This window comes from Agrobacterium leguminum (assembly GCF_015704895.1).
GTDB lineage: Bacteria > Pseudomonadota > Alphaproteobacteria > Rhizobiales > Rhizobiaceae > Agrobacterium > Agrobacterium leguminum.
The window spans coordinates 396,904-452,228 of the sequence record NZ_JADQWB010000002.1 but is presented as its reverse complement, the minus strand read 5'-3'; the positions used below and the strand labels follow the sequence as shown (position 1 = coordinate 452,228).

Here is a 55,325-nt window from a genome sequence, read left to right as displayed (position 1 = left end):
CGCTTCTCTCCGTCCGCGATCTCTCCGTCGCCTTCCATCAGGGCGGCGCGATCAGCATCGCCGTCGATCATGTGTCCTTCGATCTGATGCCGGGCGAGGTCGTCGCCCTCGTCGGCGAGTCCGGTTCCGGCAAGTCGGTCACGGCGAACTCCATTCTCAAATTGCTGCCCTATCCGGCGGCAAGCCATCCATCGGGAAAAATCCTGTTCGACGGCAAGGATATGCTGACTTTGCCGGAACGCTCCCTGCGCGCGGTCCGCGGCAACGACGTCACGATGATTTTCCAGGAGCCGATGACCTCGCTCAATCCGCTCCACACCATCGAGCGGCAGATCGGCGAGATTCTGGAGCTGCATCAGGCAATCACCGGAGCGCAGGCACGGGCGCGCACGCTGGAACTGCTGCTGCAGGTGGGTATCCGTGAACCGGAAAAGCGCCTGAAGGCCTATCCGCATGAATTGTCCGGTGGCCAGCGGCAGCGCGTGATGATTGCCATGGCGCTTGCCAACCGGCCGAAACTGCTGATCGCCGACGAGCCGACGACGGCGCTCGACGTGACGGTTCAGGCCCAGATCCTCGAACTTCTGAGCGATCTCAAGACGAAGCACGGCATGTCCATGCTGTTCATCACCCACGATCTCGGCATCGTTCGCAAATTTGCCGATCGCGTCTGCGTCATGACCAAGGGCAAGATCGTTGAGACCGGTACGGTGGAGCAGGTGTTTACCGATCCGCAGCACGCCTATACGCGCCATCTTCTGGCGGCAGAGCCGAAGGGCGAGCCGCCGCATTCCGACGCGACCAAACGGGTGGTCATGCAGGGCGACGATATCAAGGTCTGGTTTCCCATCAAGGCGGGATTGATGCGTCGGGTGGTCGACCATGTGAAGGCGGTGGACGGTATCGATATCACCCTTCGCGCCGGCCAGACTGTGGGCGTGGTGGGCGAATCCGGCTCCGGCAAGACCACGCTCGGTCTGGCGCTCTCGCGGTTGATCGCGTCTGAGGGGCGTATCAGCTTTATCGGCCAGTCGATCGACCACTATTCCTATGAAATGATGAAGCCGCTCAGAAACCGGCTGCAGGTGGTGTTTCAGGATCCTTATGGGTCGCTCAGCCCGCGCATGTCTGTAGGCGAGATCGTCGCCGAGGGCTTGAAGGTGCATGAGCGGTCTCTGTCTGCCGACGAGCGCGATACGCGTGTCGCCACCGCGCTGGAAGAGGTCGGCCTCGATCCAGCCACCCGCTGGCGGTATCCGCATGAATTTTCCGGCGGCCAGCGCCAGCGCATCGCCATTGCCCGCGCCATGGTGCTTAAACCCCGTTTCGTCATGCTGGATGAGCCGACCTCCGCGCTTGACATGAGCGTGCAGGCGCAGGTGGTCGATCTGCTGCGCGATCTGCAGGTGAAGCACGAACTCGCCTACCTCTTCATCAGCCACGATCTGAAGGTGGTGAAGGCGCTCGCTAACGACCTGATCGTCATGCGCCACGGCAAGGTGGTGGAGAGCGGCCCGGCGGCGGAAATCTTCGCCGACCCGCAGCAGGACTATACCAAGGCGCTGCTGGCGGCTGCCTTCAACATCGAGGCGATGAAAACGAAGGCGATAAGCCAGTAGGCCGCATTGCTGTTTCTGTTAAGGTGATGATTTTTCTGTTGCTTCGCGGAAAATGCCGACCCATGTTGAGGGGCATGTGATGCGGAAACGGATTGAGTGCCATGGCAGCGGATGTGATCGTTTTGGGTGCGGGGATCATCGGGGTCTCCATCGCCCTGCAGCTGGCCCGCAGGGGTAAGTCGGTGGTGCTGGTCGACCGGCGCGGGCCGGGCGAGGAGACCTCCTTCGGCAATGCCGGGCTGATCCAGAGAGAAGGCGTCGTGCCTTATGCCTTCCCGCAGGATCTCGCCCTGCTGCTGCGCTATTCCCTGAACAACAGCATCGATGCCCGCTATCACCTCTTTGCCCTGCCGAAGATCGCGCCTTTTCTCGGCCGTTACTGGTACAATTCCGCAGCCACGCGCCACGCGGCAATTGCCCGCGCCTATGCGCCGCTGATCGAGCATTCGGTCTCCGAACACAGCATTTTGATCGACGAGGCGAAGGCCGGCGATCTCATCGTCAAGAACGGCTGGATGGAGGCCTACAGAACCGCCGCAAGGCGGGATGCCGATTTTGCTTTCGCCGAGCGTCTGGCGCGCGACCACGGTATTTCCCATACGAAACTCGACGCCGAGGAACTTGCTGCAGCCGAACCGCATCTGAGCCATGATTTCGTCGGTGGCCTGAAATGGAACGATCCCTGGTCGGTGCGCGATCCGCATGCGCTGACGCTCGCTTATGTCCGGCTATTCGAGAGCCTCGGCGGAAGCTTCGTCAGGGGCGATGCCTCCACCCTCAGCCAGACGGTGAGCGGGTGGACGGTGCGCACCGAAACCGGCGCGGTCGAGGCCGAACATGCCGTCGTGGCGCTTGGCCCCTGGGCGGATACCGTCACGGAACGGCTGGGTTATCGCTTTCCACTCGGCGTGAAACGCGGTTACCACATGCATTACGCGCCGCAGGAGGGCACGAAGCTCAATAACTGGCTGATCGACGCCGAGCGCGGTTATTTCCTCGCGCCGATGCGAAAGGGCATTCGCCTGACGACGGGCGCGGAATTTGCCGAGCGCGATGCACCGAAATCTCCCGTGCAGATCGAGCGGGCAGAGCGGGTGGCGCGCACCGTCTTTCCTCTCGGCGGCCGGCTGGATGCAGAACCGTGGATGGGTGCGCGGCCCTGCACGCCGGATATGATGCCGATCATCGGCAAAGCGCCGCGCCATAAAACATTGTGGTTTGCTTTCGGGCACGCCCACCATGGCCTCACACTTGGGCCGATCACCGGCCGTGTACTGGCGGAAACCATGCTGGGCGAAACGCCGGTTATCGCCATCGACGCCTATCGCCCGGAAAGGTTCAATCCCTGATAGCTAAATCCGCTGGCCTTCCGGGGACAGGCCACGTAACATGGTCGCATGCTGGAGCGGGATGGCGAAAAGTGTAAGCGGTTTTCGCCTGAAATCCCGTTCTAACTATATAATTTAGATCATGTAATGATCTAAAGGGGAAAAGGGGCGAAACGTCATCATGGTGGCGAGGTTTCTCATCTATCAGCAGCAGGACGACTTTCGTTAGCGCAACTCGCTGCGCATGAAACGAGATGGAAACGGCTTGCTGGTGCATGATGGATGATATTGAAAACGCAAAGAAATTTTTCGCCGATAACCCCGATATCGAAATTCTCGAAGCTTTCGTCATAGATGCGAACGGCGTGCCGCGCGGCAAATGGATTCCGCGCGAACGGGCAATCGACGTTCTTGAAAAGGGAATGGCCATTCCCCGTTCGGTCTATGCGCTGGATATCTGGGGCCGGGATGTGCATGCCGCAGGTCTTGCGGAAGGCACGGGCGATCCGGACGGGTTTTGTTTCCCCGTTCCAGGCACGCTGTCGCGGGTGACATGGCTTGGCCGCCCGACGGCACAGGTTCTGCTGGCAATGAAAAACCCGGATGGAACCGGCTTTTATGGCGATCCGCGCCATGTGCTGGCGCAGGTTCTGGGCGCCTATAAAAAGGCCGGCCTCACGCCGGTCGTTGCCACCGAACTCGAGTTTTACCTGATCGATCCCGTTCGCTCCGCGCTCGATCCCGTTCGTCCGCCGCACAGCCGCGAGGGCCGGTGGCATACGGGCCAGACACAGGTTCTGTCGATTTCCGAACTGCAGGATTTCGAGGATGTCTTCCATGATATTGCCACGGCCTGCCGCGCACAGGGCGTGCTTGCCGATACAACGCTGCGGGAGAACGGTCCCGGCCAATATGAGATCAATCTCAACCATGTGCCGGATGCATTGCAGGCGGCCGATTTCGCGGTCTTCCTGAAACGTATCGTCAAGGGCGTGGCGCGGCGGCATGACCTCGACGCCACCTTCATGGCCAAGCCTTACGGGTTGCAGGCCGGTAACGGCATGCATGTGCATTTTTCCGTTCTCGACAGGGACGGCAGGAATATCTACGCCGGGGAGGACGGCCCATCGGATGCTTTGATGCATTCCGTCGGCGGCCTCTTGGAAAACATGGGTGAAAGCATGGCGATCTTCGCCCCCCATGCCAATTCGTATCGCCGCCTGACCCCCAGCGAACACGCACCCACCTACGCCTCCTGGGGCATCGACAATCGCTCGGCGGCGGTTCGCGTCATCGTTGCCAGCAAGGCCGCGACGCGTATCGAACACCGGGTCGCCGGCGCCGACACCAATCCCTATCTCGTTGTCGCGATGATCCTGAGCGCCGCATTGGCCGGCATGAAGGAGAAGCGCCAACCGGGCGGCGCGATTGCCGGCGACAGCCATGCGATCAATCACGAGCCGCTGCCCACCAACTGGGACTATGCGTTGCAGCGCTTCACGCGGTCGAGCTTTGCCTATGCGACGCTCGGCCAGAAGTACCGCACGTTGTTTTCCGCCTGCAAACAGCAGGAGCTTTCCGAATTTTCCCTGCGTGTAACCGACGTCGAATATGACGCCTATATCAGGACCGTGTGAAATGGCTGAGGTAACGAATATTCCCAATCCCGGCCACACAGCGTCATGGTATGCAGCCTCCGCCAATGTCAAAACCGTGCGGCCGACGCTCGAAGGCGCGCTGGACGCCGATGTCTGCATCATCGGCGGCGGCTTCACCGGTATTTCCGCCGCGCTGGAACTCAGTGAACGCGGCTATTCCGTCATCGTTCTGGAAGGTGTCCGCGTCGGCTTCGGCGCTTCGGGCCGCAATGGCGGCCAGATCGTCAACGGCTATAGCCGCGATCTCGAAACCATTGCCGGCCGCTATGGGCATGACAAGGCGGTGAAACTCGGCGAAATGTCGCTTGAAGGCGGCGCGATCATCCGCAACCGCATCGCCAAATACGCCATCGATTGCGATCTTGTCGATGGCGGTTTCTTCGCCGCCTTTACGCCGAAACAAATCCGCGAGATGGAGGCCCATAAGGCCCATTGGGAGAAACATGGCCATGGCGGTCTCGAAATGGTCTCGAAGGCGGATGTCGGCAACTATGTGAAGACCGATCGATATGCCGGCGGCATGATCGACCGCTTCGGCGGGCATATCCACCCGCTCAATCTGGTGCAGGGCGAAGCGGCGGCGGCCGAAAGCCTAGGTGCGCGCATATTCGAAAATTCGCGGGTCATTGCGGTAGAGCAGGGCGCAAACCCCCTGGTGCGCACGGCAACAGGCAGCGTCAAGACGAAATATGTCCTCGTCTGCGGCAACGCCTATCTCGGCAAACTCTTGCCGGAAATCGGCGACCGGATGATGCCGGTCTCAAGCCAGGTTATGGCGACGGAGCCGCTCGATGCCGATCTGATCGAGGCTCTTCTGCCTGCCGATTATTGCGTTGAAGATGCCAACTACATTCTCGATTATTACCGCCGCACCTCCGACAATCGCCTGCTCTATGGGGGCGGCATCGGTTATGGCGGCAGCGATCCGGCCGATCTGACGGGTGTGATCCGCCCGAACATGCTCAAAACCTTCCCGCAACTGGAAAAAACGAAAATCGACTTTGCCTGGAGCGGAAATTTCGCGCTGACCCTGACGCGCATTCCGCATATGGGCAGGCTGTCGGACAATATCTATTTCTCGCATGGCGACAGCGGCCATGGTGTTACGACAACCCATCTGCTCGGCAAGATACTGGGCGAGGCCGTTGCCGGCCATGCCGAACGTTTCGATGTCTGGAGTTCGCTACCGAACTATCCGTTCCCCGGCGGCAAGACCTTCCGGGTGCCGCTGACCGTGCTTGGCGCGTGGTGGTACGGCCTGCGCGACAGGCTCGGATTTTAGAACGTTACAGTCTTCAAACCGGAAAGTGCGTTCTTCGCAATATCCTCCGGTGTGGCATCGATGCTGACGGTCACGACGCCCGGTTCGCCGGTCGGCACTTCCAGCGTGGCAAGCTGGGTCTGCAGCAGCGAAAGCGGCATGAAATGGCCCTTGCGTTCGCCCATGCGCCGGCTGAGAAGCTCCAGGCTGCCATCCAGATAGACGAAAGCCAGCGGGCCGCCGGTGGCCTTGCGAAGGCGGTCGCGATAGATTTTCTTGAGCGCCGAGCAGGAAACGACGACACCGTTGCTTTCGCTGCCCTTGCGCAGTTCCGCGCCGATCAGATCGAGCCAGGGCCAGCGGTCTTCGTCCGTCAGCGGAATACCTTCGGACATTTTATCGACATTGGATTTCGGGTGAAGCTTGTCGCCTTCTATGAAGGCAACGCCCAGTTTTTCCGCTACTGCTTCCGCGACCGTGGACTTGCCGGAGCCGCTCACTCCCATCACGACAATTGCCTGTGTCACCCGAACCTCGAATGTTTCTGTTTCGACGGTCAGCCCCTACCATGTGCGGCAGGTATCGGGAATATAAAAATGCGGGGCCTGCCTGTGTCAGTGCCCGGTTTTGCGCGCCGCAGTCTTTTCCATGGCGGAAAAAGCAGCGTGAATCAGGATCGCCAGCGCCGCAACGATCAGCCCGCCCTGAAGAATGAAGGCGAGATTGTTGGATTGCAGGCCGGCAATGATCACTTCGCCGAGGGTACGTGCCGCGACGGTCGAGCCGATAGTCGCGGTCGAAAGGCTGATGACCGCCGAAAGCCGGATGCCGGCGAGAATGGCTGGAAGGGCAAGCGGCAACTCCACTTTGACAAGGCGTTGCCAGCCGGTCATGCCACTACCTCTCGCGGCATCCATCACCGTGGCGGGCAGGGTCGTAAGACCCGTCAGCGTATTTTCGAATACCGGCAAAAGCGCATAGAGAAACAGGGCGATGAGCGTTGGTTTTTCGCCAAAACCGATCATCGGTACGGCCAGCGCCAGCACCGCGACGGGCGGGAAGGTCTGGCCGATATTGACGATGCTGCGCGACAGCGGCAGGAAATCCGCCCCGAATGGCCGGGTGACGAGAACCGCAAGCGCTCCTGCCGTGAGCGTGGCGAGCCCCGTGGCAATCGCCACGATGGTTAGATGCGACAGCGTGAGGGAAAACAGATTGGCCTGCGTGTAGATCGCGGGTGCATTCGCCTGCACGAGAGGGCGGAACACCGGCGCGAAGAGCTGCGGCACGGCAAGGAAGATGATCAGCGCCAGCGTCAGGAAACCGAGGGCAAAGAAGGATAAGGCGTTTTTCATGGGGCTCCGGCGGCACGCTGGAGGAGAACGTCACGCCGCACCCGGCCGGCGGGTTGTCCATTGTCCCTGACGACCGGCAGGGCATCGCAGCCCGCCCATAACATAGCCGACAGGGCGTCGCGCTGGCTTGTATGTTCGGTGAGCGGTTCGCCCTCTGCGTTTCCCGGCTCCACGACATCGGCAACGGAGAGAACGGACAGCAGTTTCAGCGCCCGTTCGTTTTCGCCGATCATGGTGCGCACGAAATCCGTCGCCGGTTTCAGCACCAGTTCAGCCGGCGGGCAGTCCTGCACGATCCGGCCCTTGTCCATCACGGCGATCCGATCCGCCAGATGAAAGGCCTCGTCCATGTCGTGCGTGACGAGAACGACGGTCACGCCGAGCTTTTTCTGGATATCGAGAAGATCGTTCTGGGCCTTGGCGCGGATCACCGGGTCCAGCGCGCCGAAGGGTTCGTCCATCAGGAGAATGTTCGGCTCGGCGGCGAGCGCACGCGCCACACCGACACGCTGCTGCTGACCGCCTGAGAGTTCATGCGGGAAACGGTCGGCATAAAGCGCGGGATCGAGCTGGAAGAGATGCATCAGCGCGTCGATCTTCGCCTCGATCCGCTTGCGATCCCAGCCGATCAGCTGCGGAACGGTCGCGATATTTTCGGCCACCGTCCGGTGCGGAAACAGGCCATGGCCCTGAATGGCGTAGCCGATCTGGCGGCGAAGCTTGAAACCGGGTATCGCGCTGACATCCTCACCGTCGATACGGATCGTGCCGGAGGTCGGCTCCACCAGCCGGTTTATCATGCGCAGCAGGGTGGTTTTTCCCGATCCTGACGTGCCGACGATGACGGTGACGGTGCGCGGCGCGACAGTCAGCGATACCTGATCCACGACGGCTGCATCGCCATATCGTTTCGTAATGGTGTCGATTTCGATCATGCCTTTTGCCTTCCGCCTGCGCTGAGGAGATTGCTGTCGATGAGGGCGTCGAGTGTTATCGCGGCGGCAAAGCCGAGAAGAACGGTCGGCACGGTGCCGAGTAGCACGAGGTCCATCGCCGTCTGCCCGATGCCCTGAAATACGAAAACGCCAAAGCCGCCGCCGCCGATCAGGGCGGCAATCGTCGCCAGGCCGATATTCTGCACCAGAACGATGCGGATGCCGGTGAGGATGACTGGCATGGCCAGCGGAAATTCCACCCGCAGCAGCCGTTGCACCGGCGTCATGCCAAGCCCGCGCGCCGCCTCCCGGACCGCCTGCGAAACGCCGGAAAGACCAACCACCGTGTTGGAAACGACCGGCAGCAGCGAATAGAGAAACAGCGCCACGAAAGCGGGCGCCATGCCGATGCCGGCGATGCCAATTTTCGAGGCACCCGGCACAGTGGCCGCGATCCACCCGAGCGGGGCGATCAAAAGGCCGAAAAGCGCGATGGAGGGAATGGTCTGGACGATGTTGAGGCTGTTCAGTACGCCTGCGTGCAACCGCTCGACCTTGTAACAGAGTATTCCCACGGGAATGCCCACTACGGTCGCTGCAATCAGCGAGCCGATGGCAAGTTCCACATGCCGCAAAGCCTCGGTCCAGAATGTATCGGCCCGGCCGGTATATTCCTTGATGATGGAGAGGTCGTTCCAGAGGCCGCTTGTCAGCACGGCCGCGAGCGCGGCGATGGCCACCAGCAGCAACAAAATCCGTGCAGCGGGCTTCGGCTCAAGACGCGCAATGCAATCCGTGGCGAGCAGAGCCAGCCCGGCAAATATCAGCCAGAAGCCGCTGGCGGGTGAAACGCGGGCAAAACCGTTATCCTCCGGCGTGAGGAATGAAGCCGCCTGCCCGACGAAAACCGCCAGTGCAGCAAGACCGACCAGCGCGAATGCGAGCTTCAATCGCGTAGGAAAGCGGAAAAAGGCGATGAAGGCCGAAAGAAGAACGATGGTGGCGAGAACAGTTGCAGTCGAACCCGGAAGAGCTTCGAAGATCGTCCGTGTCTCGCCCTGAACGATCCGGTTGGCACGGAATGTCATGAAAGGCGACGCAAAAAGCGCATAAAGAAGCAGGCACGAAATAACCACGCCCACTTTGTCAGGCCATTTCGTCAAATCCTGCTCCCCTGTCTTCTGGCCCGTGTACTCTGATTTGCGACGGGATCATGGGAACGCACCGGTTCCCGCAACCCGCTCCGGCGTCGCGAGCGTTTACTTGACGAAGCCGTTCTTTGTCAGGAAGTCGAGCGCCACCGTCTTGGCCTGTTCGCCGCCGACCTGTACGCGGGCGTTCAAATCCTGCAGGGTTGCCAGATCGAGCTTTTCGAACACGGGTTTCAGCAGCTCTTCGATATTCGGGTGCTTTTTCAGAACCTCTTCGCGAATGATCGGCGCTGGCTGATAGACCGGCTGCACATGTTTGTCGTCCTCCAGCACCACGAGACCTGAAGGCGCGATGCCGCCATCCGTGCCATAGACCATGGCGGCATTGGCGTTGTTGGTCTGGTTGGCGGCGGCGGCGATGGTGGCCGCGGTGTCGCCGCCGGAAAGCGTGATCAGCTGGTCAGGCTTCATGGTGAAGCCATAGGTGGTCTGAAATGCAGGGAGCGCAGCGGCGGAGTTGACGAATTCGGAAGAAGCGGCAAGGACGACCTCGCCGCCATCGGCAACATATTTGCCGAAATCGGAAAGCGTCTTCAGATTGTTCTTGTCGGCGACATCCTTGCGCAGCGCAATGGCCCAGGTGTTGTTTGCCGGCGATGGCGTCAGCCAGACAATCTTGTTGGCGTCGAAGTCGAGTGTTTTCGCCTCTTCATAGCCCTTGGCTGCATCTTTCCAGAGCGGATCGTCCGCCTTGGAGAAAAAGAACGCGGCGTTGCCGGTATATTCCGGATAGATGTCGATTTCGCCCGCCGTTATCGCTTTTCGCACAACCGGCGTGGCGCCAAGCTGGATGCGATCCGTCGTTTCGATCTTGTTCTGGTTAAGGACGGCGAGGATGATGTTGCCGAGAACACCGCCTTCCGTGTCGATCTTTGACGACACGACCACCTGCGCCTGAGCGATGGAAGCAGAAAGGGCAAGCGCAAGTCCGGCGCCCGTCAACGTCATCAAGCGGTTCATGAATGTTCCTCCGGTGGGTCAGCCTGCCGAACAGGCGAAAGATCGCCGCCGCAATTGCGGCGGAATATAAACGGCGGGGAGGAAAAATGGTTGCATGCCATCTGCGTTTTCGCGTCGATGGCTCCGGCTACACGCCGATGGTCAGGTTTCGCCGTCGCGCTTGCGTGCATCCTTGCCCATGACGAGCGGCATGAGAACGGAAAGAAACAGGAGCCTGATGACGTGGTGGGAGCCGACATAGGCGGTATCGGCATGCATCATCACCGCCATCGCCGCCATGGTTTCCAGGCCGCCCGGCGAATAGGCGATCATGACGGCATTGAGCGGAACGCCGGTCACGCTGGAAATCATCCAGGCAATGCTGCCGGCAATCAGCATCACGGCGATGGTGACGACGAAGCCCGCCAGAAAGCCTTTCCGCACGTCCATCAGTGAGACATTCGAAAAGCGCGTGCCGATGAGGCAGCCGATCAGCACATAGACGGGCAGGCTGAGCCAGGTGGGAACGCCGCCTTCGGTAAGGCCGGTAATGTGGGTGCCGATGGAAATGGCGACGCCGCCAAGCAGCAGCGCGGCCGGAAACTTCCAGCGCAGGAAAAGCCAGCCGGTCAGAAGCGATGCGCTGATGGTCAGCGCCAGCGTGAAAAGGCCCATTGGCGGGTTGGCCACAAGCGGTTCCGTGCTGACGAGATCGAAATATTCGACGATCAGCGGCACGGAAAGCGTCAGCGCCAGCACCCGCACGCTTTGCACGATGCTGACGGTCGCAAGGTCGCTTTTCGTCTCGGCGCCGAGGCTGATGATATAGCTGAGATGACCGGGAGAGGCGCCCAGCATCGCCGTTGTCCGGTCGTAACCGAAGCCGTAATGCAGGATCCAGTAAGCGACATAGAGCATGATAACGACAGCGACGAGCACAACGACGAAGCTCAGGGGCCAGGTCTTTGCGGCGTCGATCACGGAGGGCGTCACGCTCGTTCCCATAGAAATGCCGACGACGACGAAACAGGCATTGCGGATGAAGGCGGGAACGCCAAGCCTTACACCGGCCAGCCCCGTTATCGTCACGGCAAGCGCCGGGCCGGAAAGAAAAGGTGCCGGAATATCGATGAGGCTTGCGAGTAGCGCCCCTATGCTGCCGACGAGCGCGGTGAGCGCAAATGTATGGAATTCAGGCTTGATGATCATTGCGATGCTGATTGGTTGCTTGAAAAAGCTCGCGACCAAATGCGCCGCTTCCATTCGCGACGTCAACACGCAGGATCAAAAATATTACATTTCATGCGTATTCTATAAAAGAAAAGCCCGTGGCCTGAAGGACACGGGCTATGGCAATTGCCGATGCGGCAATGGGATGATCAGGCAGCCGGAAGGGCGGCGATCTTCGGCATTTCTGTATCGAGGCCCAGCAGGAAGTTGATCTGGGGCCGCGCCTTGACGAGATCGTCGATCGAATATTCCGCCAGAACGTCGAAAAAGGCATTGAGCGCCTTGCGAAGCGCCGAGTTGAGGCCGCAGCTATCCACAAGCGGACACTCCACAGCACCGTCCTCGAAGCATTCCGCCATGGCGAAGCTGTCTTCAGTCACTTTCACCACGTCGAACAGGCTGATCTTTTCGGCGGGTTTGCCAAGGCGCACGCCGCCGTTGCGACCACGCACGGTTTCCACCAGGCCCGCCTTGTTGAGCGGCTGCAGGATTTTGAACAGGAACAGCTCCGAAACGCCATAAGCCTTGGCGATCTCGGGAATGCGGCTCAGATGGCCTTCATTGGCGGCGCAATACATCAACATGCGAACGGCATAGTTGGTCTGTTTGGTCAAGCGCATGCTGGTCTCCTAACTCTCAATGTGGAGTTATATAGTCTCTTTTTCAGTTTAGAACAATTCCAGAAACTGAAAAAACTGGCACCCATCCGATATTTCTCGAACAGCCTTGTTGACCGTCCGGATGATTCATGAACAAACAAGTCAAGAATCGGAATGTAATGGAGGCATTCATAATGGCAAGCTTGAAATCATACTTTTCCGCTGCCGTTTTTTCAGGGCTGACGATCCTTGTCGCCGCGCCCGTCGCTTTGGCAGAGGGGGAGGTTAACGTCTATTCCTATCGCCAGCCTGAATTGATCCAGCCGCTGCTCGATGCTTTCACGAAGGAAACCGGGATAGAGGCGAATGTGCTTTTTCTCGATAAGGGGCTGGTGGAACGCATTCAGGCCGAGGGCGTCAATTCGCCGGCCGATGTGCTGCTGACGGTCGATATCGCCCGTCTCGTCGAGGCGAAGGAGGGCAAGGTTACCCAGCCGGTCCTCAACGATCCCGTCATCGAAAAGGATATCCCCGCCAATCTGCGCGATCCCGAGGGCGAATGGTTTGGTCTCACCACGCGCGGCCGGGTGGTCTATGCGTCGAAGGAGCGGGTGACCCAGAAGGACATTACCTATGAGGAGCTAGCCGATCCGAAATGGAAGGGCAAGATCTGCATTCGCGACGGCCAGCATTCCTATAATATCGCGCTGATCGCCTCGATGATCGCCCATCACGGCGTCGATTATACCCGCACATGGCTGACCGGCCTGAAGAACAATCTTGCCCGCAAGCCTGACGGAACCGACCGCAGCCAGGCGAAATCGATCTTTTCCGGTGAATGCGATATCGCGCTCGGCAACACCTATTATGTCGGCCTGATGCTGACCAATGATCGCGAGCCGGAAGAAAAGGAATGGGCCGGATCGGTGCGGGTGATCTTCCCCAATGCGGGCGATCGCGGCACGCATGTAAATATCTCCGGCATGGCGCTGACGAAATACGCCCCCAACAAAGACAATGCGCTGAAGCTGATGGAATTCCTGGCCTCGCGCGAGGCGCAGGAAATCTATGCCAAGCAGGTCTTCGAATATCCGGTGCTGCCCGGCGCGGAGCCATCCGATGTCGTGAAGGGCTTCGGCCCCATCAATCCGGACAAGTTGCCGCTGACGGACATAGCCGCCCATCGCAAGCAGGCGTCCGAACTGGTGGATGAAGTGGGTTTCAACGACGGTCCGACCAACTGAGTTTGCTCTTGATCGAACTCTGAGAGTTGCGATACCGGCGGGTCAGTTACCCGCCGGTTTGTTATCCAGGGAAGCGTTGTAATCGAGAATGGCCTTGCGCCTTTCCGGCGTTCCGGGATGGGTGGACACGATGCTGGTGCCGTCCTTGTCGCCCAGCTTTTCCTCCAGCAGCCCAAAGAACCGTTCGATGGCGGTTGGGTCGAGCCCGGCCTTGCGCATCAGTTCGACGGAGCGCTGGTCCGCCTGCCGCTCGGCATCGCGCGAATGCGATAGCGCCAGAAGACCGCCGCCCTGGGTGAGAATATCTTCCATGGCCGAACCGACATCGCCGGCAATCAGCATGACGAGACCGGCAACCCCGGCGGCGCGGTAAAGCTGCCGCAGGCTGTGCTCATATTCCACATGGCCGATTTCATGGGCGAGAACCCCGGTGATCATCTGCCTGTCGCCGCCCGCGAGTTCCACCAGCTCGTCCGTCAATACCAGCGTGCCATCGGGAAGCGCAAAGGCATTGGGGCCGATATAGCCGCCCTTGCGGAAATTCAGCTTGTAATCCTCGGGCGAACCTTCCGCATGGGCGACGATCCGGGCAAATTCCGCACGGATGGCGTCCTGCTCTTCCTGCGGAAGTTCGCTTGGAGAAAATACCGCCTGGTCGAAGGCCTGCATGGTGCTGGCCGACATGACCTGCGGAACGATGGGCGGCGTTACGGTGACCGCCAGTTCCACCAGCGCTGGAAGCGCCAGCTTGTAGGTGCCGTAAGCCAGAAGAACGGCTGCGGCGGTGATGCCGATCAGTCGTGGGCGGAATTGTTCCAGCCAGTGCACGAAACCGGAACGCTTGGTAATGTGCTGGCCAAGCAGCCGGTCCACGCCGTCATTGTCACGGGTTTCGAACAGCGACCCGTCGGGAAAATGCAACTCCCGGGGGATGGCGCCGACCCGGTGGCTGATCTCCACCGTTTTTATCTCGGCCTGGGTTCTGACGTGGTTGTCCTTCGCGTCGAGCACGAGAAGGACCGTGCCGCCAAGCTTCAGCCTGGCGGCGCTCGAAAGGTTGGAGCGAGCGGCATGCCACTCGCCCGCAACGGTTTCTCCGGTATCAGAAACCAAATTCGAAACCTTCCATATCCATATATTCGGCGCTGACGGCGGCGCCTGTCGCCTCCATAGAGGAGAGAACCTCGCCGACATCGCCATTGAAACGGATTGCCGTGCGTTCGACGGTATAACGCGCTTCGCGCACCGCCGCCCATGGCCGCATCAGGCCAAGCGTGAAGACGGTGACGATGAGGTTGGAGATGACGATCCACAGGTAGCGGCCGCGATGAAGATCGCTGTGCAGGTCGTGCTTTCCGTCCAGCAGCATGGAGGAGATGACGACATTGCGAACGCCGGTGCGATAGACGACACCCGCAAGACCATAGACCAGAAACGCGCCGAAAATTCCGACATAAAGGGAAGCCAGCGCCGTGGCCATAGCTGCCGTCTCGTCTTCGAGCATCGCGCTATTGGCCGCAAAGGCGGCAATGCCGAAAAAGCCGACCACGATGCCGCCTATCACCACCATGATCGCGGGAATGATCCAGACCCGGTAGAGCTTGCCGATCCTGGGGTCGGCGCTGAAGGGCCGGTCGCCGTAACGCAGGTTGCTGAAAATATAGCGGTTCGTCCAGCGGCTGGACAGCGGCGCCAGAATGCCGAAGGAGAAGAACGCAACGAGGCTGCCAAGCAGGATGGAGACAAAAGCGCCCCATGCCGTTCCGACAAAATCAAAACGCACATTGCGATAGCTCGTCACCCGCGCATTGAACCGAATGCTGCGCGTGATCAGCCATGGAAAGAAGATCATCAGCAGGATTGCCGGCACGAAAACCAGGAAGGGATGGATGAGGCCGACGAGCTGCGAGACGACGATGAAGGCAAAGGCGATCAGCCGGCCCTTGAAGATTTGCCCGCCGGTGGCGTGATAGCCGAAGGCGCGACCGGCCAGCACGGTATTGCCATTGAAATAACGTTTGCGGCGCACCTTTGCCCAGGCGGAATAGATGCCGATGGTGATGATCGTCAGCAGAATATTGACGATCCAGATTCCGAAATATTCCTTGGCATTTCCGCTGAACGAACCGCGTTCAAGCGCGCGCTGATCCGCACTCACTGAGATATCACTCATAATAGTCCCTCATGACATGCCCCTCTCCGGGCAGATTGAGTTTGCAGGCTTCCCCGTTATCGTCGGTTTGGCAGCGTCCCCACGCCGCAACTGCTCTCTTACGCCATAACAGCTTTAAGTGGAAATATTTTGAAGGAAAAACTTGATTTTTTAAGTTATCTTTTAATTGAAAAAGCCCCGCCGTGAAAACAGCGAGGCTCTTTGTAATTTAGAGGGCTCTGCCCGCTTACTTCATTGTCGGCATCACGAATTCAGCGCCCGATTTGATACCCGACGGCCAGCGCGAGGTGATCGTCTTGGTCTTCGTCCAGAACTTGATCGAATCCGTCCCGTGCTGGTTGAGGTCGCCGAAGCTCGAAGCCTTCCAGCCGCCGAAGGAGTGATAGGCAAGCGGAACCGGGATCGGAACGTTGACGCCGATCATGCCGATATTGACGCGGCTTGCGAAGTCGCGGGCGGCGTCGCCGTCGCGGGTATAGATCGCGACGCCGTTGCCATATTCATGCTTCATCGGCAGTTCCAGCGCGTCTTCGTAATTCTTGGCGCGAACGACGGAGAGAACGGGTCCGAAGATTTCCGTCTTGTAGATGTCCATATCAGGGGTCACGTGGTCGAACAGGCAGCCGCCGACGAAATAGCCGTCTTCATAGCCCTGCAGCTTGAAGTCGCGGCCATCGACCAGAAGCTTCGCACCCTGTGCGACGCCGCTGTCGATCAGGCCCTTGACGCGCGTCTGCGCTTCCTTGGTGACGAGCGGACCCATATCGGCCTTGTCGTCGGTATAGGGGCCGATTCTCAGGCTTTCGATCTGCGGAATGAGCTTTTCGACGAGACGGTTCGCCGTCTCCTCACCAACCGGAACCGCAACCGAAACAGCCATGCAGCGCTCGCCCGCCGAACCGTAACCTGCGCCCATCAGCGCGTTTACCGCCTGGTCGAGATCGGCATCCGGCATGATGATCATGTGGTTCTTCGCGCCGCCGAAGCACTGCGCGCGCTTGCCGTTCATGGCGGCGGTGCCATAGACATAGCGGGCGATCGGCGTCGAACCGACGAAGGAGACCGCGCCGATATCGGGGTCGGTCAGGATGGCGTCGACGGCGCCCTTGTCACCGTTGACGACGTTGAGGATACCGGCCGGAAGACCGGCTTCGATCATCAGTTCGGCAAGACGGATCGGCAGCGACGGGTCGCGCTCGGAAGGCTTGAGGATGAAGGCGTTGCCGCAGGCGATTGCCGGCGCGAACATCCACATCGGGATCATGCCGGGGAAGTTGAACGGGGTGATGCCCGCGCCGATGCCAACCGGCTGGCGGATCGAATACATGTCGATGGCCGGGCCTGCCCCTTCGGTGAATTCGCCCTTCTGCAGATGCGGAATGCCGCAGACGAATTCGCAGACTTCGAGGCCGCGCACGATATCGCCCTTGGAATCCTCGACGGTCTTGCCATGCTCGCTGGAGAGCAGCACCGCCAGTTCGTTCATGTCGCGGTTCAGAAGTTCGACAAACTTGAAGAAAACGCGGGCGCGACGCTGCGGGTTGGTAGCGGCCCATTTCGGCTGCGCAGCCTTGGCGCTCTCCACGGCGGCGCGCAGTTCGGCGTCGCTTGCAAGCGCGACAGTTGCCTGAACTTCGCCGGTGGCCGGGTTATAGACATTCGATGTGCGGCCGCTGGTGCCCGGCACATGCTTGCCGTTAATGAAATGACCGATTTCCTTCATGGGTTTTCCTCCAGAATGTGATGGCGCAGCATTACCTTTCGATTTGCACAAATCAATCGCCTGAAATAAGCATCCATTGTGCAAAAATAGACATAAGGAGGGTGCCATGAACTGGGATGATGTGCGTTTGTTTCTAAGCGTGGCGCGAAGCGGCCAGTTTCTTTCGGCGGCCAGAAAGCTTGGCGTCAACCATGCCACCCTCAGCCGGCGCATTTCCGCACTGGAAGCGGCCATCGGCACGCAGCTCTTCCTGCGGAGCACCAATGGCTGCGAGCTGACCGAAGAGGGGCAGCGCCTTCTTGCCGGGGCCGAGCGCATGGAAACCGAAATGCTGAATGCCCAGGCAAATCTCGGCCGCGTCGATACGGCGGTGGCGGGAACGGTGCGCATCGGCGCGCCGGATGGTCTCGGCGTTTCTTTCCTCGCGCCAAGGCTCGGTCGGTTGACGGCGCGTTATCCCGATCTGAAAATCCAGCTCGTGCCGGTGCCGCGCTCTTTCTCCCTGTCACAGCGTGAGGCCGATATCGCCATCACCATCGAAAGGCCGGAGCAGGGCAGGCTGATGTTTTCGAAGCTCACCGATTATTCGCTGGGCCTCTATGCCTCGGCGGATTATCTGGCCGATTATGGAACGCCTGATGATGTCGAGGCGCTGAAGCGCCACCGGCGGATCGGCTACGTAGAGGACCTGATCTTTTCGCCTTCACTGAACTTTACCGGTGAGATCATGCGCGACTGGGACGCCGCCTTCGAAATCTCCAGCGCCACCGGGCAGACCGAGGCGGTGCGTTCCGGTGCGGGTATCGGCATCCTGCATAATTACATCGCCGGGCAATATCCCGAACTTCTGCGTATCATGCCGCAACTCACCATCAGCCGGTCCTACTGGACGGCCTATCACGAATCCGCCCGTCAACTGGTCCGCGTCCGCACGGTGGTCGATTTTCTCCAGGAACTCGTAGCCGAAGAACGGCGAATCTTCACCTGACATCCCACATGTCGATATTATTAGTACTATTAATTGTTCGGGCCCGGCCGTTCGGGGCTTGACAAAGGATGGCTGGCTGGACGACCAATGCAGCCATTGGGAGAGATCGGAACTGACATGTCTATGATACGTAAGCTTTCGCCGACTGGCCTCGGCGTGGCCGTCATGCTGCTTGGAATGCTGCTTTTCGCACTGAACGACGCCATGGGGAAATGGCTCGTAGCCACCTATAGCCAGGGTCAGGTGATCCTCATTCGCAGCGCGGCGGCGCTTATTATCCTCGTTCCGATCGTCTGGCGTGCCGGCCTCTCCGGCCTTGTCAGAATTGAGCGTCCCGGCCTTCAGTTTGCGCGCGTCTTCTTCTCCACCGCCGAGCTTTTCTGTTTCTATTTCGCGGTCGCGGCCCTGCCGCTCGCCGATGTCATGACCTATTGGCTGGCCGCCCCCATCTATGTGGCGGCGCTTTCGCCGTTTCTGCTCGGAGAAAAAGTGGGCTGGCGTCGCTGGACTGCCATCGCCATCGGTTTTGTCGGCGTTCTCTTTGCGCTCAAGCCCAGTTCGGCAAGCCTCACCTCCGCCGCACTCTTTTCCATCCTCGGCAGCGCCGCCTTTGCCTTCATGATGTTGTCTGGCCGTCAGCTGCGCAATACGCCGGATACGGTGCTTGCCTTCTGGCAGATCATCGGCGCAGCGCTTGCGGGCATTGTCGCGGTATTCCTCACGCCATCGGGATGGCTGCCGGTTCAGTCCAGTTTCGATCTCGCCTTCCTCGGCCTGCTCGGCGTCGTCGCCATGACGGCGCATGTGCTGGTCAACCGGGCGCTTAAACTCGCCGATGCCGCAACCGTCGCACCGCTGCAATATACGCTGCTGCTCTGGGCGGTGATTTTCGGCTGGCTGTTCTTCGGCGATGTGCCGCAGACGAGTATCGTCGTCGGCGCGGGTCTGATCGTTCTTTCCGGCCTTTATATCTTCTTCCGCGAAAATACTCTCAAACGCCGCCGCGAAACCGCTGAAGGACTGGCCGCGGAGCAGGTTTGATCTTTCTCATAGCCTCGATCACGATCACGGGACTTGACGAAGGCGTGATCTTCGGGGAGTAAGAAAGAGCCCTGCGATGATTTGTCTCGCAACGGCAGAGGAAACAAAGGTGCCGGGCCCCTCTGGCGAGAGTTTTACGGCGCTCTCGCGATGTCGGTACCGCCTGCAAAAATTGGCCGGCGGATTAAAAACTATGAAAAACCTGAATGTGCTTCGCGCGCGTGCTTTCTGCGTGCGGCCTGACGCCCTGCGTCGGTCCGTGAACGCCCTCGTTATGGGAGGCGACCGGACATGAGCGCTGCCCAGAAAAACACCCTTACCTACTTCAAGTGGGCCTTTATCGTCACCGTGGTCGGTTTGATCCTCGGCGGTTATCTCGGTTGGGAAATGACCGGAACGGTCGGCGGCACGGCGACGATCTTCTTCATCTGCGTCGTGCTGGCGGTGCTGGAAATCTCGCTCTCCTTCGACAACGCCATCGTTAACGCCAATAAGCTGAAGGATATGACACCGGTCTGGCAGCACCGCTTCCTGACCTGGGGTATCCTGATTGCCGTTTTCGGCATGCGTATCGTCTTCCCGCTGCTCATCGTGGTCGTCGCGGCCAATGTCGGCCCGTGGACGGCGATTGTCATGGCGGCCACGCAGCCGGAACGTTACGCGGAAATCATGCGTGACGCCCATCTGCCGATTGCGGCTTTCGGCGGCACCTTCCTGATGATGGTCGGTCTCAACTTCTTCTTCGACCATGAAAAGGACGTGCACTGGGTGCGCTGGATTGAGGAAAAGGCTGCAATCTATTCCTCCGTCAAGGGCATCGAGATTGCCTTCGTGCTGGTCGTCATGCTGATCTTTTCCCGCATCATCGGTGCTAGCGACAATCCGGAGCTCGGTCCGGTCGCGGCCAACACCTTCTTCCATTCGGCGATCTGGGGTCTTTTGACCTTCCTGCTGGTGGAAGTCGTCGGCGGCATTCTCGACCGCAGCCAGGAAATGCTGGAAGGCGCGGCGAAAGGCGGCTTCGGTGCGTTTCTTTATCTCGAAGTGCTGGATGCCAGCTTCTCCTTCGACGGCGTTATCGGCGCTTTCGCGCTGACGCAGAACCTCTTCATCATCGCCATCGGCCTCGGCATCGGTGCCATGTATGTGCGTTCGATGACCATCATGCTGGTCGAGAAGGGAACCTTGGCCGAATATCGCTATCTGGAGCACGGCGCCTTTTATGCAATCCTCATCCTGTCCGTCATCATGTACGTGCAGACCATGGTGCATATTCCGGAGGTCATAACTGGCCTTGGCGGCGCGGGCCTGATCGGCATCTCGCTCTGGTCGTCGATCCGCTATAACCGGCGACAGAGTGCCGATGCGGTCGATGCCGCGCGCGGCGCGGAGATCTGATCCGCAATTACCCATGCCTTCCGCTGTCGCGGCGGAAGGCAGTTTTTAAGCATTGAATTATTTTTTGCCTGTTTTTGTTGCTGTTTATCCTTTGCGAAAAATTTCGCCACAAGGTGGAATTTTTGCCTTAAGTTGCTGTTTTTAAGAGTATTTGTGCGCTGCATCAAAACTGGCACGCTTCCTGCATCTCATTCTGCAAGTCCAGAGGGGACATTATGGCTCGAAAACGGGTCAGCAAATACCGCCGCGCCGCGCGATCTTTCTGATCTGCGCCGTGCGGCGGTTCTGTTTGTGCGGGATGGTTCTTGAGTTTTCCGTTCGGTTGAATGAAAACGATAAGACAACGACTGGAAGGGTCACGGTTTGCCTGCACAATTGTCGCCCACGGAGGCCCTGGGTCTCTGGCATCGTGTATCCACGGCGCAGGTCATTGACGATCAGCCGGATTTGACCTTGCGTCAAACCGCCATCCTGCTGCAGATTTATCTTGTGCCGCCGCCGCACACCGTGCGGGGCCTCGCCGCCATGCTGGGTGTGACCAAACCGGTTATTACCCGCGCCCTCGACAGTCTCGGTGCTCTCGGACTGGTCGACCGGGTTCGGGATGAGCGGGATAAGCGCAATGTCGTAATAAAACGCACCGTGGCCGGTGCGCTTTATCTGGAAAAATTCGGCGATCTGATTATTGATCAGGCACGCAAGATCTAACCTCTGGATGTGAAACCCATGATGCTCGACCGCCGCCTGAATGTCTTCCGCTCCGATCTCGCCGATGAAAAGCTGCAGGGCGTGGTGCAGGCCGAACGTTTTGTCAGCGGCTCGCCCGCGCAGATCGCGGTGCCGGTTGTTGGCCTGCGGCCCACGCCGGACCTTGCCGTCGGCATCGATACCGAGCTGCTGTCTGGCGAAACCATCCGTGTTTTCGAGCACGCGAACGGCTGGGCATGGGTGCAGGCGGATGCGGATGGTTATGCCGGCTATTTGCCGGAAACGGCGATTGGCGATGTCGTTGTCGCCACCCATCGGGTGATTGCACCACGCACTTTTCTCTATCCAGCCGCTGAATTGCGCAAACCGCCGGTCGCAGCGCTGTCCATGGGCAGTCTCATCCGCATCGTCGGTGAGGCGGAGACACGCGGCACCCGTTACCTGCTGACCGAAAAGGGCGAAGGCATCATCGCCGCCCATTGCCGCGCCGTCGATGCGGCGCTTGAGGAAGATTATGTGGCGGTGGCGCTGCGCTTTATCGAGACCCCCTATCTCTGGGGCGGCCGTTCCGGCTTCGGTATCGATTGTTCCGGCCTCGTGCAGCTTTCCATGGCCATGACGGGCCGGCGGGTTCTGCGCGATACCGACATGCAGGTGAAGTCGCTCGGCGTGGAAATAGAGCGGGATGAATTACGCCGCGGCGATCTCGTCTTCTGGAAGGGCCATGTCGGCCTCATGGAAAACGAGGAAACGCTGCTGCATGCCAATGGCCATACGATGAATGTCGCACGCGAAAATCTCGATGCGGCCATCGAGCGCATCGGCTGGCTTTACGAAAAGCCGACGGCTTTCCGCCGCCTGGAAGACTGAAAAGGCGGCTTTCACGAAATTGTGCCTGTCCGGCCCTTTGTGCGAGAGCCGCCGACCGCCTACATCGGCTGGATAATGGTACGGAACCGGCATCGATGAAGACAAGAACGGCGACACGATTGGCAGCGATCTTTGCGGCGGTTTTGCTGAGCGCGTCAGCGCAGGCGCAGACTGTTTTCCAGAATGGTTTTGCCCCCGCGCCGGATGCCTACGCAAACCTGCCCGGCGTCAAGGATCCGCGCACGCTGCAGCCAAAGGTCCGTTACAATTGCCACAGCGCACTTGGCTCGACCGGATATTCGCGCGGCCCCTACCGGAATGTTTTCGGCAGCCGTGGACTTCCCATTCAGGGTTACCGTTGCACCGATGAAAACGGAATTTCCAGCTTCGGTGGCAGAAACCCGGTTTCCAAGGACTGGTATCCCGGCATAAACCCCGTAGACCCGACCTTCTGAAGCGGCATCGCTCCAGCAGCGGACCGAAAACCCCATTACGGTCTTCGGAAAATCGATGCGTGAGCGGTGGCGGCGGGCATTTGCCTGGCCGGTGCTCTGGACTTGTTGTCGCTTTTTCAGATAAATCTTCCGCATGACAGGTTGATACCTGCCGGGGTGCGGAGTGACATCGGCTATTCTGACCTTTGGCCGATATTGGGGAATGCGAGTATGACGAAGACCGATATAGCCACCCGTGTCCATAATCATACTTGGAAACTCGACCCTATCGTCCGCAGCCTGATCGATACGGATTTCTACAAGCTCTTGATGTTGCAGATGATCTGGAAACTCTATCCGGAAGTCGACGCGACGTTTTCGCTGATCAACCGCACGAAGACGGTGCGGCTGGCGGAAGAGATCGACGAGATGGAGCTGCGCGAACAGCTCGATCATGCACGCACCCTGCGTCTTTCCAAGAAGGAAAACATCTGGCTCGCGGGTAACACGTTTTACGGTCGCTCGCAGATTTTCGAGCCGGAATTCCTCTCCTGGCTGTCTAGCTATCAATTGCCGGAATATGAGCTTTTCAAGCGCGACGGACAGTATGAGCTGAATTTTCATGGCCGCTGGATGGATACGACGCTCTGGGAAATTCCGGCGCTCGCCATCATCAACGAGTTGCGATCGCGCAGCGCCATGCGCTCGCTCGGTTATTTCACGCTCGATGTGCTTTATGCGCGCGCAAAGGCCAAGATGTGGGAGAAGGTCGAGCGGCTGCGGGAACTGCCGGGCCTGCGCATTTCCGATTTCGGCACCCGCCGCCGCCACAGCTTCCTTTGGCAACGCTGGTGCGTCGAAGCGCTGAAGGAAGGCATCGGGCCTGCCTTTACCGGTACGAGTAACGTCCTGCTCGCCATGGATTCCGATCTCGAAGCCGTGGGCACGAACGCGCATGAACTGCCGATGGTCGTCGCGGCGCTGGCGCAGACGGATGAGGAGCTGGCTGCAGCACCCTATCAGGTTCTGAAGGACTGGAACCGGCTTTATGGCGGCAACCTGCTGATCGTGCTGCCGGACGCCTTCGGCACGGCGGCATTCCTGCGCAACGCGCCGGAATGGGTGGCAGACTGGACGGGTTTCCGTCCCGACAGCGCGCCGCCGATCGAAGGCGGCGAAAAGATCATCGAGTGGTGGCAGAAGATGGGCCGCGATCCGCGCAAGAAGATGCTTATCTTCTCCGACGGTCTCGATGTCGACGCCATCATCGATACCTACAGGCATTTCGAAGGCCGCGTTCGCATGAGCTTCGGCTGGGGCACCAACCTCACCAATGATTTTGCCGGTTGCGCGCCAAAAACCATCGCCAGCCTCAAGCCGATTTCCATCGTCTGCAAGGTGAGCGACGCCAATGGCCGGCCGGCCGTGAAACTCTCGGACAATCCGCAAAAGGCCACCGGTGACCCGGCCGAAGTGGAGCGTTACCTGAAGTTCTTCGGCGAAGAAGACCACAAGGAACAGAAGGTTCTGGTTTAAAGCCTTTCCAGTAAAAGTGGAGCCCGGTTTTCCGCCCGGAAATGCTCTAAATTGAGAACGGGCGCTCCGGTTGAGGAAGCGCCCGTGGAAGCCTGCACCTATCAGCAGATTACTTCGCGAACTGGTGTGCGATGTAATGGAAGAGTGCGCGGATACCCTGCGCCTCCCCGCCGATCGATGAATGATGCCTCTCGCTCAGAGACCAGCCGTAAATATCGAAATGCGCCCAGCGCCTGGTATTGGTGACGAAACGCTTCAGGAACAGGGCGGCGGTGATCGATCCGCCCATGCCGCCCGAAGGCGCGTTGGTGATATCGGCTGCGCGTGAGCGGATATCCTTGTCGTAGCCCATATAGAGCGGCATGCGCCACAGCGGATCGTCCGTGTCGATGCTGGCTTCCGCGATATCATGCGCCAGATCCTCGTCATCGGTGTAGAATGGCGGCAGATCCGGGCCGAGCGCGACGCGGGCAGCGCCAGTCAGCGTCGCCATGTCGATCATCAGGTCCGGCGCATCTTCGTCCGCATAGGCCAGCGCATCCGCCAGAACAAGACGGCCTTCAGCGTCGGTATTGTCGATCTGCACCGTCAGCCCCTTGCGGCTGCGGTAGATATCGCCAGGGCGGAAGGCATTGGAGGAGATGGAGTTTTCGACCGCGGGCACGAGAACGCGAAGATCGACCGGCAGCTTCGCATCCATGATCATCAGCGCAAGGCCGAGCACATTGGCCGCACCTCCCATATCCTTCTTCATCAGCGCCATGGAAGCGGCGGGTTTGATATCGAGGCCGCCTGTATCGAAGCAGACGCCCTTGCCGACGAGAGTGAGGCGCGGATTGCCCTTCTTGCCCCAGTTCATCTCCAGAAGCCGCGGCGCGCTTTCGCTGGCCCGGCCGACAGCATGGATCAGCGGTAAGTTTTCCTTGAGCAGATCATCACCGGTGGTGACCTTCACCTTTGCCTTGTAATGGGCGGCAAGCGCGCGGAAGGCAATCTCAAGCTCATCCGGTCCCATATCATTGGCCGGAACATTGATGAGGTCGCGCGCAAGGAAAACGCCGGCCAGAACGCGCTTGATCTCGCCGTCTTCCGCGTCCTGCGGAATAAGGAGCTTTGCCCCGTTCGTCTTGGTGGTCTTGTATTTGTCGAAGCGGTAGCTGCCGAGACCGAAACCGAGAGCGAGGCGATTGGCCGTCAGTGGTGCGGTCTCGATGTGCCACTCGCCTTCCGGCAGCTCACGGGCGAGTTTCCCGGTGATGAAGGGGATTTCCGAGGGATTGCCGCCAAGTCCGAGAAGCACGCCGCCCAGCGAACCATCGGCGGAAGGAACGAGGAGGATAGCGCCTGCCTCCGCCTTGAACCCCGCCTTCTTCGCCCAATCCAGAGCGACAGGATCGATGGCGCCCTGTTCGATATGGGCCGGCGTGACGGCGAAAACCGGCAATGTGCTGCCGGCCTTGGAGCTGAAAGGGGTTGGGCGTTCGATGAACTGATAGGGCGCCATTGTATGCTTCCGTAAATGTCGAGAATCGGTGCGATTAACGCTCTGTTAGGGTTAACAGATTATTGCTTAAGCGAAAGTTGCGTCATGTGAGTCTGTCGTGTGTCGGGCGCAAGATTGATCATTCTTGGGCGGGGGCGCTGCCATGACTGCATTTTCTTTGGGCGAGACAGGCCGGACAGGGTTGCTGCGGGGAGCGTGTCTTGCCGCATTGGTTCTTGCGATTTCAGGATGCGCGGGCACCAACAAGCCTGATCGCATGTCCACCGGCTCCATTCCCGCCGCCACACGCTCCTATGATCACATGAACATGGAGCAGCTTCGGCAGGCGGAGGAAAGCGCCGGCAAAGCCTATGAACGCAGTCCCAAGGATAAATCGATCGGCATGAATTATGCCAGCGTGCTGATGATGACCGGCAAGAACACACAGGCTCTCGCCGTCATGCAGCAGATCGCCATCGCCAATCCGGCCGACCGCGATGTGCTTGCCGCCTATGGCAAATCGCAGGCCGCCGCCGGCCAGCTGGAGCAGGCGCTTTCGACCATCCAGCGGGCACAGACGCCGGACCGGCCCGACTGGCGGCTTTATTCCGCCGAGGGCGCCGTGCTCGATCAGCTTGGACGCTCGAACGAGGCGCGTTCCCGCTACAGGCAGGCGCTTGACCTGAAGCCGAACGATCCGAGCGTGTTGTCCAATCTCGGCATGTCCTATGTCCTGTCGAGCGATCCGCGCACTGCCGAAACATATCTGCAATCCGCCATCGCCCAGCCGGGCGCCGATAGCCGCGTTCGCCAGAACCTCGCGCTCGTGGTCGGTCTACAGGGCCGCTTTGCCGAAGCCGAGCGCATCGCGGTTCAGGAACTCTCGCCACAGCAGGCGCAGGCAAACCTCACCTATCTGCGTGCCATGCTTTCTCAGCAGAACTCCTGGCAGCAACTGGCGAAAAAGGACGGCAAGCCGGCTGGTTGATACGCTTTCGGTTGTACCGGCGCGATCCTGCAACGCTATGACTTCTGTTCCACTCGACCTGCCGGCGCGTGTCTTCGTCAGAACGTATCCATGACTCGAAGGCCGGCCGGCCCAAGAATGACGGCGATGAGTACCGGCAGAAAAAACAGGATCATCGGCACGGTCAGTTTCGGCGGCAGTGCAGCCGCCTTTTTCTCGGCTTCATTCATTCGCTCGTCCCGGCCTTCCTGCGCGAGAACACGCAGGGCCTGAGCGAGCGGGGTGCCGTACCGCTCCGCCTGGATAAGGGCCTGCACCACGCTTTTGACGCCTTCCAGCTGGGTGCGCATACCGAAATTCTCAAGGGCCATGCGCCTGTCCTGCAGGAAGGATAGTTCCGCTGTCGTCAGGATCATTTCTTCCGCCAGTTCAGGCGACTGTTCACCCATCTCTTCCGCCACGCGGCGCATGGCTGCTTCCATCGATACGCCGGATTCGATGCAGATCAGCATCAGGTCAAGTGCATCCGGCCATGCCCGCTTGATCGAGGCCTGCCGCTTGGTCATGCGGTTCGAAACATAGATATTGGGGGCGTAAAAGCCGACATAGCCGAAGAGAAGCACCGCCATCAGCCGAACGACAAAAGCCTGATCAGCCAGGTTTCCGAGAATGAAAACCCAGGTGAATGCCACGGCCAGGAAAATGAACGGCAAGACGAACCGGGCAGCAAGAAATGTATTGAGCGCATTCTGTGAACGGAAACCGGCGGCGCGCAGCTTGTTCATCGTGTTCTTGTCGGCAAGCGCTTCGCGAAGATTGAATTTTTCAACGATGCGCCGTGCGGATTTGTTGTTATTGCTGCGAAGGGAGGTTTTACCCTCTCTGGTCGCGGTTGCCAGACGCTCGCGCTCGCGGCTGCGAATGAGTTCCCGCTCTGACGATACGGCTTTCATGCGCTTGGCGAAGTCTTTCCGTTCGAAAAAAGGCATGATCAGCGTATAGAGGGTCGCGAAAACCGCCAGTGTGACGAGGATGGCGATAATCGTCTGCGGGTCTGTCAGACGAGAAAGCAGATTTGCTGTCATAGTCGCCCCTCAGATATCGAAATTGATCATTTGGCGCATGATGAAAATCCCGATGAGCATCCATAGTCCGGATGCGCCCAGAATGATGTGGCCCCGCACATCGGTGAAAAGCACCGAGAGATAGTCCGGCGACGTGAAGTGCACCAGCACCATAACAATAAAAGGCAATGCGCCGATAATGACGGCAGATGCTTTCGCTTCCATGGACAGGGCATTCACTTTGGCGCGCATTTTTCTTCGGTCGCGTAATACCCTTGAAAGGTTGGACAATGCCTCCGAAAGATTACCACCTGCCTGTGCCTGGATATTGATGACGGTGCTGAAGAAGCTGACTTCGAAAAGCGGCATGGTCAGCATCATGCGCTCGATACCCTGTGGGATTCCGATACCCACCTGCTGCGCATCGACAACCCGCTGAAACTCCGTTTTCACCGGTTCCTGGCCGTCCGAGGCGATCAGGCGTACCGCGTCGTTCAGCGGCAAACCCGACTTGATCGAGCGGCACATGACATCAAGCGCATTGGGGAACTCCTCGAGGAATTTTTTTTGCCGGCGCTTGAGGAGAAATGCCAATACCCAGCGTGGCAATCCCAAGGCCGCAACGGCTGCTATGAGGAGAGCGGTCAATAACGACAGACCATAGATAAGTGCAATAAAAGCGGCGCAAGCCGCCGCGCCGACGCTTAGAAGGTGGAATTGCCGAACGGAAATTGCCAGCCCAGCCTGTACGAGTTTGTCGCGCAGGCTCACATTTTTTGCTTTTTTCGCCTTTTCATTTTGTTTTTTTTCCATATCCCGCAGGCTGTCCTGCATGGATTTGCGGCGCTTGCTGAGTTCCTGGACCCGATCGCGTGCAGCTTTGATATTTACGTGATCCGTCTCTGCGGCCTGCACCCGCTTGAAACGGCTTGTGGTCTTTTTCTCGACCTCTATCTGCTGGAAAAGAAAGACGTAGGCGAGTGCTCCTGCCGAGATGGCGACAAGTACGGCCAGTAACACTATTGTCGGGTCCATGGCAGTCGCTTTCCCTTAGGATGTCTTTTCCATTTCATCGAGCGCGGCCGCCAGACGTTTCTCTTCGCCGTAATAGCGTGCACGATCCCAGAAATTGGGCTTGCTGATGCCGGTCGATACGTGCCTGCCGATCAGCTTGCCATTCGCATCTTCGCCTTCGATTTCGTATCGCATCAGATCCTGGGTGACGATGACATCGCCTTCCATGCCGATCACTTCCGTAATCTGCGTTATCCGGCGCGAGCCGTCACGCAGACGCGCCGCCTGAATGACGACATCGATCGATCCCGAAATGATTTCACGCACGGTCTTGGCCGGCAGGGTGAAGCCGCCCATGGCGATCATCGATTCGATACGGCTGAGGCATTCGCGTGGCGTATTGGCGTGAAGTGTTCCCATCGAACCGTCGTGACCGGTGTTCATGGCCTGGAGAAGGTCGAAAACTTCCGGTCCGCGCACTTCGCCGACGATGATGCGTTCGGGCCGCATGCGAAGGCAGTTCTTGACCAGATCGCGCATGGTGATCTCGCCTTCCCCTTCGATATTGGGCGGACGTGTTTCGAGCCTCACCACATGCGGCTGCTGCAGCTGAAGTTCGGCGGTGTCTTCGCAGGTGATAACGCGTTCATCCCTGTCGATGAAGCTCGTCAGGCAGTTGAGAAGCGTCGTCTTACCCGAGCCGGTGCCGCCCGAGATGACGACATTGCAGCGGACGCGACCGATAATCTTGAGCAATGTTGCGCCTTCCGGCGTGATCGCTCCGAAACGTACGAGCTGGTCGAGTGTCAGCTTGTCCTTCTTGAATTTTCGGATCGTCAGCGCCGGGCCGTCGATGGCAAGCGGCGGAGCGATGACGTTGACGCGCGATCCGTCCGGCAGGCGCGCGTCGCATATCGGGCTCGACTCATCCACGCGTCGGCCGACCTGGCTGACGATGCGCTGGCAGATGGAAAGCAACTGCGCATTGTCACGAAAGCGGATATCGGATTCGATGGTTTTACCGCCGACTTCGATGAAGGTCTGGCCGGAACCGTTGACCATGATATCGGCAATGTCGTCGCGTGCGAGAAGCGGCTCCAGCGGCCCGTAACCAAGAACGTCGTTGCAGATATCTTCGAGCAGCTCTTCCTGCTCGGCAATCGACATGGCGAAGTTCTTGATCGTGATAATGTCGTTGACGATATCGCGAATTTCCTCGCGCGCGCTCTCCGCGTCGAGTTTGGCGAGCTGCGAAAGGTCGATCGTATCGATAAGCGCGGAAAATACCTGGCTCTTGGTATTGTAGTAATCTTCCGTGCGGGCGCGTTTTCTCTGCGCGGGCGGTGCGCTCGTTGCCGCCTGGCGCACCACTGGTGATTGGCCGGGTTCAAGAGTGTCAATTGCAGCAGAACGAGGCTCAGGCGCTGTCATCACCTGCGTGGACACAGGTGCAGCATGATCCGGCTTCGTGCTTCTGGCTGGGCCTTCAGGCCCGCGTTTTCCGAACATCGGCGTTTCCGTCTAAGGACGCAGGCAGAAGACCTACTTGCGCTTGAGAATATTCTTCAGTTTTTCCAGACCGCCACGCCTGCTTTTGCGCAGCACGGAGCGGCCTGTGATGGTATGGGCGATTTGCGAAAAGGTTTCCGCCGTCTGGGATTTTTCATCCATCTCGCTGATCATACGGCCGCTATTGGCGGCATTTCCGAACAATTGTGCGTCGAACGGAATGATCGCGATCGGCTCGATTTCCAGCGGCTCAAGGAAATCCGCCGGCGCGATTTCCGGACGCTTGGGCATGCCGACCTGATTGAGAACGAGATGCGGCAATTTATCGTTGGGTCTCAGCTTGATCAGTGCGTCGAAGAGGTTCTTCGTATTGCGCAGATTTGCCAGATCGGGAACCGCCGTTATGACCACCTCATCGGCTTCCGAAAGGACTGCCCGCGTCCAGTCGCACCATTGGTGGGGAAGATCGAGAACCGCAACCGGGGCACTGCGCTGTAGAACCTCGAGGATCGGCAGAAAAGCCTGACGATCGAGATCGTAGGTTCTGTCGAGAAGAGACGGTGCCGCCAGCAGCGACAGATGATCGGAACATTTCGTCAAAAGACGGTCGAGAAATACCTCGTCCAGCCGCTCCGGCGAAAAGACCGCTTCAGCCATGCCCTGGGCAGGGTCCTGATCGAAATCGATATTCGCCGTCCCATAGGCAAGGTCCATATCCGCCAGAATGGTTTCTGTGGAGAAGAGACTTGAAATGCCGAAGGCGCAATTATGCGCGATGGTCGATGAACCTACGCCGCCCTTGGCGCCAATGAAGGCGATGTTGCGACCCAGCGGCTCCGCCTCCGGATCGACGAAGATCGCAGCGATCGAAGCCAGAAGATCGGCCATATTGACCGGGGCGACGAGATATTCGGAAATGCCGTTGCGGATGAGATCGCGGTAAAGCGTTATGTCGTTGTGTCGGCCGACGATGATGACACGGGTGGAGGGATCGCAAACTTCCGCCAGGGGTGTGAGATCGTCCAGCAGCGAGGCGGTTGAGCTTGCCGTTTCAAGAATGATGAGATTGGGCGTGGGCGACGTGGAAAACATCGTGGCTGCCGCATTGATATCGCCCTTCGTCACCCGCAGGGTAACCTTGCTCATGCGCCGGTCGCTGGACAATGCGTCCATGACGCCTTGCATGTTGTCGCTGACGCAGAAAGCGTGAACGGAAATACGGGGCAGGGGGCGCAGGCGATCCATATCCGAAGCGCGCACCGACGGTTCGGCTTCTGCGCCGCCGCTAGGCTTGATATCGTATTCTACAGCGCTCATCGTCTTTCCTGCCGTGACAAATGTTGGGTCTGCATCAATCTGTTGCCGCGGTCGAAGTCTTGCCGCGATAGGTGTCGATGACGACCGCGCGGCGCTCGGCATCGATCGGGCTCATGCCGCGCGGGCCGACCAGATCCATGGGATTGGCAATCTGCGCCGCGAGATTGCTTTGGGAAGCGCACCCGAAATTGTACCAGTTCTTGTTGGCGAAGGTATTGTCTGAAAGATCCTCTGGCCATTGCCCGCACTGGCCGGTCATGGCGGTAACGGCGACATAGCTCAGACGGATGGGAGAGGCGTCGCCATTCGGGGAAGCGGCATAACGCGTCTCCATGATCTTGCCCGGCGCCACACCCGCACCGGAAAGCGTCGAGCGGATCTGTTTCGCCATTCGTGATGCCGCCGCCGAATTGGCCGATCCTGACGGGGTCTGAATATTGATGATCCCGGTCGACATTGACGCATAATTCTGGGCAAAACCGCGGACATTATCCGCCATCGCTGTGGTCAGCCGGCTGTCGCTGGCCGAGACCGGAATATCCAGCGAATGCTCCGCTTCCGACAGGGTAATCGGGTGGCGTGTGCGATAATCGTCAGGAATGGCGTTGGTGGTCATCGGGTCGCGCGCGCAGCCCTGCAAAAGGCCAGCGGCAAGCGCGGCAACGACGACGAGGCCGGTCCGTCTTCCGGAAAGGTAGGGGGAAAAGGAGGAATAGGGTTCCTTCATGACGTTTCCTGCCCTGACCGGGCTTGCTGTGAAGAGGGGATTTTGTGTGCGTGTCGTCATTTGTAGATGAACCCCACTGACCCCTGATAGGGCGCCGCCTGAACCTGATCCTTGCGGCCATAGACCTTGTTGACGCGGTTCATGAAATACATGGCGGCGTCGTTTTCCGGATTGAAGTTATCGTCTGGCCGGGCGATCTGATTGCGGGCAACGGGCCGCACCAGATAGGGCGTGGCGATGATGACCAGTTCCGTTTCGTTGCGCAGGAAGTCCTTGCTGCGGAAAAGCGTGCCGAAAATCGGAATTTTCGAGATGCCCGGCAGCCCGGACATAGCTTGCCGAACGTTGTCCTGAACAAGGCCCGCGATCACGATCGATCCTCCCGAGGGAAGTTCGACCGTCGTGGAGGTCTCGCGCTTGCGCACGGACATATAGGTCGAGCCTGGAATGCCCCGCCCGTAATTACCGGTGACGACATTTCCTTCATAGGTAGGTTCGGACACGTTGGTCTCGATCTTGAGACTTATTCTGCCCGGTGAAAGCACCACCGGCTTGAAGTTCAAGGTGATGCCGTAATCTACCGTCTCTGTCTCGCGTATGACTTTGCTCGGCTGTTTCGTCTCGCTATCAATCTCGATTTCTTGTGTAGCGGCAAGTCGGAAGTCACCGCCCACGTAAAATTTGGCCTGCTCGCCGGAAATGGCTGTCAGGCTCGGCTCTGCCAGGGTGCGCATCACGCCGGCCTGCTCCATGGCGTTGAGGTAGGAAGCGAACCTGAGGGAGCCAGAACCAATCGCACCACTGGCGATCCGGGACGCTCCATCGATCGCGTTGCCGAGATTGGACGGATTTGCGAATTCGAAACCATTGCCGCTCGTTGTACTGCCGATCGACCCGTTGAAGCCGAGTTGCTTCAGAACCTGTCTGCTGACTTCGGCAACGGTGACCTTCAGCGTCACCTGATCTTCACCTTCGATCGTCAGCATGTTGACGATTTGCGATACCTGTCGGCGCTCGGCAAAAATCGCCGCATCGCCGCCATTGTCGCCGCCCGTCAGCGATATATTGCGGGTGGTGGCCTCGCCGCCTTTTAGAAAGGCGTCGGCAAGTTGAACGGCGCGGGCGGAGTCCTGCGGTGTACGCACGGATCCCGTAAGGACGATGTTGTCCGAGACGATTTCTACCTTGATATCCGACTCCGGAATGAAACGGCGGATATTGGCCTCGAGCCCGGAGATGTCGCGCTCGACCTCCAGGTCGAGGCTGACGATTTCCCGGCCATTTTCACCAAAGATGAAGATGTTGGTCTGTCCCACCGTTTTACCGAAGAGATAGATGCGTCTTGATGTGCGGGTCACGGCATCGGCAAGACTTGGATCGGCAACAAGAATGTCGTGGGCATCCTCTGGCAGGTCGATAACCAGCGCCTTGTTCAAGCCCAGGTTCAGGCGCTTGCGAGTGCCAGCGCCGCTTTCGGTAATCCGCACGACGCTCGCGCTTTGCGCCTCTGCTTCGCTGACGCGCAGAAACCCGGGGGAATGCTGGCCGGGAACACCTGAAAAGGTCAGGCAGAATGCGAGCCCACCCGCCATCGATGAACGCAGGCGTTGTTTTAGACGGTTTGTCATGAGCTCCCCGGTCATTGTGATGCTCCTTGACCGCTTTTCACGATCGAGCCGGATTTGATCACCTGAATTTCCGGTTGTCCGGAACCTCCATTGAGAAGATATCCGGCCGAAAGCGTGTCGTTTTCCTGTGCATCGGCGACGGAGCGCAAGGCGAGTGTGAGACGATCCGCCATCTGTTGCGCCACGGTGATGATCTTTGCCTGCTCCGGGGTCAGTTCGAGTGTAGCGGTTGCGCCGACCACCGCCGACGTTCCGTCCTCGCCTTCCTTGATCTGCTGATCGATCGCCAGGACACGAACATTGTTCAAAACATTTTCGGTCAGAAAGTTGTTGTTATCGCCCTTGCGGACCATGATCACATCGACCCGGTCGTTCGGCAGTACGAAACCGCCTGCGCCTGTCGAGACGGAAATCTCGGTGGCGACGGCGCGTTTTCCGGCCGGCAAAAGGGAGGACATGATGCGCGTGCTGGAATCGACCACTTTTTCCGGCCGGATCGGCTCACCTTCGAAGAGAGGTAGCCGCACGACCGCGCCGGTGAGTTCGGTGATGGCGTCGGGCCTTTTCGCTTCCGTTATGAAACTGTCGACCACATTGCCCTGTGGCCAGGGTGTCCAGCGCACGGAGTTGTCGTTCAGGCGGCTGCCGACGGGCAGGTTGACCGACGAAACGAGAACGTTGACCGTCGGCTCCTTCTGGATGATCGTTTCTGCTTTTTCGATGACCTGCTTCGCGCCGGAAATTTGCATGGCGACAACACCGGCAAGACCGGCGGCCACCAGAGCAACGGACAGAATGACGATACGCGACGGTTTCATGCTCGATCCTTGAGGGAATCAGATTCTTCTCCCGTCAGGATGGCGCGCGATTGGTATAATTATGGTTAATATTATGCTTGGATTTGTAGTTAACCGATGCTTAACGCTCAAGGTTACTCAAGAAAGGCTCGCAATGGCTGCCTTGACAAGTGGTGTTTCCCCATAGGTTAGAAGACCAGCTATCGCTATGCCGATACCGTAAGGGATTTTTTTTGCCACAAGCAGGGAATCGGGTACCGGAATTCCGGCCGCCATGATTTCTCTTGAGCGTGTCCGCAAAAGAAGGATGCCGATCGTCAAAGCACCACCGATAAAGGTCACTGCGAGCAGGAATTCGATGACGGAGATATTGAAGCCATACCAGACTGCTGCGGCGGTCAAGAGCTTCGCATCTCCCCCGCCCATGACATTGGCGGCAAAGAGCGCAAAACAGGCGGCAAAAACTGCGGTACCAGCGGCAAAACTAAGGGCAAAAGTTTGCCAGTCCATGCCTGAAACGGGCGCGACGATTATAAAGGAAAATAACAGGATGAGCGGTATCCTGTTGGGAATCGTCATGGTGAAGAGGTCGTTCAGCGCGGCGAAGCTGAGGCATAATGGAAGTATAAGGAATATCGCCGCAACTGTCATGATTTTTAAATCTACCTATGGTTACGGATTGTGTTGCGCCGACGGCAGCCAGCGCAACACAATGAAATCCAGTTTCAACCTGGGTTTTTCGCAACGTTCATGTAGCTGCCCAGGTTCGTGAACTGGGTGCTGAGGCTGGTGCCCAGGGTCTTGGCGCCGCCGATAATGGCAACAGAGATAAGGGCAGCGATCAGGCCGTATTCGATAGCGGTCGCACCGGATTCATCCTTGAGGAAACGAGCGAAAATCTTGGTCATAGGGTCTCTCCTAACTTGTGTTGGTTCAGCACGCCGACAACTGTTCTCCGTTGTTCGGTTGGGTTCAAACTACAGCGGAGCGATTTCCAAGCGCTTAAAAAAAACGATTAACTCAAAGTAAACGGCAGGATGAGTTTCTCTTGGTAAATAAAAACAAAAAGTATTGTCTGCATTTTTATATTTGCTGATAAACAAATATATTCAGGCGCTGACCATTTCTCTCTTTCGGCAAAGTTTCCTTTGAAAGAGGTGTAGCTGTTCAGTTTTGACGCGGGGCGGAGAGGCGTGAAAATATCAATACATTACGAATGGTTACCATCCTCGTTGCTGATTTCCGCCATTTAACGCTTCATTCACTAAAACCGCGCATTCTGTGGAACAATAAAGTGCGGGTAGTGAGCAAGGGCCAAACGCGTGTCATCCGGAAAACTGGCGAAAATTGTGGTCGGCTTGTCCGTCTTTCTATCGGGTTCGCTGCAGCCCGCTTTTGCTGAAGATGACATATTGCGCGTTTCGATGAATCACGCCCGTGTCCTTCGTCTCGACCGCGCCGTCAGCAAGGTTATCGTCGGCAACTCCAAAGTCGCCGATGCCACGGTTGCCGATGCCACCACAATTGTTCTGACGGGTCGCAGTTTCGGCACGACCAATCTCGTGCTTCTGGATGCCGATGGCAATCCAATCGTGGATGAACGCATTCTCGTCTCCATCGACGAGGGCAATACGGTGCGTGTTTTCCGGCAGACGGAGCGGACAGTTCTGTCCTGTACGCCGAATTGCGAACAGCATTCGCAAAATAGTGGCGATAAAGACGCTCAGCCATAACAGACAAGGTCGATCATATTTCAGACAGGACAACAGGCCTCCCGACAAAAACGGAAGCGGCCTGTTCGTAGCTTTTCTGTAAGTGGAAAAGGCGAAAAAGCAACACGCTCCCCGGCGTTTACCGGTCGGCTATATGTTGCTGTTTTTTCGGCTAAGTTCTTGATCTGGCTAAGATCAAAAATGGAATGGTGCCCAGAAGAGGACTCGAACCTCCACACCCTTGCGAGTACCAGCACCTGAAGCTGGCGCGTCTACCAATTCCGCCATCTGGGCGACGGAGAGCGATGTACGAGGGCAGCCGCCCGGTGTCAACAGACTTTTTGAACTTTTATGACGATCATTGATTTTAAAGGGAAAAAACTTGGTTGGGGCTGTTGAAACATGTCGCCGGGTCAGGTGTCGAGCCCTTCATGCTTCGTTCTGTCCACATGGCCGAGGTCGCGCTGCGGGTCGATGATGTCACGGATTCTCTGTTTGAGTTCTTTTGGGCCGGGAAAACCGCCATCGCGTTTGCGTTCCCATATGGTCGTGCCGTCCACGGTGATCTCGAACAGGCCGCCGGTTGAGGGAACGAGGCTGACTTCGCCGACATCGGAAGCGAAGGTCTGCAGGATTTCCTGCGCCATCCAGCCTGCCCGAAGCAGCCAGTTGCATTGCGTGCAATAGCGGATGGTTATGCGGGGTTTGGTCTCGGTCATCCTCAGGTCTCCTTCATCGCCCGGTGGCAATAATGTTCACGATAATGTCAACCATAATACTCATGTTTTTACCTGGCGTACGCTTGTTCTTATCATGCGGCTTTGCGAACAGAGAAGCTGTCGAAGGCTGAAACGTGGAGATCCTATGGCCCAGTTCGAGAATAATCGTCAGCGTCTTTTCGTTCCGGCGGTCGCACCGCTTTATAATGCGACACACGATCTGGTGGAGACGATCCTGCGCGTTACTGCCGGGCTTCTCCTCGTCACCCATGGTTTCGGCAAGATCGTCAATCCTTTCGGCGCAGTCGGCATGGTGGAGAGCCTCGGTTTTTATCCCGGCGTCTTCTGGTCGCCGCTGCTTGCCGCCACGGAATTTTTCGGCGGCATTCTGGTCGCCATCGGCCTGTTCACACGGCCGGCATCCTTCGCGGCGATGATCGTTCTTTTGGTAACGGTTTATTTTCACGGCATCGTAAAGGCGGAAGGTCTGGGCGGCGCGGAAAAATCGATTCTGTGGGCTGCGATTTTCCTGTTCTTCGCGGTTCGCGGCGGCAACCGGCATTCCGCAGACGCCAAGCTGGCGCGTGAATTCTAAGGCGCATCAGGTCAGGTCATCCGCCTGTTGTCGCACTGACGACGCCGCGGCTCTTGAAAATCGATTTTTCTCGTGGTGAAGCTGGATTCGATCGGCATTCTTAGCCGATTGAATCCATTGTCGTCTCCACGAGGTCCTATGCGCGTCGCAATCATAGAAAACATGGCGGGTACGCCGCACGGGCAGCTCGGCGTAGCGCTGGAAGAAGCGGCGGCGGAAATCCATGTCATCCGCGCCTATGCGGGTGAGCCTCTCCCAAGGGATGCCGCCGACCATGATGCGCTCGTCGTTCTGGGCGGCGAACAGAACGCGCTTGACGATGCGCTTTATCCCTATCTTGCCGATCTCGCCCTTCTCATGAAAGCCTTTGGCGATGCTGGTAAAGCGGTCATGGGTGTGTGCCTCGGCAGCCAGTTGCTGGCGCGCGCCTATGGGGGAGAGAATATTCTCTCGGGGCCGCCGGAATTCGGCTGGCAGGATGTATCCCTGACGGAAGAGGGCGTGTCCGATCCGCTATTGGCCGGGCTGGAAAAGACATTCCCGATTTTTCAGTGGCATTGCGATACATTTACGCTTCCGCCGGACGCCACGCGGCTTGCGACCAATGGCGCGACACGAAATCAGGCCTTTCGCATCGGCCGTGCGGTCTATGGCACGCAATTCCATTTTGAGGCCTCGACCGCCGTGGTTGACGGCTGGTGTCAGGCGTTTCCTGCTTCCGTCGAAAGAATGTCGCCGGGCTGGCTGGAGAATTATTGTGACCACCGTGGCTTGCGCGCAGAAATGGCCGATGCAGCCGGGCTGGAGATCGCTCGAGCCTGGGTACGGCTCATCCAGATCGGCGATTTTCCGTTGCGAAAGTGATCGAGGCCGAACAGAGTTGCGGCTGATGGACTACCGCGCGAAAGGAGGCGCAAAGATCATGTACAAATTCGAAATCTATCAGGACAAGGCCGGTGAATACCGTTTCCGCTTCAAGGCATCCAACGGGGAAACAATGTTCTCGTCGGAAGGATACCAGGCGAAGGCTTCGGCCATCCATGCGATCGAATCGATCAAGAGAAACTCCCCCGGCGCCGACACTGTCGATCTGACCGCCATGACGGCCTGAGCCGCGCCGCCGCGCGAGAACTCGAACCGTTTCGCCTGCCAGAAATGACGGGCGCATCGGCGGGTGCCGACGTAAAGATAAGATTCAGTCTTTTTTGATAATCTTCCGTTAGCATTTGTATTTCGAGGTCTCCGGGCGGCATCAGAGTGCCCCCGATTTGTTTTGCGTACGGGTTCTCATGCGTTCATCGGCTGTGCCAGCACTTTTCTTCGGTTGCTTCCTGCTTGGAGGCTGCACGTCCAGTTCCGGGCCGGAAAGCCTGATGGCCGGCTTGCCCTCGAAGGAAACGACGAGTTCGGTCACGCCATCCGCACCGCTGCCGCAGGCAGGCGTCGGTACCCAGGCCATCGCCGCTCAGCCACGGCAGGAAGTTCTGGCATGGGGCGGGCCGGTGCCTGACGAACCCAAGGCCTTTTCCGCTGTCACCCCCAGGGCGTCGTTAACGCAGAATGCACCTGAAATCCGGTTGCCGGTTCCGTCACAGGCGGCCGGAATGGTGCGGCCGGCGGAGCGCCCCACGATCAACCAGATGGAGCGTCCGGTACAGTTGGCTATGGCTGCGGCCCCGGCGGCGAGCGCCGGTGCGCAGATCCGCTCGCGCATTTTCCGCTCCAGCTTCAGCGATGCGAAGCCGATCAATTTCGGCAGGGTCCAGCCGCGTCATTTTCAGGTCCACGGGGTGGATGTATCCCGCTGGCAGGCCAATATAAACTGGCCGCAGCTGCGCACGCGCGGCGCCAATTTCGCCTTCATCAAGGCGACGGATGGCGGCGATCATCTCGATCCGATGTTCCGCACCAACTGGCAGCGCGCGAAGGAAGCGGGCATTCGCCGCGGTGCTTACCACTTCTTCTATTGGTGCCGCAACGCCAGCGAACAGGCGGACTGGTTCATTCGCAATGTACCGCGCGACCCGGACGCGCTGCCGCCGGTTATCGACGTGGAATATAACGGCGAATCGAGCTGCAAGATGCGCCATTCCCGCGAACGCGTTCTGGAAAAGATGCGCGTCTTCATGGACAAGCTCGAGCGCCATTATGGCCAGCGGCCGATCATTTATACGGCGCCCGATTTTTACAAGGACAACCTCCAGGGCGAATTCCAGGATTATCCCTTCTGGTTGCGCGCCGTCGCCCAGCATCCGTCAGTGGTTTATCCCGGCCGCAAGTGGCTTTTCTGGCAATATTCCGGTTCCGGCCTGTCACATGGTGTCGATGGCCGCATCGATCTCAATGTCTTCAACGGCAGTGAGGATGCATGGCATCGCTGGGTGGACCGCCGTTCGAGCTGACGATGGCAATCATCAGCGCGCGAATTTTCGCGCGCCTGCAACGCAGAGCACCACCACAAGCGTAACGGCGATCATGGCCGGGCTCACCTCCTCATGCAACAGGGTCGCGGCAAGTGCCAGCCCGAAGAAGGGCTGAAGCAATTGCAGCTGGCCGACGGCCGCGATGCCGCCAAGCGCCAGCCCGCGATACCAGAAGATGAAGCCGATCAGCATGCTGAACAGGGAAACATAGGCAAGGCCGGCCCAGGCCTGCGGGTCGATGCCGGCAAGCGTTTCCGGCCCGGTGAAGAAAGCAAGCGGCAGCATTACCGGCAGGGAAAGAACCAGCGCCCAGGAAATGACCTGCCAGCCGCCTAGCTTGCGGGAAAGGGCAGCACCCTCCGCATAGCCGAGCCCGCAAACGATGATTGCACCGAGCATCAGAAGATCGCCGGCAAGCGAGGCCTCGATCCCGGCGGCAAACGAATTCGACAGGGAAAACCCCGCAACAAGCGCGCTTCCAAGACAGGAAAAGAACCAGAACACCGGGCGTGGGCGTTCTCCGCCGCGCAGCACGGCGAAAATTGCTGTTGCGAGCGGCAAGAGCCCCACGAAAACGATGGAATGCGCTGAGGTGACATGCCGCAGCGCCAGCGCGGTCAATAGCGGGAAGCCCACCACGACACCGAGCGAGACGATGAAAAGCGATGTCAGATCATCGCGCGCCGGGCGCCTTTGCCTGAACAGAAACAGCAGTGCCAGCGCCAGCAGGCCGGCAATGCTGGCGCGGGCGACGGTCAGGAACACCGGATCGAAACCCGTTACCGCAATGCGTGTCGCGGGCAGCGAACCGCTGAATATCACCACGCCTGTCAGGCCGCTCAGCCAGCCGCTCGTCGTCTTGTCCATTGTCAACTCCTGCGTTTTGCCTTTCTTGATCCCGAATGGCTGGCAGGAACAGCGACAATCATATACAATTTCAACAAACTGTTATGGTATCGCAAGCGATACAGTTGGAGGAAAGTGTGGACGGACAAGTCGCTGTGGGCACGCGCATAGAAAAGGTAATGGCAAGTGTACGGCAACGCATCGCCTCGCGCAGCCTCGTGTCGGGCGCGCGCCTGCCGTCGGTCAGGGCGCTGGCGAAGACCATGCAGGTTTCCACCTCCACCATTGTCGAGGCCTACGACCGGCTCGTGGCGGATGGTACGATAAGCTCGCGCCCCGGCTCCGGTTTTTTCGTTTCGGGCCCGCTTGCGCCCCTGTCGCTCGCCGATATCGAGCCGCAGCTTGATAGGGCGGTGGATCCCTTGTGGGTCTCGCGGCAGGCGCTGGATGAAGGTTCCGTTCTCGCCAAACCCGGCTGCGGCTGGCTTCCCGCATCGTGGATGCCGCAGGAAGCGTTGAGGCGGGCGATGCGCGGCCTTGCCCGCGCCGACGCCGCCCTGCTGACGGATTATGGCAACCCGATGGGGCTGCTGCCGCTGCGCCAGCTTCTGTCACGCAGGCTGGCCGAACACGGGGTGCAGGCGGGCGCCAGCCAGATCATGCTCACCGATTCCGGCACGCAGGCGATCGATCTTCTGTGCCGTTTCCTGCTGCAGCCGGGGGATACGGTGATTGTCGATGACCCGTGTTACTTCAATTTCCACGCCCTCTTGCGGGCGCATCGGGTGAAGATCGTCGGTGTTCCCTATACGCCGACCGGACCGGATCTGGCACTTTTCGAGCAGGCGCTGAAAGAACATCAGCCCCGGCTTTATATCACCAATTCCGCAATCCATAATCCGACAGGTGCAAGGCTTTCCGCCGTTTCCGCCCATCGCCTGCTGATGCTCGCCGAGCAGGTGGGGCTGACCATCATCGAGGATGATATTTTTGCCGATTTCGAAACCCAGGCCGCGCCCCGGCTGGCGGCCTTCGATGGTCTGAACCGCGTCGTCCAGATAGGCAGTTTTTCAAAAACACTATCGGCCTCCGTGCGGTGCGGTTTCATTGCAGCACCCATGGCTTGGGTGGAAGCCCTGACCGATCTCAAGATCGCCACCACTTTTGGCGGAACGCATTTTTCGGCGGCGCTGATCCTCTCGCTTTTGACCGATGGCAGTTACCGCAAGCACGTCGAGGCGCTCAGGCAGCGTCTTGCGGCAACGATGCCGGAGGTGGCGGCGCGTCTGAGGTCGGTCGGATGTGTGCCGTGGATCGAACCGCAGGCGGGCATGTTTTTATGGTGCCGTCTGCCGGACGGGGTTGATGCCGCCGATGTGGCGCGCCGGGCGCTTTCGCGTCAGGTGGTGCTGGCCCCCGGCAATGTGTTCAGTTCCTCGCAGAACGCCTCCGGTTTCATGCGTTTCAATGTCTCGCAAATGGCAGGTCCGCAGGTCATGACGGTGCTGGCGGAGGCGCTTCAGCAAACGCCCGAACCTTGTCGGTTGTAAGCGTTGTGGAAGGAATCGGAACAAAATCCCGTGAACGTCGTTTTCTCCGCAGAATGAAGAGGAGGAAACACCATGACATTCGATCCCAACAACCCGCGTCCGGACCGCGATCTTCGTCCGGAAGTGAATATCAGCAATGAACCGCGTGCCCGCACGTCGTCGTCCTGGGTGCCGTGGTTGGCGATCATCGTCGTCGTATTGGTGGGCGTTTTCGCCTGGTCGCAGATGAGCGGCCCCACCACCGATCCGGCCACGACATCCTCCACCACGCCGCCTGCGGCAACGGATCAGGCACCGGCGCCCATGGCTCCGACCGCTCCGGCAACACCGCCTGCGAACAACACCGCACCGGCAAGCCCGAATACGGGCGGCACGCAGACCCAGCCGTAACGGGCCTACTGATATGATAAAACCGCCTGCCTCCGGGCAGGCGGTTTTTCTTTGCGAGAGGAGGACGGTTGCCCGCCCCTTAAAGCTGCTCCATCGCGGAGGGGTGGTTGGAAACCCTGGACCAACGGCTGATGGATTCCTGTGCCAGCTGCGAAAGAGCAATGCTTCCGAAACGGGACAGCAGAATGTTTTCCGCCTCTTTCATGGCCTCGAAAAGTGCTGCATTGACGGCCTGTTCGATGACGCAGTTCGGGTTGTCGCCCGCCAGCCCGATTGAGAACAGTTCCGGTGCGCCAAGCGCCCGATAAATATCGAGCAGCGTGATTTCGCTGAGCGGCCGCGCTAGCACCCATCCGCCGCCATGGCCTTTTTCCGACGAGACATAACCATGCTCGCGCAAGCCGGCCATTGTCCTGCGCACCACCACCGGGTTGGTCTGAAGCATCGCCGCGATGCTCTCGGATGTCGCCGCACCCTTATGATTTTCCATATGGATCAGAATATGCAGCACCCGTGAAAGGCGCGTGTCGTGTCTCATTGTCCAAGTCCGTCTGTTTACACCGAAGCTATCACTTTCGAGGTGACGTAACAATATAAGTTGCGTGACTATTGACTCCGAAAATCACGTAACAATATAAGTATCGTGAAATGAACGGGCACTTCCGCCTCTTTCCTGAAACGATGGGTACATCATGAAATTCGACGTCATCATTATCGGCGGCAGCTATGCCGGCCTCTCGGCCGCCCTGCAGCTTGGACGCGCCAGAAAAAACATTCTGGTGGTGGACGCCGGTGAACGGAGAAACCGTTTCGCCAGCCATTCCCACGGTTTTCTCGGCCAGGATGGCAAGGAGCCGGGTGAGATTATCGCCGAGGCGCGCCGCCAGATCGAACGTTACCCGACCATAGGTTGGGCTGAGGGGAGGGTGACAGATGCCGAAGGCTCCTTCGGCGATTTTGTAGTCGAGATCGATGGCAGCCGCCGTGAGACAGCGGACCGGCTGATCCTCGCCATGGGGGTCACCGATGAATTGCCTGCTATTGCCGGGCTGAAAGAGCGTTGGGGCTCTTCGGTCTTCCATTGCCCCTATTGCCATGGTTACGAGCTCAATCAGGAAAAGATCGGTGTCATCGCTGCTTCACCTCTGGCCATTCACCACGCATTGATGCTGCCCGACTGGGGCGAGACGACCTTTTTCACCAATGGCGTATTCGAGCCGGATGGGGATCAGCAAGCATTGTTGTCGAACCGGGGCGTGCGGATGGAAACAACCCGCATCCGGGAAATTACGGGGCATGCGGATGTCGTTCTGACGGATGGACGCAGCATCGCATTGGCTGGCCTTTTCACCCAGCCGAAATTGCATATCTCCTCGAACTGGCTGGAAAAACTTGGCTGCGCCGTGGAGGAGGGGCCGATGGGATCGACCATCGTGACAGATCCCATGAAACAGACCACCGCCCGCGGCATCTTCGCCTGCGGCGATGTGGCAAGGCCTGCCGGCTCGGTCGCCCTTTCGGTGGGAGACGGCGCCATGGCGGGCGCTGCGGCTCACCGGTCGATCCTGTTTCCGGAATGATCAATGCGAAACAAGGTTGAGCCAGCGTCCAGGCGGCATGCCGAAGGCATTTTTGAAATGCCGGGTAAAATGCGCCTGATCCGCAAAACCGCAGGCAAATGCCGTTTCCGCAAGGCCCGCACCCGCACGCATCATGTCCTTGCATTTTTGCAGTCGGCGCATGATGAGATAACGGTGCGGGCTGGTGCCGAACAGGAAGCGAAAGTGCCGAAAGAGCGTGAAGCGGTCGAGCCCGCTTATCCGTTCCAGCTCTTCAGAGCCGACCGTGTCGGCGCTATTCTCCAGCAGATAGTCCCGGCACCGTAAAACGGCGACCCGGTCGATCCGTTTGATCGTTCTGGCGCTTCCTTTTGAATGTTTCCAGAGCAAATCCGCCAGTCTCGACTGCCAGTCGGTGAGAAGCAGATTGTCCGGCTCGCCTTCCAGATTGCCAAGAGCCTCAATGAGGCATTGCCGGAATTCCTCATCCTCGATGACGGGATTCTGGGCGAAGGGCAGCGCATTATATCCCGCCTCAGTCGTTTTTTCGGGCGGAAGATAAAGCATACGGTAGCGCAGGCCTTCATCGGTGCCTGCGCCGCCATCGTGAACTTCGTCCGGATGCAGCACGATTACCTTTCCGGGCGTGCTGAAATGCGATTTTCCCCGATAGGAAAAGGTCTGAACGCCGGAAAGCGTGACACCCAGCGCATAGGTATCATGACGGTGCGGCGCATAGGCGTTGCCATGAAAGCGCGCTTCGATGCGCTCTATGCCTTCGCTGGAGGGCGCCTGCACGATCCCTTCGAATTTGCACGAACGTTCAAGATCGCCGACGCCCCGAGGCGCTAGGATCGCTTCTCTTTCGTAACCACAGCCAGATTGAGTTCGCATGTTTGATACCAAGATCGCCGTCATCCTTCGCGATGACCTTGCCGTGTGGCAAAAACTGAACGTTACCGCATTTCTCATGTCCGGGATCGTCGCCCAGACCAAGGAGATCATTGGAGAACCATATCGCGACGGGGCGGGCAACGTCTATAATCCCCTGTCCATCCAGCCGATTGTCGTCATGGCCACGGATCAGGAGGCGCTGCGCAAAATCCACCAGCGATCCCTCGAGCGCGACGTCACGACATCGCTTTATATCGAGGAAATGTTCGCAACGGGGCACGATGTCGCCAATCGCCAGGTATTTTCGGAGTTTTCTCCTGACAACGCCAAGGTGGTCGGCATGGCGCTGAGGGCCGACAGGAAGATCGTCGACAAGATCACCAAGGGCGCAAAGCTGCACGCGTGATAGAACCTTAAACGCAAAAGGGAGGCTCTGGGCCTCCCTTCCATAGCGATGGCAATATGATTTTGCCGCTTATTCGTCGTTCATCTTTAGCGCAGCGATGAAGGCTTCCTGCGGAATTTCCACCTTGCCGAACTGGCGCATGCGCTTCTTGCCTTCCTTCTGCTTGTCCAGCAGCTTGCGTTTGCGCGTCGCGTCGCCGCCGTAGCACTTCGCCGTCACGTCCTTGCGCAGCGCGCGCACGGTTTCGCGGGCGATGACCTTGCCGCCGATGGCGGCCTGGATCGGGATCTGGAACATGTGCGGCGGAATGAGTTCCTTCAGCTTTTCGCACATGCCGCGCCCGCGCCGGTCGGCCGCCGAGCGGTGCACCAGCATGGAGAGCGCATCCACCGGATCGCCATTGACGAGGATCGACATCTTGACGAGGTCGCCTTCGCGATAGTCGATGATGTTGTAATCGAAGGAGGCATAACCCTTGGAGATGGATTTCAGCCGGTCGTAGAAATCGAACACCACTTCGTTGAGCGGCAGTTCATAGGTGATCATCGCGCGGTTGCCGACATAGGTCAGCTCCGTCTGCAGGCCGCGCCGGTCCTGACAGAGTTTCAGGATGCCGCCGAGATATTCGTCCGGCGTCATGATCGTCGCCTTGATCCACGGCTCGCGGATTTCCTTGATCTTCACAACGTCGGGCATGTCGGCCGGGTTGTGCAGTTCCTTCTCCGTGCCATCGGTCAGCGTCATTTCATAGACGACCGAAGGCGCTGTCGCGACGAGATCGAGATTGAACTCGCGCTCGAGGCGTTCCTGAATGATTTCGAGATGCAGCAGGCCGAGGAAGCCGCAGCGGAAACCGAAACCGAGAGCGGCGGAGGATTCCATTTCGAAGGAGAAGGAAGCGTCGTTGAGGCGAAGCTTGCCCACTGCCGCGCGCAAATCTTCGAAATCGGCCGCATCGACCGGGAAGAGGCCGCAGAACACCACGGGCTGCGCGGGCTTGAAGCCGGGCAGGGCCTGTGCCGTCGGGCGCTTGTCGTCGGTGATGGTATCGCCAACACGCGTATCGGCAACTTCCTTGATCGAGGCGGTGATGAAACCGATCTCGCCGGGGCCGAGGCTGTCGACATTGACCATCTTCGGGGTCAGCACACCGACGCGCTCGATACCGTATTTCGCGCCCGAACCCATCATGCGGATCTGCTGGCCCTTGCTCAGCACGCCATCGATGACGCGCACCAGAACCATGACGCCGAGATAGGTGTCGTACCAGCTATCGACCAGCAGCGCCTTCAGCGGTCCGTTTTCGCCGACTTCGCTCTTCGGTGGCGGCAGACGGTGGACGATGGCTTCCAGAACGTCGGGAATGCCAAGACCGGTCTTGGCGGAAATCATCACGGCGTCGGAGGCGTCGATGCCGATCACCTCTTCGATCTGCTCCTTGATGCGGTCGGGTTCGGCCGCCGGCAGGTCGATCTTGTTGAGTACGGTGACCAGCTCGTGATTGTTGTCGATGGCCTGATAGACGTTGGCAAGCGTCTGGGCTTCCACGCCCTGCGATGCATCGACCACCAGCAGCGAACCTTCGCAGGCCGAAAGCGAGCGGGACACTTCGTAGGCGAAGTCGACGTGGCCGGGTGTGTCGATGAGGTTCAGCACATAGGTTTCGCCGTTATTTGCCTTGTAGTGCAGGCGCACGGTCTGGGCCTTGATGGTGATGCCGCGCTCGCGCTCGATATCCATCGAATCGAGAACCTGTTCCGACATGTCGCGTTCGGCAAGGCCGCCCGTCGACTGGATCAACCGGTCGGCCAGCGTCGATTTGCCGTGATCGATGTGGGCAACGATCGAGAAGTTGCGGATATGGTCCAGGGGCGTGCGGGTCGAATTTGTGCTCATGTCCCGCGCTATAGCAGGGGCTTGTCACACCGCAAAGCGGGAATTTGGTTAAAAGCCCTTTAAAATGGGCTTTTCAGATCGCAAATTGCTCCGGCCAGTCGCGGCGGGTGGCCACCTGTCCCTCGGTGCGGAGCCTTGCGACGGCGGCAAGATCGATATCGGCGATCAGAAGCGTGCTCTGTGTCACCGCATCGCTTTCGCTTTCCGCGACGATACCGGATGCGGGCATGCCGTAGTCGGACGGCACGTAAAGGGCGGCGCGGCCGCGATTTTCATCAACCGCAGGAGACCAAGGGGCCTCGCCAGCGGTGGGGGAGGAGAGGATGGCATATTGGTTTTCCAATGCCCTGGCCTGGGCGCCGATGCGTACCCGGTAAGCACCCGCCAGCGTGTCGGTGCAGCTGGGGGCGAGAACGAGTTCGACGCCCAGCTCCGCCAGCCTGCGGCCCAGCATCGGGAACTCGTTGTCGTAGCAGATGAGAATGCCCAGCCTGCCGATCGGTGTCTCGAAGGCTTTCAGGCCCTCGATGCCGGCATGAATGTTCCATTGCTCCCGCTCGAAACGGGTCATGATCTGCTTGTCCTGATAACCGATCAGCCCATCCGGGCCGAACAGCCATGCGCGGTTGCGAAACTTGCCGTCGGGATCCTTCACCGGCGCGCTGCCCGGCTGGAAGAGGATTTGATGTTGCCGCGCCAGCTCCTCGCAAAGCTCCACCCAGGAGGGTATCAGCGGCTGTATCTCTTCGATGGAACGATGCAGATCGGAGCGCGCGGCGGGCGGCAATTGCCCGGTCAGCGCCATGGCCGAATATTCAGGAAGCAGCAACAATTCCGCGCCTTTTTCCTTCGCCTCGCGAACGATGGCGGAGAGATGTGCGGCATAAGCCTCCCATGTCTCGATCAGCTCGATGGCATATTGGCTGGCGGCGAGGCGCGTCATTTGTCTCCGTCTCCGGCAAAAATGGTCTTCATCCAGAAGGACAGCGGTTTCGGGCTTTCAACGCTTTCGTCGAGGTCCTGCCATGTGAAACTGGTGCGCAGTTCCGGGTGATGGCTATAACCGCGCTTTTCCCAGAAGGCGTTCAGCGGCACGTAGTCCGCCGGCCGTCGTGGATGGTCTGCGGGTCGCTCCACAGCACAGAAAGTGCACCTGTCGAAACCGAGCCGCTTTGCATGCGCCTCCCGCTCCTCGAAGAAGCGCACTCCGATTCCGTGGCCGCGATAGCCGGGCAGTAACACGCTTTCACCGAAGTAAAATATGCGGTTCGGATCGTAACCCGCTTTGACGAAGGGCGCTTTCACCTCTTCGGTCTCTGCCGCCATCGGCATGCCGGTCGACATGCCGACCACTTTGCCGTCATCGAGCGCCAGCACGAAGACGGCGCCGTCCGTATCGGCATAGGTCGCGAGATATTTGCGCTCATAGTCCAGCGAGCCGTCATAGAGATAGGGAAAGGCGCGAAATACTTCGATCCGCAGGCGCGCGAGGTCATCGAAATAGGGTGTGGCGTCAATGCCGGAAAGAGACTTGATTTCGACGGTCATGGGCATTTTCACTTTCGGTTGCACTGGTTATACCGTCATGGAAAACCCGCGCAAGCATTGAACGGAGAAGACGATGACCGCTGCCGAGACCATCCGCGCCTATTACGTAGCCTTCAACCGTCAGGACATGGATGCCTTTCTGGCGCTTCTTCACGATGAGGTGGTGCACGACATCAATCAGGGCGAGCGCCAGACCGGCAAGGCCGCCTTCGCCTCCTTCATGGACCACATGAACCGCTGCTATAAGGAAAATCTCACCGACATGGTCATCATGGCGAGCGAAGACGGCAAGCGTGCTTCCGCCGAATTCATCGTCAATGGCGAATATCTCAAGACCGACGAGGGATTGCCCGAGGCGAGTGGCCAGAAATATGTGCTGCCGGCCGGTGCCTTTTTCGACCTGAAGGACGGAAAAGTTAGCCGGGTAACGAACTACTATAATCTGAATGACTGGATTGCCCAGGTCGGCGCCTGAGGCGCTCTTTTGCCGCAAAGCGACCAGCGGCAAAGAAGATGATAGTTTCCATTATCGTGGATATTGACTCCATCATATGAGAGTGTAATTCTTATATAATGGAAAACGAAGATCATATTCTTGAACGCTCTATCGGCGAGCGGATCAAAACATTACGGGCTGAAAACGGCCTGACGCTGGACCGTCTCGCGTCCGAATCCGGCGTCAGCCGCGCCATGATTTCCCGCATCGAGCGTGGCGAGGCGAGCCCCACGGCCTCGCTGCTGGCCCGTATCTGCGCAGCCCTTGGCTTGTCGCTCTCCGGTTTCTTCGCCGAAAACGAAGAGGCTGTTTCCCCGCTCACGAAAAAGCGCGATCAGCAGCTCTGGAAAGATCCGGAAACCGGTTATGTCCGCCGCGCCATCTCCCCGCCACGTGTGGGATCCGATGTCGACATCGTTGAAGTCGAATTTCCGGCCGGCGCGCGCGTCGGTTTCCCTCCGCATGCGGCGAGCCGGGGGATGACGCAATATGTCTGGCTTTTCGAAGGTGTGCTGGAAATGACGAGCGGCGGAGAGGTTCACCGGCTGGAACCCGGCGATTGCCTTTTCATGCCGGTTGGCGAGGGGCATGTTTTCCACAATCCTACCGAAAAACCCGCCCGTTATGCCGTCGTGCTGGACCAAAGACAGCGCTGATTTCCCCGACAGGAGTTAGTATGACCACCATCCGAGTGTTGAACGGACAAGAGACCATCGATGTCTTGCCCGAACTCTGTGAGGTTCTGGCTGCCTGCGTGAACGGCGGCGCATCCGTTGGCTTCATGTTGCCCTTTTCGCCGCAGGATGCGCAGCCTTTCTGGCAGGCCGTTGCAGAAGCGACAGGCGAGGGCAGCACCATTCACGTGGTGGCGGAGGTGGATGGCAGGGTGGTGGGTACCGTTCAGGTCGGCCTTGTCTCCAAACCCAACCAGCCGCATCGCGGCGATCTGATGAAGCTTCTCGTGCATCCGTCCGCGCGAGGCCTGGGGCTTGCCCGCAAGCTCATGCAAAAGGTGGAAGAGGAGGCGGCGAAACGTGGTCGTACCCTTTTGGTGCTGGATACGGCCACGGGCAGCGATGCCGAGGCGATTTATCCTCGCCTCGGTTGGGAGCGGGTCGGCGTCATCCCCGATTACGCCCTGTTTCCGGATGGACGCTTTTGCGGCACGACCCTGTTTTACAAGCGGATCGGCTAGGCCTCTCAATCTGCCGCCCTATTGACCCGGCTTCAGCGTGCGGTTGAAGGCGGTAGCGATCATCGTCTCCAATTGTGCGTGAATATCGGCACGGTTCCGTGGTCCGGCCGGTTCGCAGATCGGGTCGCGCTCGCCGACGGATTTGAGAAACGCGTCGGCATCCGGTTTGCACAACGGCAGGAAGCTGAAATGATTGGCCTCGTCCACCTGCTGATAGGTCGCGCCGGGCACTTCGTCCGCGAGTTTATCCGCAAGCACGGCCGGCGGAATTTTGCCCTTGCTGCCGAGATTGATGAAGGTCAGCGGAATATCGATCTGCTTCAGGCTGTCAGGCTGGAAGGCGAGGGCCAGACCGGGATCGACCAGCACTGCGGAACGGATGCGGGGATCGCGGTTCTGCTGCTCGAATTGAGCCTTGTCGATGGTTCTGAGATCGAGCTTCGGCACGTTGACTGCCTCGCCATTGAGGTAACCCCGGCCACCGGCGAACCATTGGCAATCCATCATCGTGGCATGGTCTTCGCAATAGCGCGCATAGGCATCGAGATCGGCGCGCGCGCCCGAAATCTCCATTGCCGCGCTGCCGCCCAGCGAAAAGCCGAGCACACCGATCCTTTGCGCGTCGATCGCACTCGACCATTTGCCCTTTGCCGTTAGAACAGTGACAATCGTGGAGAGATCGTCCGTTCGCTCCCAGATTTTCGGCGTGTCGGCGGGTGTGGAATCGCCGCTGGTCGTGCCGGGGTGGTTGGCTCCCGCCACAATGAAACCTTCGCTCGCAAGTTTCGCGGCGATCCATGCCATGCCGGACACTCGTGAACCCGAGCCGTGAGACAGAAGCACAAGCGGCAGCCGACCCGGTTTCACGGCGCCATCTTTGACCATGGGCGTGCCCTGAAAAATCCGGTCATCGACGGAAAGCGTCTGCGTGCCCTTTCCGTCGGATGGATACCAGACGGTGACGGCAAGGTCCTTGCCGCGTGCTGGCGAATGGATGGTGGTTTCGCTGACGCCGACAGCCTCGCCTGCAAGAACAGGCTGGGTGACGAGAGCGGAAAACAGGATGGTCGTGATGGTGGTGATAGGGCGCATGAAAACCTCGTGCGGTTGGAAAGAACGGGGTTCAATCTGCGCCGCCACATATTTTTTGCGTCCTTGATCGTGTTAAAGGTCGTCCCGAAACGCGATCTGGTCCATGAATTGGCGATATAGGCCGTTGTTCCGGGGATATTCATTCGTGCTGTTCATTCCGCTGCCTTTCGTTGTGGCGCTTCTGCTGGTTGTCATGTTCATCGTTTTCTTGCGAGGCGGAGACGATGTGCGAACCAATCGGGCCTTTCTGACGCTGATCGCACTTTGTGCCGTGCAATCCGTCCTTGTCGGTCTGCGCTGGGGGTATGGCGTCAGCGAAGCGCGTTATGTTTTGCCGGTCCTCGCCGCCTGCCTGCCGCCGCTCGTCTACATTGCTTTTCGTGGGCTGATGAGAGTGGCGGCGGAGAGCAGGATAGCGATGCTCGCCAACCTCGCTTTGTCGCCTTTGCTCATCGTCATCATGGAATTCACCTGGCCGATGGCGATTGATCTTGCGCTGATCGTCATCTTTGTCGGCCACGCCATTGCCCTGCTTCTTCTTGGCAGAAAGGGGCCGGATGGGCTGGACGAGGCGCAATTTGCCAGCGTCACCTCGGCGCACCGGGCGCTTATCATCGCTGCCATCGCTCTTTGTGTTTCTGCCCTGTTCGATCTTCTGGTGTTTTTCGATTTCGAATGGGCGCATGGGCAGAATGTTGCAGCGCTGGTCAGCAATGCCAATCTTTTCGGCCTGCTGTTGATTGGTCTCATGGCCGCGCTGGCCGGCAAGAGCAAGGCGCCGCAAACAGCCATAGAACCTGTCGCGGAATTGTCACCGTCGGCGGAGCCATCGGAACAGGACCGGGATATCGTTGCAAGGGTTGATCGGCTGATGGAGACACAGGCGCTTTACCGCGACGAGAACCTCAACCTGTCGCGGCTTGCAAGACGCCTCGGCCTGCCGAGCCGGCAGATATCGGGCGCGATCAACCGCTCGCTCGGCGTCAATGTCTCGCAATATGTCAACCAGTTGCGCATCCGCGAAGCCTGCCGGTTGCTGGAAGAGACGGAGCAATCGGTGACCGCGATCATGCTGTCCTCCGGCTTTCAGACCAAGTCCAACTTCAACCGCGAATTTCGTCGCGTCACCGGCATGAGCCCGGTCGACTGGCGGGAGCGTGAAGTGTGGAAGCTGGTCTCGCCAAACAAAACGGCCACCCGGCAGATGCCGGATGACCGTTTGAAGATCGTCGGGAAATGATGGGGATCAGAGCGTGCCGTTGCGCTGCTGGATCATCATGTAGGTGTCATAGGTATATTCGGCGATCTGCGCCCAGAGATAGGCATCTTTCTTGAAGGCCTGCTGGCTCTCGTAAATCTTCTTGAAGCTTTCGTTCTTGGCAGAAATCTCCGCATAGGTGTCCTGCGCCGCCTTGTGGCAGACATCGAGGATTTCCTGGCTGAAGGGGCGCAGGATGGCGCCCTGCGCTACGAGTTCCTTCAGTGCCTTCGGATTGCGCGCATCGTAACGCTCCAGCATGCTGGCGCTGCCGGCGGCGCAGGCGTCTTTCAGGATACGCTTGTAGTTCTCCGGCAGCTCATTGAACTTCTGCAGGTTCACGAAGGCATGCACGGCCGGGCCGCCTTCCCACCATGCCGGGTAGTAATAATATTTCGCAACCTTGTAGAAGCCGAGCTTCTGGTCGTCATAGGGGCCGACAAATTCGGTGGCGTCGATTGTGCCCTTTTCCAGAGCCGCATAGACATCGCCGCCGGCGATCTGCTGCGGTGTCACGCCGACCTTCTGCATCACCTGGCCGGTCAGGCCGGCAATGCGCATCTTCAGGCCCTTCAGGTCATCGATGGTGTTGATTTCCTTGCGGAACCAGCCGCCCATCTGGGCGCCGGTATTGCCGAGGAGGATTGAGTAGATATTGTGCTGGGCAAGGAATTCATTCAGCAACTCGTTGCCACCGGCCTGATTGAACCAGGCATTGGTCTGGCGTGCATTGAGGCCGAAGGGAACCGAGGTTCCGAGCGCGAAGGTCGGATCCTTGCCAACGTAATAATAAGCGCAGGTATGCGCCATTTCGACGGTTCCGGCCGTTACCGCATCCGCCGCCTGAAGCGCCGGCACGATTTCACCGCCGGCAAAGTGCTGAATGACGAAGTTGCCGCCGGAGGCCTCCTTGACATGGTCGGCGACGATCTGGCCCGCGCCGAACAAAATGTCGAGGCCCTTGGTGAAGGACGATGTCATGCGCCAGGTGATCTTGGGGTTTTCCTGTGCGATGGCCGGAGCGGCAAGCGCCGTTGCGGTAACACCGGCGCCGAGAGCGCCCGCCTTGCGGATAAATGATCTGCGATCCATGTCGATAAGCCCTGCTATGTCTGCATATTACAGGCGAACCGCACGGTACGCCTCCCGCTGGCTACTAATCATTTATCCCTGCAGCCATCAAGAGGGAATGTTCGAAACTTGCGTGATCTCCGGTGATGCTTGGCGAATGTTGCTTCGTCACGTCTTTCCGCGTCATTTGCTGCGCATCAACGCCGGGTCGTCCATTGCGGGATTATAAAACAGCGAAAGCGTCAGGCTTCTGGCGATGCGTTCCGCCGTTTCCATGAACCAGCCATGGGCCTCCCTGTTCGGCGCGATGTCATCCAGCGTGGCGGAAAAAAGCGCAAGCCATTGCGGGAAAAGCTCCGCCGACATGCCCTTTACGCCGAGATGCGCCTGCACGGGCTTGCCGCCATAGCCACCATTCTTGAACGCGACAGCCGCCCAGAACTGTTTCATCCTGGCCATATGTTCCGGCCAGCGCCCGGCAAGCCGCGCATCAAAAACCGGGCCGAGCGTGGGGTGTTCAAGAACGCGGCCGTAAAATGTTTCCACCAGCAAATCGATGAAACCGGCATCGACGCCGATCTCCGCCATGGCTTTCTCCGCCCTGTGCTGAATTTCCGCGCTGTGGGCAGCTCTGGCCGCAACATCGTCCTGCATGGTGTTTCCTTTTTTGCGAATTTACCCCGCTACGATGCGGCCCGCAATGCGACCCTTTGCCTTGTTAGAATTATTCTAAAATGGCTTGATCCTGTTGTGGTGTGGATGTATTTAGAATTATTCTAAAAAGGTTTCAGCCATGTTTCGCAGTCTTTTTTCCCTGTCCAAACGCCCCTTTTCCTCCCTCGGTGAGCAGGAGATCCTCGCGCTCGCCATTTCATCCGAAGAAGACGATTCCCGTATCTATCGTTCCTATGCCGACCAT

The 55,325-nt window shown here is 58.8% G+C and carries 57 protein-coding genes and 1 tRNA gene (2 of these 58 only partly in view); 27 read left to right on the top strand and 31 right to left on the bottom strand.

Annotation, left to right across the window (positions count from 1 at the left end; all coding sequences use genetic code 11):
• The 4 genes from I3J13_RS05135 to I3J13_RS05120 form a co-directional block, all read left to right on the top strand.
• Positions 1-1,619, top strand: the 3' portion of a protein-coding gene (locus I3J13_RS05135; RefSeq protein ID WP_196378174.1) for an ABC transporter ATP-binding protein. It extends 22 nt beyond the left edge of the window; 1,619 of the gene's 1,641 nt are visible here — the last part of the coding sequence; the start codon falls outside the window, past its left edge; the stop codon is at positions 1,617-1,619.
• 101 nt (positions 1,620-1,720) lie between these two features.
• Positions 1,721-2,968, top strand: coding sequence for an NAD(P)/FAD-dependent oxidoreductase (locus I3J13_RS05130; protein ID WP_196378173.1), 1,248 nt, complete (start codon positions 1,721-1,723; stop codon positions 2,966-2,968).
• A gap of 254 nt (positions 2,969-3,222) precedes the next feature.
• Positions 3,223-4,584, top strand: a complete 1,362-nt coding sequence (locus tag I3J13_RS05125; protein WP_003524441.1) for a glutamine synthetase family protein — start codon at positions 3,223-3,225, stop codon at positions 4,582-4,584.
• A gap of 1 nt (position 4,585) precedes the next feature.
• Positions 4,586-5,887, top strand: a complete 1,302-nt coding sequence (locus I3J13_RS05120) for an NAD(P)/FAD-dependent oxidoreductase (RefSeq protein ID WP_196378172.1) — start codon at positions 4,586-4,588, stop codon at positions 5,885-5,887.
• On the opposite strand, the gene I3J13_RS05115 is transcribed toward I3J13_RS05120, so the two are convergent.
• The 7 genes from I3J13_RS05115 to rirA form a co-directional block, all read right to left on the bottom strand.
• Positions 5,884-6,372 carry a gluconokinase gene (locus I3J13_RS05115; protein ID WP_031234467.1) on the bottom strand — a complete coding sequence of 163 codons (489 nt, stop codon included), beginning with the start codon at positions 6,370-6,372 and terminating at the stop codon, positions 5,884-5,886. The two genes, I3J13_RS05120 and I3J13_RS05115, sit on opposite strands and share 4 nt — an antisense overlap.
• Before the next feature lie 108 nt (positions 6,373-6,480).
• A complete protein-coding gene (locus I3J13_RS05110; protein WP_196378171.1) occupies positions 6,481-7,221 on the bottom strand; it encodes an ABC transporter permease in 741 nt (246 codons plus the stop codon).
• Positions 7,218-8,156, bottom strand: a complete 939-nt coding sequence (locus I3J13_RS05105; RefSeq protein WP_196378170.1) for an ABC transporter ATP-binding protein — start codon at positions 8,154-8,156, stop codon at positions 7,218-7,220. The genes I3J13_RS05110 and I3J13_RS05105 overlap by 4 nt, the downstream gene beginning before the upstream one ends.
• A complete protein-coding gene (locus I3J13_RS05100) occupies positions 8,153-9,319 on the bottom strand; it encodes an ABC transporter permease (RefSeq protein ID WP_196378169.1) in 1,167 nt (388 codons plus the stop codon). The genes I3J13_RS05105 and I3J13_RS05100 overlap by 4 nt, the downstream gene beginning before the upstream one ends.
• Positions 9,320-9,415: 96 nt before the next feature.
• Positions 9,416-10,327, bottom strand: a complete 912-nt coding sequence (gene osmF / locus I3J13_RS05095) for a glycine betaine ABC transporter substrate-binding protein OsmF (RefSeq protein WP_196378168.1) — start codon at positions 10,325-10,327, stop codon at positions 9,416-9,418.
• Between the two features lie 141 nt (positions 10,328-10,468).
• Entirely contained in the window at positions 10,469-11,515 is a 1,047-nt protein-coding gene (locus I3J13_RS05090) for an AbrB family transcriptional regulator (protein ID WP_196378167.1), read from the bottom strand.
• Between the two features lie 170 nt (positions 11,516-11,685).
• Positions 11,686-12,156, bottom strand: a complete 471-nt coding sequence (rirA, locus tag I3J13_RS05085; RefSeq protein WP_059759126.1) for an iron-responsive transcriptional regulator RirA — start codon at positions 12,154-12,156, stop codon at positions 11,686-11,688.
• Positions 12,157-12,329: 173 nt separating this feature from the next.
• Here rirA and I3J13_RS05080 point away from each other — a divergent pair, with 173 nt between their 5' ends.
• Positions 12,330-13,379, top strand: coding sequence for a Fe(3+) ABC transporter substrate-binding protein (locus I3J13_RS05080; RefSeq protein ID WP_035264601.1), 1,050 nt, complete (start codon positions 12,330-12,332; stop codon positions 13,377-13,379).
• A gap of 42 nt (positions 13,380-13,421) precedes the next feature.
• Here the strand turns inward: I3J13_RS05080 and I3J13_RS05075 are convergent, their stop codons facing one another.
• The 3 genes from I3J13_RS05075 to I3J13_RS05065 all read right to left on the bottom strand — a co-directional run bounded on the left by I3J13_RS05075 (position 13,422) and on the right by I3J13_RS05065 (position 17,275).
• A complete protein-coding gene (locus I3J13_RS05075) occupies positions 13,422-14,492 on the bottom strand; it encodes a M48 family metallopeptidase (protein ID WP_196378166.1) in 1,071 nt (356 codons plus the stop codon).
• A complete protein-coding gene (locus tag I3J13_RS05070; protein ID WP_196378165.1) occupies positions 14,482-15,552 on the bottom strand; it encodes a YjgN family protein in 1,071 nt (356 codons plus the stop codon). Before I3J13_RS05070 ends, I3J13_RS05075 begins: the two co-directional genes overlap by 11 nt.
• A 226-nt stretch (positions 15,553-15,778) precedes the next feature.
• Positions 15,779-17,275 (bottom strand): CoA-acylating methylmalonate-semialdehyde dehydrogenase, encoded by a 1,497-nt coding sequence (locus I3J13_RS05065; protein WP_003524451.1) that lies wholly within the window; start codon positions 17,273-17,275, stop codon positions 15,779-15,781.
• Positions 17,276-17,381: 106 nt separating this feature from the next.
• Here I3J13_RS05065 and I3J13_RS05060 point away from each other — a divergent pair, with 106 nt between their 5' ends.
• The 7 genes from I3J13_RS05060 to pncB all read left to right on the top strand — a co-directional run bounded on the left by I3J13_RS05060 (position 17,382) and on the right by pncB (position 24,250).
• Positions 17,382-18,263: a LysR family transcriptional regulator gene (locus tag I3J13_RS05060; protein WP_077984612.1), complete on the top strand. Its 882-nt coding sequence runs from the start codon at positions 17,382-17,384 to the stop codon at positions 18,261-18,263.
• Positions 18,264-18,386: 123 nt separating this feature from the next.
• Positions 18,387-19,304 carry a DMT family transporter gene (locus tag I3J13_RS05055; protein WP_196378239.1) on the top strand — a complete coding sequence of 306 codons (918 nt, stop codon included), beginning with the start codon at positions 18,387-18,389 and terminating at the stop codon, positions 19,302-19,304.
• Between the two features lie 291 nt (positions 19,305-19,595).
• A complete protein-coding gene (locus tag I3J13_RS05050) occupies positions 19,596-20,702 on the top strand; it encodes a DUF475 domain-containing protein (protein WP_003524456.1) in 1,107 nt (368 codons plus the stop codon).
• Positions 20,703-21,065: 363 nt separating this feature from the next.
• Positions 21,066-21,410: a MarR family winged helix-turn-helix transcriptional regulator gene (locus I3J13_RS05045; RefSeq protein WP_003524457.1), complete on the top strand. Its 345-nt coding sequence runs from the start codon at positions 21,066-21,068 to the stop codon at positions 21,408-21,410.
• Positions 21,411-21,428: 18 nt separating this feature from the next.
• Positions 21,429-22,280 carry a C40 family peptidase gene (locus I3J13_RS05040; RefSeq protein WP_196378164.1) on the top strand — a complete coding sequence of 284 codons (852 nt, stop codon included), beginning with the start codon at positions 21,429-21,431 and terminating at the stop codon, positions 22,278-22,280.
• Positions 22,281-22,375: 95 nt separating this feature from the next.
• Positions 22,376-22,735: a hypothetical protein gene (locus I3J13_RS05035; RefSeq protein WP_196378163.1), complete on the top strand. Its 360-nt coding sequence runs from the start codon at positions 22,376-22,378 to the stop codon at positions 22,733-22,735.
• A 210-nt stretch (positions 22,736-22,945) separates the two neighbouring features.
• Complete coding sequence (gene pncB / locus I3J13_RS05030) at positions 22,946-24,250, top strand: nicotinate phosphoribosyltransferase (RefSeq protein WP_065654709.1); 1,305 nt, start codon at positions 22,946-22,948, stop codon at positions 24,248-24,250.
• Between the two features lie 109 nt (positions 24,251-24,359).
• Here the strand turns inward: pncB and I3J13_RS05025 are convergent, their stop codons facing one another.
• Positions 24,360-25,754 (bottom strand): leucyl aminopeptidase family protein, encoded by a 1,395-nt coding sequence (locus I3J13_RS05025; RefSeq protein ID WP_035264577.1) that lies wholly within the window; start codon positions 25,752-25,754, stop codon positions 24,360-24,362.
• Positions 25,755-26,010: 256 nt separating this feature from the next.
• Between I3J13_RS05025 and I3J13_RS05020 the strand changes: the two genes are divergently transcribed.
• Complete coding sequence (locus I3J13_RS05020; protein ID WP_196378238.1) at positions 26,011-26,721, top strand: tetratricopeptide repeat protein; 711 nt, start codon at positions 26,011-26,013, stop codon at positions 26,719-26,721.
• Positions 26,722-26,798: 77 nt separating this feature from the next.
• On the opposite strand, the gene I3J13_RS05015 is transcribed toward I3J13_RS05020, so the two are convergent.
• From I3J13_RS05015 to I3J13_RS04975, 9 genes are all read right to left on the bottom strand, one after another.
• Positions 26,799-27,785: a type II secretion system F family protein gene (locus tag I3J13_RS05015; RefSeq protein WP_080852824.1), complete on the bottom strand. Its 987-nt coding sequence runs from the start codon at positions 27,783-27,785 to the stop codon at positions 26,799-26,801.
• A 9-nt stretch (positions 27,786-27,794) separates the two neighbouring features.
• On the bottom strand, positions 27,795-28,799 hold the full coding sequence (locus I3J13_RS05010; RefSeq protein ID WP_142780020.1) for a type II secretion system F family protein: 1,005 nt from the start codon (positions 28,797-28,799) through the stop codon (positions 27,795-27,797).
• A gap of 15 nt (positions 28,800-28,814) precedes the next feature.
• A complete protein-coding gene (locus I3J13_RS05005) occupies positions 28,815-30,287 on the bottom strand; it encodes a TadA family conjugal transfer-associated ATPase (RefSeq protein WP_080852822.1) in 1,473 nt (490 codons plus the stop codon).
• Positions 30,288-30,320: 33 nt separating this feature from the next.
• Positions 30,321-31,604, bottom strand: coding sequence for a CpaE/TadZ family protein (locus I3J13_RS05000; RefSeq protein ID WP_196378162.1), 1,284 nt, complete (start codon positions 31,602-31,604; stop codon positions 30,321-30,323).
• A 34-nt stretch (positions 31,605-31,638) separates the two neighbouring features.
• On the bottom strand, positions 31,639-32,331 hold the full coding sequence (locus I3J13_RS04995; protein WP_078051408.1) for a CpaD family pilus assembly protein: 693 nt from the start codon (positions 32,329-32,331) through the stop codon (positions 31,639-31,641).
• Between the two features lie 56 nt (positions 32,332-32,387).
• On the bottom strand, positions 32,388-33,959 hold the full coding sequence (locus I3J13_RS04990; RefSeq protein ID WP_416172038.1) for a type II and III secretion system protein family protein: 1,572 nt from the start codon (positions 33,957-33,959) through the stop codon (positions 32,388-32,390).
• Between the two features lie 11 nt (positions 33,960-33,970).
• Entirely contained in the window at positions 33,971-34,777 is an 807-nt protein-coding gene (cpaB, locus tag I3J13_RS04985; protein ID WP_196378160.1) for a Flp pilus assembly protein CpaB, read from the bottom strand.
• Positions 34,778-34,894: 117 nt separating this feature from the next.
• Positions 34,895-35,407, bottom strand: coding sequence for an A24 family peptidase (locus I3J13_RS04980; protein ID WP_196378159.1), 513 nt, complete (start codon positions 35,405-35,407; stop codon positions 34,895-34,897).
• Between the two features lie 74 nt (positions 35,408-35,481).
• Positions 35,482-35,664, bottom strand: coding sequence for a Flp family type IVb pilin (locus tag I3J13_RS04975; RefSeq protein WP_196378158.1), 183 nt, complete (start codon positions 35,662-35,664; stop codon positions 35,482-35,484).
• A 414-nt stretch (positions 35,665-36,078) separates the two neighbouring features.
• On the opposite strand from I3J13_RS04975, the gene I3J13_RS04970 reads away from it, so the two are divergent.
• The gene (locus tag I3J13_RS04970) at positions 36,079-36,489 is read left to right on the top strand and encodes a pilus assembly protein N-terminal domain-containing protein (RefSeq protein ID WP_020812471.1); all 411 of its coding nucleotides are present in this window, start codon (positions 36,079-36,081) and stop codon (positions 36,487-36,489) included.
• Positions 36,490-36,675: 186 nt separating this feature from the next.
• On the opposite strand, the gene I3J13_RS04965 is transcribed toward I3J13_RS04970, so the two are convergent.
• Positions 36,676-36,762 (bottom strand) — tRNA-Leu (locus I3J13_RS04965).
• A 119-nt stretch (positions 36,763-36,881) separates the two neighbouring features.
• Positions 36,882-37,187 carry an Rdx family protein gene (locus I3J13_RS04960; RefSeq protein ID WP_020808445.1) on the bottom strand — a complete coding sequence of 102 codons (306 nt, stop codon included), beginning with the start codon at positions 37,185-37,187 and terminating at the stop codon, positions 36,882-36,884.
• A 145-nt stretch (positions 37,188-37,332) separates the two neighbouring features.
• Here I3J13_RS04960 and I3J13_RS04955 point away from each other — a divergent pair, with 145 nt between their 5' ends.
• The 4 genes from I3J13_RS04955 to I3J13_RS04940 all read left to right on the top strand — a co-directional run bounded on the left by I3J13_RS04955 (position 37,333) and on the right by I3J13_RS04940 (position 40,184).
• The gene (locus I3J13_RS04955) at positions 37,333-37,782 is read left to right on the top strand and encodes a DoxX family protein (RefSeq protein ID WP_003524478.1); all 450 of its coding nucleotides are present in this window, start codon (positions 37,333-37,335) and stop codon (positions 37,780-37,782) included.
• Positions 37,783-37,920: 138 nt separating this feature from the next.
• Positions 37,921-38,646, top strand: coding sequence for a type 1 glutamine amidotransferase (locus I3J13_RS04950; RefSeq protein ID WP_196378157.1), 726 nt, complete (start codon positions 37,921-37,923; stop codon positions 38,644-38,646).
• A gap of 58 nt (positions 38,647-38,704) precedes the next feature.
• The gene (locus I3J13_RS04945) at positions 38,705-38,893 is read left to right on the top strand and encodes a YegP family protein (RefSeq protein ID WP_003507411.1); all 189 of its coding nucleotides are present in this window, start codon (positions 38,705-38,707) and stop codon (positions 38,891-38,893) included.
• A 178-nt stretch (positions 38,894-39,071) separates the two neighbouring features.
• The gene (locus I3J13_RS04940) at positions 39,072-40,184 is read left to right on the top strand and encodes a glycoside hydrolase family 25 protein (RefSeq protein WP_196378156.1); all 1,113 of its coding nucleotides are present in this window, start codon (positions 39,072-39,074) and stop codon (positions 40,182-40,184) included.
• Between the two features lie 12 nt (positions 40,185-40,196).
• Here I3J13_RS04940 and I3J13_RS04935 read toward each other — a convergent pair whose 3' ends face one another.
• Entirely contained in the window at positions 40,197-41,072 is an 876-nt protein-coding gene (locus tag I3J13_RS04935) for a DMT family transporter (protein WP_059759143.1), read from the bottom strand.
• 116 nt (positions 41,073-41,188) lie between these two features.
• Between I3J13_RS04935 and I3J13_RS04930 the strand changes: the two genes are divergently transcribed.
• Entirely contained in the window at positions 41,189-42,601 is a 1,413-nt protein-coding gene (locus I3J13_RS04930; protein WP_196378155.1) for an aminotransferase class I/II-fold pyridoxal phosphate-dependent enzyme, read from the top strand.
• Between the two features lie 72 nt (positions 42,602-42,673).
• The gene (locus I3J13_RS04925) at positions 42,674-42,991 is read left to right on the top strand and encodes a hypothetical protein (protein WP_003524488.1); all 318 of its coding nucleotides are present in this window, start codon (positions 42,674-42,676) and stop codon (positions 42,989-42,991) included.
• A gap of 79 nt (positions 42,992-43,070) precedes the next feature.
• On the opposite strand, the gene I3J13_RS04920 is transcribed toward I3J13_RS04925, so the two are convergent.
• Positions 43,071-43,529: an Rrf2 family transcriptional regulator gene (locus I3J13_RS04920; protein ID WP_059759145.1), complete on the bottom strand. Its 459-nt coding sequence runs from the start codon at positions 43,527-43,529 to the stop codon at positions 43,071-43,073.
• A gap of 154 nt (positions 43,530-43,683) precedes the next feature.
• On the opposite strand from I3J13_RS04920, the gene I3J13_RS04915 reads away from it, so the two are divergent.
• Positions 43,684-44,571, top strand: a complete 888-nt coding sequence (locus I3J13_RS04915; RefSeq protein ID WP_196378154.1) for an NAD(P)/FAD-dependent oxidoreductase — start codon at positions 43,684-43,686, stop codon at positions 44,569-44,571.
• Here I3J13_RS04915 and I3J13_RS04910 read toward each other — a convergent pair whose 3' ends face one another.
• Positions 44,572-45,348: an AraC family ligand binding domain-containing protein gene (locus I3J13_RS04910; RefSeq protein ID WP_196378237.1), complete on the bottom strand. Its 777-nt coding sequence runs from the start codon at positions 45,346-45,348 to the stop codon at positions 44,572-44,574. It lies immediately after the preceding gene.
• A 94-nt stretch (positions 45,349-45,442) separates the two neighbouring features.
• Here I3J13_RS04910 and I3J13_RS04905 point away from each other — a divergent pair, with 94 nt between their 5' ends.
• On the top strand, positions 45,443-45,850 hold the full coding sequence (locus tag I3J13_RS04905; protein ID WP_196378153.1) for a DUF2000 family protein: 408 nt from the start codon (positions 45,443-45,445) through the stop codon (positions 45,848-45,850).
• 69 nt (positions 45,851-45,919) lie between these two features.
• Here I3J13_RS04905 and lepA read toward each other — a convergent pair whose 3' ends face one another.
• The 3 genes from lepA to I3J13_RS04890 all read right to left on the bottom strand — a co-directional run bounded on the left by lepA (position 45,920) and on the right by I3J13_RS04890 (position 49,294).
• The gene (gene lepA, locus I3J13_RS04900; RefSeq protein ID WP_035240402.1) at positions 45,920-47,758 is read right to left on the bottom strand and encodes a translation elongation factor 4; all 1,839 of its coding nucleotides are present in this window, start codon (positions 47,756-47,758) and stop codon (positions 45,920-45,922) included.
• A gap of 61 nt (positions 47,759-47,819) precedes the next feature.
• On the bottom strand, positions 47,820-48,689 hold the full coding sequence (locus I3J13_RS04895; RefSeq protein WP_196378152.1) for a carbon-nitrogen hydrolase family protein: 870 nt from the start codon (positions 48,687-48,689) through the stop codon (positions 47,820-47,822).
• The gene (locus tag I3J13_RS04890) at positions 48,686-49,294 is read right to left on the bottom strand and encodes a GNAT family N-acetyltransferase (RefSeq protein ID WP_196378151.1); all 609 of its coding nucleotides are present in this window, start codon (positions 49,292-49,294) and stop codon (positions 48,686-48,688) included. Before I3J13_RS04890 ends, I3J13_RS04895 begins: the two co-directional genes overlap by 4 nt.
• A gap of 73 nt (positions 49,295-49,367) precedes the next feature.
• On the opposite strand from I3J13_RS04890, the gene I3J13_RS04885 reads away from it, so the two are divergent.
• The 3 genes from I3J13_RS04885 to I3J13_RS04875 all read left to right on the top strand — a co-directional run bounded on the left by I3J13_RS04885 (position 49,368) and on the right by I3J13_RS04875 (position 50,985).
• Positions 49,368-49,769, top strand: a complete 402-nt coding sequence (locus I3J13_RS04885; RefSeq protein ID WP_196378150.1) for a ketosteroid isomerase-related protein — start codon at positions 49,368-49,370, stop codon at positions 49,767-49,769.
• 98 nt (positions 49,770-49,867) lie between these two features.
• Positions 49,868-50,446 carry a helix-turn-helix domain-containing protein gene (locus I3J13_RS04880; RefSeq protein WP_196378149.1) on the top strand — a complete coding sequence of 193 codons (579 nt, stop codon included), beginning with the start codon at positions 49,868-49,870 and terminating at the stop codon, positions 50,444-50,446.
• 20 nt (positions 50,447-50,466) lie between these two features.
• Positions 50,467-50,985 (top strand): GNAT family N-acetyltransferase, encoded by a 519-nt coding sequence (locus I3J13_RS04875; RefSeq protein WP_196378148.1) that lies wholly within the window; start codon positions 50,467-50,469, stop codon positions 50,983-50,985.
• An 18-nt stretch (positions 50,986-51,003) separates the two neighbouring features.
• Here I3J13_RS04875 and I3J13_RS04870 read toward each other — a convergent pair whose 3' ends face one another.
• On the bottom strand, positions 51,004-52,077 hold the full coding sequence (locus tag I3J13_RS04870) for an alpha/beta hydrolase family protein (protein WP_196378147.1): 1,074 nt from the start codon (positions 52,075-52,077) through the stop codon (positions 51,004-51,006).
• 145 nt (positions 52,078-52,222) lie between these two features.
• Between I3J13_RS04870 and I3J13_RS04865 the strand changes: the two genes are divergently transcribed.
• A complete protein-coding gene (locus I3J13_RS04865) occupies positions 52,223-53,317 on the top strand; it encodes a helix-turn-helix domain-containing protein (protein ID WP_196378146.1) in 1,095 nt (364 codons plus the stop codon).
• Positions 53,318-53,323: 6 nt separating this feature from the next.
• On the opposite strand, the gene I3J13_RS04860 is transcribed toward I3J13_RS04865, so the two are convergent.
• Both I3J13_RS04860 and I3J13_RS04855 read right to left on the bottom strand, forming a co-directional pair.
• The gene (locus I3J13_RS04860; protein ID WP_080852804.1) at positions 53,324-54,427 is read right to left on the bottom strand and encodes a TRAP transporter substrate-binding protein; all 1,104 of its coding nucleotides are present in this window, start codon (positions 54,425-54,427) and stop codon (positions 53,324-53,326) included.
• Between the two features lie 162 nt (positions 54,428-54,589).
• Positions 54,590-55,060: a group III truncated hemoglobin gene (locus I3J13_RS04855; RefSeq protein WP_003524506.1), complete on the bottom strand. Its 471-nt coding sequence runs from the start codon at positions 55,058-55,060 to the stop codon at positions 54,590-54,592.
• A gap of 139 nt (positions 55,061-55,199) precedes the next feature.
• Between I3J13_RS04855 and mbfA the strand changes: the two genes are divergently transcribed.
• Positions 55,200-55,325 carry the 5' end (the start) of an iron exporter MbfA gene (gene mbfA, locus I3J13_RS04850; RefSeq protein ID WP_196378145.1) on the top strand. It continues 858 nt past the right edge of the window, so 126 of the gene's 984 nt are visible here — the first part of the coding sequence; the start codon lies at positions 55,200-55,202; the stop codon falls past the right edge of the window.

What these genes read in the sequence shown, in the direction of transcription:
- I3J13_RS04880 (WP_196378149.1), top strand. Translation starts at nt 49,868, where the DNA reads ATGGAAAACGAAGATCATATTCTTGAACGCTCTATCGGCGAGCGGATC.
- rirA (WP_059759126.1), bottom strand. Translation starts at nt 12,156, where the DNA reads ATGCGCTTGACCAAACAGACCAACTATGCCGTTCGCATGTTGATGTAT.
- I3J13_RS05130 (WP_196378173.1), top strand. Translation starts at nt 1,721, where the DNA reads ATGGCAGCGGATGTGATCGTTTTGGGTGCGGGGATCATCGGGGTCTCC.
- I3J13_RS05080 (WP_035264601.1), top strand. Translation starts at nt 12,330, where the DNA reads ATGGCAAGCTTGAAATCATACTTTTCCGCTGCCGTTTTTTCAGGGCTG.
- I3J13_RS04855 (WP_003524506.1), bottom strand. Translation starts at nt 55,060, where the DNA reads ATGCAGGACGATGTTGCGGCCAGAGCTGCCCACAGCGCGGAAATTCAG.
- I3J13_RS04935 (WP_059759143.1), bottom strand. Translation starts at nt 41,072, where the DNA reads ATGGACAAGACGACGAGCGGCTGGCTGAGCGGCCTGACAGGCGTGGTG.
- I3J13_RS04875 (WP_196378148.1), top strand. Translation starts at nt 50,467, where the DNA reads ATGACCACCATCCGAGTGTTGAACGGACAAGAGACCATCGATGTCTTG.
- osmF (WP_196378168.1), bottom strand. Translation starts at nt 10,327, where the DNA reads ATGAACCGCTTGATGACGTTGACGGGCGCCGGACTTGCGCTTGCCCTT.
- I3J13_RS05110 (WP_196378171.1), bottom strand. Translation starts at nt 7,221, where the DNA reads ATGAAAAACGCCTTATCCTTCTTTGCCCTCGGTTTCCTGACGCTGGCG.
- I3J13_RS05070 (WP_196378165.1), bottom strand. Translation starts at nt 15,552, where the DNA reads ATGAGTGATATCTCAGTGAGTGCGGATCAGCGCGCGCTTGAACGCGGT.
- I3J13_RS04960 (WP_020808445.1), bottom strand. Translation starts at nt 37,187, where the DNA reads ATGACCGAGACCAAACCCCGCATAACCATCCGCTATTGCACGCAATGC.
- I3J13_RS05120 (WP_196378172.1), top strand. Translation starts at nt 4,586, where the DNA reads ATGGCTGAGGTAACGAATATTCCCAATCCCGGCCACACAGCGTCATGG.
- pncB (WP_065654709.1), top strand. Translation starts at nt 22,946, where the DNA reads ATGACGAAGACCGATATAGCCACCCGTGTCCATAATCATACTTGGAAA.
- I3J13_RS04940 (WP_196378156.1), top strand. Translation starts at nt 39,072, where the DNA reads ATGCGTTCATCGGCTGTGCCAGCACTTTTCTTCGGTTGCTTCCTGCTT.
- I3J13_RS05000 (WP_196378162.1), bottom strand. Translation starts at nt 31,604, where the DNA reads ATGAGCGCTGTAGAATACGATATCAAGCCTAGCGGCGGCGCAGAAGCC.
- I3J13_RS04990 (WP_416172038.1), bottom strand. Translation starts at nt 33,959, where the DNA reads ATGACAAACCGTCTAAAACAACGCCTGCGTTCATCGATGGCGGGTGGG.
- I3J13_RS05010 (WP_142780020.1), bottom strand. Translation starts at nt 28,799, where the DNA reads ATGGACCCGACAATAGTGTTACTGGCCGTACTTGTCGCCATCTCGGCA.
- I3J13_RS04925 (WP_003524488.1), top strand. Translation starts at nt 42,674, where the DNA reads ATGACATTCGATCCCAACAACCCGCGTCCGGACCGCGATCTTCGTCCG.
- I3J13_RS04890 (WP_196378151.1), bottom strand. Translation starts at nt 49,294, where the DNA reads ATGACCGTCGAAATCAAGTCTCTTTCCGGCATTGACGCCACACCCTAT.
- I3J13_RS05025 (WP_035264577.1), bottom strand. Translation starts at nt 25,754, where the DNA reads ATGGCGCCCTATCAGTTCATCGAACGCCCAACCCCTTTCAGCTCCAAG.
- I3J13_RS04980 (WP_196378159.1), bottom strand. Translation starts at nt 35,407, where the DNA reads ATGACAGTTGCGGCGATATTCCTTATACTTCCATTATGCCTCAGCTTC.
- I3J13_RS04915 (WP_196378154.1), top strand. Translation starts at nt 43,684, where the DNA reads ATGAAATTCGACGTCATCATTATCGGCGGCAGCTATGCCGGCCTCTCG.
- I3J13_RS05105 (WP_196378170.1), bottom strand. Translation starts at nt 8,156, where the DNA reads ATGATCGAAATCGACACCATTACGAAACGATATGGCGATGCAGCCGTC.
- I3J13_RS05065 (WP_003524451.1), bottom strand. Translation starts at nt 17,275, where the DNA reads ATGAAGGAAATCGGTCATTTCATTAACGGCAAGCATGTGCCGGGCACC.
- I3J13_RS05035 (WP_196378163.1), top strand. Translation starts at nt 22,376, where the DNA reads ATGAAGACAAGAACGGCGACACGATTGGCAGCGATCTTTGCGGCGGTT.
- I3J13_RS04870 (WP_196378147.1), bottom strand. Translation starts at nt 52,077, where the DNA reads ATGCGCCCTATCACCACCATCACGACCATCCTGTTTTCCGCTCTCGTC.
- I3J13_RS04945 (WP_003507411.1), top strand. Translation starts at nt 38,705, where the DNA reads ATGTACAAATTCGAAATCTATCAGGACAAGGCCGGTGAATACCGTTTC.
- I3J13_RS05090 (WP_196378167.1), bottom strand. Translation starts at nt 11,515, where the DNA reads ATGATCATCAAGCCTGAATTCCATACATTTGCGCTCACCGCGCTCGTC.
- I3J13_RS04950 (WP_196378157.1), top strand. Translation starts at nt 37,921, where the DNA reads ATGCGCGTCGCAATCATAGAAAACATGGCGGGTACGCCGCACGGGCAG.
- I3J13_RS04885 (WP_196378150.1), top strand. Translation starts at nt 49,368, where the DNA reads ATGACCGCTGCCGAGACCATCCGCGCCTATTACGTAGCCTTCAACCGT.
- I3J13_RS05060 (WP_077984612.1), top strand. Translation starts at nt 17,382, where the DNA reads ATGAACTGGGATGATGTGCGTTTGTTTCTAAGCGTGGCGCGAAGCGGC.
- I3J13_RS05115 (WP_031234467.1), bottom strand. Translation starts at nt 6,372, where the DNA reads ATGGGAGTGAGCGGCTCCGGCAAGTCCACGGTCGCGGAAGCAGTAGCG.
- I3J13_RS05020 (WP_196378238.1), top strand. Translation starts at nt 26,011, where the DNA reads ATGTCCACCGGCTCCATTCCCGCCGCCACACGCTCCTATGATCACATG.
- I3J13_RS05050 (WP_003524456.1), top strand. Translation starts at nt 19,596, where the DNA reads ATGAGCGCTGCCCAGAAAAACACCCTTACCTACTTCAAGTGGGCCTTT.
- I3J13_RS05005 (WP_080852822.1), bottom strand. Translation starts at nt 30,287, where the DNA reads ATGTTCGGAAAACGCGGGCCTGAAGGCCCAGCCAGAAGCACGAAGCCG.
- I3J13_RS05125 (WP_003524441.1), top strand. Translation starts at nt 3,223, where the DNA reads ATGATGGATGATATTGAAAACGCAAAGAAATTTTTCGCCGATAACCCC.
- I3J13_RS04905 (WP_196378153.1), top strand. Translation starts at nt 45,443, where the DNA reads ATGTTTGATACCAAGATCGCCGTCATCCTTCGCGATGACCTTGCCGTG.
- I3J13_RS04955 (WP_003524478.1), top strand. Translation starts at nt 37,333, where the DNA reads ATGGCCCAGTTCGAGAATAATCGTCAGCGTCTTTTCGTTCCGGCGGTC.
- I3J13_RS04920 (WP_059759145.1), bottom strand. Translation starts at nt 43,529, where the DNA reads ATGAGACACGACACGCGCCTTTCACGGGTGCTGCATATTCTGATCCAT.
- I3J13_RS04895 (WP_196378152.1), bottom strand. Translation starts at nt 48,689, where the DNA reads ATGACGCGCCTCGCCGCCAGCCAATATGCCATCGAGCTGATCGAGACA.
- I3J13_RS04860 (WP_080852804.1), bottom strand. Translation starts at nt 54,427, where the DNA reads ATGGATCGCAGATCATTTATCCGCAAGGCGGGCGCTCTCGGCGCCGGT.
- I3J13_RS05040 (WP_196378164.1), top strand. Translation starts at nt 21,429, where the DNA reads ATGATGCTCGACCGCCGCCTGAATGTCTTCCGCTCCGATCTCGCCGAT.
- I3J13_RS04975 (WP_196378158.1), bottom strand. Translation starts at nt 35,664, where the DNA reads ATGACCAAGATTTTCGCTCGTTTCCTCAAGGATGAATCCGGTGCGACC.
- I3J13_RS04995 (WP_078051408.1), bottom strand. Translation starts at nt 32,331, where the DNA reads ATGAAGGAACCCTATTCCTCCTTTTCCCCCTACCTTTCCGGAAGACGG.
- I3J13_RS05015 (WP_080852824.1), bottom strand. Translation starts at nt 27,785, where the DNA reads ATGACAGCAAATCTGCTTTCTCGTCTGACAGACCCGCAGACGATTATC.
- cpaB (WP_196378160.1), bottom strand. Translation starts at nt 34,777, where the DNA reads ATGAAACCGTCGCGTATCGTCATTCTGTCCGTTGCTCTGGTGGCCGCC.
- I3J13_RS05055 (WP_196378239.1), top strand. Translation starts at nt 18,387, where the DNA reads ATGATACGTAAGCTTTCGCCGACTGGCCTCGGCGTGGCCGTCATGCTG.